44 protein-coding genes are annotated in these 57,671 nt (G+C 68.9%); 30 read left to right on the top strand and 14 right to left on the bottom strand.

Translation table 11 applies throughout. From position 1 onward, the window contains the following. Window positions 1-10: 10 nt before the first annotated feature. The 10 genes from phnG (at window position 11) to phnE (ending at window position 8,601) form a co-directional block, all read left to right on the top strand. Window positions 11-514, top strand: a complete 504-nt coding sequence (phnG, locus tag QMO14_RS00220) for a phosphonate C-P lyase system protein PhnG (RefSeq protein ID WP_301503595.1) — start codon at window positions 11-13, stop codon at window positions 512-514. Beyond that, window positions 511-1,137 (top strand): phosphonate C-P lyase system protein PhnH, encoded by a 627-nt coding sequence (gene phnH, locus QMO14_RS00215; protein WP_301503594.1) that lies wholly within the window; start codon window positions 511-513, stop codon window positions 1,135-1,137. Before phnG ends, phnH begins: the two co-directional genes overlap by 4 nt. Before the next feature lies 1 nt (window position 1,138). Beyond that, window positions 1,139-2,233 (top strand): carbon-phosphorus lyase complex subunit PhnI, encoded by a 1,095-nt coding sequence (locus QMO14_RS00210; RefSeq protein WP_301503593.1) that lies wholly within the window; start codon window positions 1,139-1,141, stop codon window positions 2,231-2,233. Further along, window positions 2,230-3,138 (top strand): alpha-D-ribose 1-methylphosphonate 5-phosphate C-P-lyase PhnJ, encoded by a 909-nt coding sequence (locus QMO14_RS00205; RefSeq protein ID WP_301503592.1) that lies wholly within the window; start codon window positions 2,230-2,232, stop codon window positions 3,136-3,138. Before QMO14_RS00210 ends, QMO14_RS00205 begins: the two co-directional genes overlap by 4 nt. Beyond that, window positions 3,135-3,923, top strand: coding sequence for a phosphonate C-P lyase system protein PhnK (gene phnK / locus QMO14_RS00200; RefSeq protein ID WP_301503591.1), 789 nt, complete (start codon window positions 3,135-3,137; stop codon window positions 3,921-3,923). The genes QMO14_RS00205 and phnK overlap by 4 nt, the downstream gene beginning before the upstream one ends. Continuing rightward, entirely contained in the window at window positions 3,923-4,636 is a 714-nt protein-coding gene (gene phnL / locus QMO14_RS00195) for a phosphonate C-P lyase system protein PhnL (protein ID WP_301503894.1), read from the top strand. The genes phnK and phnL overlap by 1 nt, the downstream gene beginning before the upstream one ends. Then, window positions 4,633-5,787, top strand: a complete 1,155-nt coding sequence (locus QMO14_RS00190) for an alpha-D-ribose 1-methylphosphonate 5-triphosphate diphosphatase (protein ID WP_301503590.1) — start codon at window positions 4,633-4,635, stop codon at window positions 5,785-5,787. Before phnL ends, QMO14_RS00190 begins: the two co-directional genes overlap by 4 nt. Window positions 5,788-5,879: 92 nt before the next feature. Next, a complete protein-coding gene (gene phnC, locus QMO14_RS00185; protein ID WP_301503589.1) occupies window positions 5,880-6,725 on the top strand; it encodes a phosphonate ABC transporter ATP-binding protein in 846 nt (281 codons plus the stop codon). 81 nt (window positions 6,726-6,806) lie between these two features. After that, a complete protein-coding gene (gene phnD / locus QMO14_RS00180; protein WP_301503588.1) occupies window positions 6,807-7,754 on the top strand; it encodes a phosphonate ABC transporter substrate-binding protein in 948 nt (315 codons plus the stop codon). A gap of 43 nt (window positions 7,755-7,797) precedes the next feature. Then, window positions 7,798-8,601 (top strand): phosphonate ABC transporter, permease protein PhnE, encoded by an 804-nt coding sequence (gene phnE, locus QMO14_RS00175; RefSeq protein ID WP_301503587.1) that lies wholly within the window; start codon window positions 7,798-7,800, stop codon window positions 8,599-8,601. Window positions 8,602-8,632: 31 nt separating this feature from the next. On the opposite strand, the gene QMO14_RS00170 is transcribed toward phnE, so the two are convergent. From QMO14_RS00170 to apaG, 6 genes are all read right to left on the bottom strand, one after another. Next, window positions 8,633-9,130 (bottom strand): DUF4411 family protein, encoded by a 498-nt coding sequence (locus tag QMO14_RS00170; RefSeq protein WP_301503586.1) that lies wholly within the window; start codon window positions 9,128-9,130, stop codon window positions 8,633-8,635. Then, window positions 9,127-10,266 carry an XRE family transcriptional regulator gene (locus tag QMO14_RS00165; RefSeq protein WP_301503585.1) on the bottom strand — a complete coding sequence of 380 codons (1,140 nt, stop codon included), beginning with the start codon at window positions 10,264-10,266 and terminating at the stop codon, window positions 9,127-9,129. Before QMO14_RS00165 ends, QMO14_RS00170 begins: the two co-directional genes overlap by 4 nt. Window positions 10,267-10,374: 108 nt before the next feature. Then, window positions 10,375-11,583 carry a YbdK family carboxylate-amine ligase gene (locus QMO14_RS00160; protein WP_301503584.1) on the bottom strand — a complete coding sequence of 403 codons (1,209 nt, stop codon included), beginning with the start codon at window positions 11,581-11,583 and terminating at the stop codon, window positions 10,375-10,377. Further along, window positions 11,580-12,851: a cation:proton antiporter gene (locus QMO14_RS00155; protein ID WP_301503583.1), complete on the bottom strand. Its 1,272-nt coding sequence runs from the start codon at window positions 12,849-12,851 to the stop codon at window positions 11,580-11,582. The genes QMO14_RS00160 and QMO14_RS00155 overlap by 4 nt, the downstream gene beginning before the upstream one ends. Further along, window positions 12,848-14,833 (bottom strand): site-specific recombinase, encoded by a 1,986-nt coding sequence (locus QMO14_RS00150; protein ID WP_301503582.1) that lies wholly within the window; start codon window positions 14,831-14,833, stop codon window positions 12,848-12,850. The genes QMO14_RS00155 and QMO14_RS00150 overlap by 4 nt, the downstream gene beginning before the upstream one ends. 66 nt (window positions 14,834-14,899) lie before the next feature. Next, complete coding sequence (gene apaG, locus QMO14_RS00145; protein WP_301503581.1) at window positions 14,900-15,295, bottom strand: Co2+/Mg2+ efflux protein ApaG; 396 nt, start codon at window positions 15,293-15,295, stop codon at window positions 14,900-14,902. A 70-nt stretch (window positions 15,296-15,365) separates the two neighbouring features. Between apaG and rpe the strand changes: the two genes are divergently transcribed. Next, complete coding sequence (gene rpe / locus QMO14_RS00140; RefSeq protein ID WP_301503580.1) at window positions 15,366-16,061, top strand: ribulose-phosphate 3-epimerase; 696 nt, start codon at window positions 15,366-15,368, stop codon at window positions 16,059-16,061. Here rpe and QMO14_RS00135 read toward each other — a convergent pair. Continuing rightward, window positions 16,051-16,287 carry a hypothetical protein gene (locus QMO14_RS00135; RefSeq protein ID WP_301503579.1) on the bottom strand — a complete coding sequence of 79 codons (237 nt, stop codon included), beginning with the start codon at window positions 16,285-16,287 and terminating at the stop codon, window positions 16,051-16,053. The two genes, rpe and QMO14_RS00135, sit on opposite strands and share 11 nt — an antisense overlap. A 171-nt stretch (window positions 16,288-16,458) precedes the next feature. Between QMO14_RS00135 and QMO14_RS00130 the strand changes: the two genes are divergently transcribed. The 3 genes from QMO14_RS00130 to ligD all read left to right on the top strand — a co-directional run bounded on the left by QMO14_RS00130 (window position 16,459) and on the right by ligD (window position 21,096). Further along, on the top strand, window positions 16,459-17,460 hold the full coding sequence (locus QMO14_RS00130) for a succinylglutamate desuccinylase/aspartoacylase family protein (RefSeq protein ID WP_301503578.1): 1,002 nt from the start codon (window positions 16,459-16,461) through the stop codon (window positions 17,458-17,460). Window positions 17,461-17,535: 75 nt separating this feature from the next. Further along, window positions 17,536-18,501 (top strand): Ku protein, encoded by a 966-nt coding sequence (locus QMO14_RS00125; RefSeq protein ID WP_301503577.1) that lies wholly within the window; start codon window positions 17,536-17,538, stop codon window positions 18,499-18,501. A 24-nt stretch (window positions 18,502-18,525) separates the two neighbouring features. Next, the gene (gene ligD / locus QMO14_RS00120) at window positions 18,526-21,096 is read left to right on the top strand and encodes a DNA ligase D (protein ID WP_301503576.1); all 2,571 of its coding nucleotides are present in this window, start codon (window positions 18,526-18,528) and stop codon (window positions 21,094-21,096) included. A 131-nt stretch (window positions 21,097-21,227) separates the two neighbouring features. Here the strand turns inward: ligD and QMO14_RS00115 are convergent, their stop codons facing one another. Next, window positions 21,228-22,046 (bottom strand): transglutaminase family protein, encoded by an 819-nt coding sequence (locus tag QMO14_RS00115; RefSeq protein WP_301503575.1) that lies wholly within the window; start codon window positions 22,044-22,046, stop codon window positions 21,228-21,230. Window positions 22,047-22,270: 224 nt separating this feature from the next. Here QMO14_RS00115 and QMO14_RS00110 point away from each other — a divergent pair, with 224 nt between their 5' ends. Together QMO14_RS00110 and QMO14_RS00105 are read left to right on the top strand one after the other, a co-directional pair. Next, entirely contained in the window at window positions 22,271-22,420 is a 150-nt protein-coding gene (locus tag QMO14_RS00110) for a hypothetical protein (RefSeq protein ID WP_019655668.1), read from the top strand. 59 nt (window positions 22,421-22,479) lie between these two features. Next, window positions 22,480-24,681: a catalase gene (locus QMO14_RS00105; protein WP_301503574.1), complete on the top strand. Its 2,202-nt coding sequence runs from the start codon at window positions 22,480-22,482 to the stop codon at window positions 24,679-24,681. 225 nt (window positions 24,682-24,906) lie between these two features. On the opposite strand, the gene QMO14_RS00100 is transcribed toward QMO14_RS00105, so the two are convergent. Continuing rightward, window positions 24,907-25,248 (bottom strand): hypothetical protein, encoded by a 342-nt coding sequence (locus QMO14_RS00100; RefSeq protein WP_301503573.1) that lies wholly within the window; start codon window positions 25,246-25,248, stop codon window positions 24,907-24,909. Window positions 25,249-25,668: 420 nt separating this feature from the next. Between QMO14_RS00100 and QMO14_RS00095 the strand changes: the two genes are divergently transcribed. From QMO14_RS00095 to QMO14_RS00065, 7 genes are all read left to right on the top strand, one after another. After that, on the top strand, window positions 25,669-27,723 hold the full coding sequence (locus tag QMO14_RS00095) for a CHAT domain-containing protein (protein WP_301503572.1): 2,055 nt from the start codon (window positions 25,669-25,671) through the stop codon (window positions 27,721-27,723). A gap of 1 nt (window position 27,724) precedes the next feature. Beyond that, window positions 27,725-29,455 (top strand): ShlB/FhaC/HecB family hemolysin secretion/activation protein, encoded by a 1,731-nt coding sequence (locus tag QMO14_RS00090; protein WP_301503571.1) that lies wholly within the window; start codon window positions 27,725-27,727, stop codon window positions 29,453-29,455. Between the two features lie 258 nt (window positions 29,456-29,713). After that, entirely contained in the window at window positions 29,714-35,086 is a 5,373-nt protein-coding gene (locus QMO14_RS00085) for a filamentous hemagglutinin N-terminal domain-containing protein (RefSeq protein ID WP_301503570.1), read from the top strand. Window positions 35,087-35,336: 250 nt separating this feature from the next. Next, window positions 35,337-37,931: a type VI secretion system Vgr family protein gene (locus QMO14_RS00080; RefSeq protein ID WP_301503569.1), complete on the top strand. Its 2,595-nt coding sequence runs from the start codon at window positions 35,337-35,339 to the stop codon at window positions 37,929-37,931. Further along, a complete protein-coding gene (locus QMO14_RS00075) occupies window positions 37,931-39,757 on the top strand; it encodes a triacylglycerol lipase (RefSeq protein WP_301503568.1) in 1,827 nt (608 codons plus the stop codon). The genes QMO14_RS00080 and QMO14_RS00075 overlap by 1 nt, the downstream gene beginning before the upstream one ends. A gap of 36 nt (window positions 39,758-39,793) precedes the next feature. Continuing rightward, the gene (locus QMO14_RS00070; protein ID WP_301503567.1) at window positions 39,794-40,756 is read left to right on the top strand and encodes a T6SS immunity protein Tli4 family protein; all 963 of its coding nucleotides are present in this window, start codon (window positions 39,794-39,796) and stop codon (window positions 40,754-40,756) included. 32 nt (window positions 40,757-40,788) lie between these two features. Further along, complete coding sequence (locus QMO14_RS00065) at window positions 40,789-40,983, top strand: hypothetical protein (RefSeq protein WP_301503566.1); 195 nt, start codon at window positions 40,789-40,791, stop codon at window positions 40,981-40,983. A gap of 43 nt (window positions 40,984-41,026) precedes the next feature. On the opposite strand, the gene QMO14_RS00060 is transcribed toward QMO14_RS00065, so the two are convergent. After that, a complete protein-coding gene (locus QMO14_RS00060) occupies window positions 41,027-41,665 on the bottom strand; it encodes a cysteine hydrolase family protein (RefSeq protein ID WP_301503565.1) in 639 nt (212 codons plus the stop codon). 100 nt (window positions 41,666-41,765) lie between these two features. On the opposite strand from QMO14_RS00060, the gene QMO14_RS00055 reads away from it, so the two are divergent. Beyond that, window positions 41,766-42,740 (top strand): GlxA family transcriptional regulator, encoded by a 975-nt coding sequence (locus tag QMO14_RS00055; protein ID WP_301503564.1) that lies wholly within the window; start codon window positions 41,766-41,768, stop codon window positions 42,738-42,740. A 72-nt stretch (window positions 42,741-42,812) separates the two neighbouring features. On the opposite strand, the gene QMO14_RS00050 is transcribed toward QMO14_RS00055, so the two are convergent. The 4 genes from QMO14_RS00050 to QMO14_RS00035 all read right to left on the bottom strand — a co-directional run bounded on the left by QMO14_RS00050 (window position 42,813) and on the right by QMO14_RS00035 (window position 48,123). Continuing rightward, complete coding sequence (locus tag QMO14_RS00050) at window positions 42,813-44,813, bottom strand: ATP-binding protein (RefSeq protein WP_301503563.1); 2,001 nt, start codon at window positions 44,811-44,813, stop codon at window positions 42,813-42,815. After that, window positions 44,810-45,871, bottom strand: coding sequence for an ABC transporter substrate binding protein (locus tag QMO14_RS00045; RefSeq protein WP_301503562.1), 1,062 nt, complete (start codon window positions 45,869-45,871; stop codon window positions 44,810-44,812). The genes QMO14_RS00050 and QMO14_RS00045 overlap by 4 nt, the downstream gene beginning before the upstream one ends. A gap of 186 nt (window positions 45,872-46,057) precedes the next feature. Then, window positions 46,058-47,947, bottom strand: coding sequence for a hybrid sensor histidine kinase/response regulator (locus tag QMO14_RS00040; protein WP_301503561.1), 1,890 nt, complete (start codon window positions 47,945-47,947; stop codon window positions 46,058-46,060). After that, window positions 47,944-48,123 carry a hypothetical protein gene (locus QMO14_RS00035; RefSeq protein WP_301503901.1) on the bottom strand — a complete coding sequence of 60 codons (180 nt, stop codon included), beginning with the start codon at window positions 48,121-48,123 and terminating at the stop codon, window positions 47,944-47,946. The genes QMO14_RS00040 and QMO14_RS00035 overlap by 4 nt, the downstream gene beginning before the upstream one ends. Here QMO14_RS00035 and phnD (QMO14_RS00030) point away from each other — a divergent pair. From phnD (QMO14_RS00030) to tagF, 6 genes are all read left to right on the top strand, one after another. After that, window positions 48,110-49,150, top strand: coding sequence for a phosphate/phosphite/phosphonate ABC transporter substrate-binding protein (gene phnD / locus QMO14_RS00030; RefSeq protein ID WP_301503893.1), 1,041 nt, complete (start codon window positions 48,110-48,112; stop codon window positions 49,148-49,150). The genes QMO14_RS00035 and phnD (QMO14_RS00030) overlap by 14 nt on opposite strands. Before the next feature lie 2 nt (window positions 49,151-49,152). Further along, window positions 49,153-50,193: a phosphate/phosphite/phosphonate ABC transporter substrate-binding protein gene (locus tag QMO14_RS00025; protein ID WP_301503892.1), complete on the top strand. Its 1,041-nt coding sequence runs from the start codon at window positions 49,153-49,155 to the stop codon at window positions 50,191-50,193. A 161-nt stretch (window positions 50,194-50,354) separates the two neighbouring features. Next, window positions 50,355-51,686 (top strand): type VI secretion system baseplate subunit TssK, encoded by a 1,332-nt coding sequence (gene tssK / locus QMO14_RS00020; protein WP_301503560.1) that lies wholly within the window; start codon window positions 50,355-50,357, stop codon window positions 51,684-51,686. 121 nt (window positions 51,687-51,807) lie between these two features. Beyond that, a complete protein-coding gene (locus QMO14_RS00015; protein WP_301503559.1) occupies window positions 51,808-53,169 on the top strand; it encodes a DotU family type VI secretion system protein in 1,362 nt (453 codons plus the stop codon). Further along, on the top strand, window positions 53,166-56,768 hold the full coding sequence (gene tssM, locus QMO14_RS00010; protein WP_301503558.1) for a type VI secretion system membrane subunit TssM: 3,603 nt from the start codon (window positions 53,166-53,168) through the stop codon (window positions 56,766-56,768). Before QMO14_RS00015 ends, tssM begins: the two co-directional genes overlap by 4 nt. Beyond that, window positions 56,765-57,415 carry a type VI secretion system-associated protein TagF gene (gene tagF, locus QMO14_RS00005; RefSeq protein ID WP_301503557.1) on the top strand — a complete coding sequence of 217 codons (651 nt, stop codon included), beginning with the start codon at window positions 56,765-56,767 and terminating at the stop codon, window positions 57,413-57,415. Before tssM ends, tagF begins: the two co-directional genes overlap by 4 nt. Window positions 57,416-57,671: the final 256 nt, after the last annotated feature.

The following is a 57,671-nucleotide window of genomic DNA, read 5'->3' as shown; positions in this document are numbered from 1 at the left end:
TATCACTTACATGTTTCATGCTTTTGACACGGAACCGCCCGGGCGCCCGCTGGATCGTGCCCAGTGGATGGCCATGCTGGCGCGGGCTCCGCTGGAGCTGCTGGAGCCTGCGCTCGGTGTACACGCGCAGGGTACGCCACACTGGCTGCGCGCGCCGGAGACCGGCCTCGTGATGGTGCAGGGCCGCGCGGGCGGCTCGGGCGAGCGCTTCAACCTCGGCGAAGTCACGGTCACGCGCTGCGCACTGCGCCTCGGCGAGGCTGGCTCCCCGGTCGGCGTCGCCTACGTCATGGGCCGCTCGCATCGCCATGCGCAACTGGCTGCCGTGGCCGACGCACTGCTGCAGGACCCGGCACAACAGCCGGCACTGGACGCGCAATTGCTCGCACCCGTGCGCAGCCATCTCGAACTGCGGCGTGCGAAGCGCCAGGCCAGTGCGCAGAGCAGCAAGGTCGAATTCTTCACCGTCGCGCGCGAATCCGGCGACACCGAAGGCGAGGACGACGCCGAATGACCACACTCGATCTCTCCACGCTCGGCGCCGGCTTCTCCGACGCGGCTATCGGCAGCCAATCGGCTTTTCGCGCCGCGCTGCATGCGCTCTCGCATCCCGGCCGCGTGGTCACCCTGGCGCACGACGCGCAGACACCGTCGCGCGGCCATCCCGCTTCCGCCGCGCTGCTGCTCGCATTGCTCGACCCCGATTGCACGCTGTGGCTCTCTCCCTCCCTCGCAGGCAGCGATGCCGCCGCCTGGCTGCGCTTCCACACCGGCTGCGTGCTGGTCGACAAGCCCGAGGCCGCGCAGTTCGCATGGGTGGCGCAGGGCGACGAATGCCCGGAGCTCGACCGCTTCGCGCAGGGCAGCGATGCCTATCCCGACCAATCGACGACCTGCGTGGTCGACGTGACGGCTCTCGATGAAGGTGGCTCCGGCGCATGGACGCTGCGCGGCCCCGGCATCCGCGAAAGCGCGTCGATCGCCGTCGACGGCCTGCCGCGCACCGGCGCGACGACCTTCGCCGCGCAGTGGGCCGCCAACCACGCGGCCTTTCCGCGCGGCGTCGACATCTTCCTGGCCGCGCCGGGGCAGATCGTCGGCCTGCCGCGCACCACGCGCATCGAACAGGAGGCTTGAGATGTACGTTGCAGTCAAGGGCGGCGAGACCGCCATCCTCAACAGCTACAGGCTGCTCGCCGAGCAGCGCCGCGGCGACGCAGGCACGCCCGAACTCTCGGTTCAGCAGATTCGCGAGCAGCTCAGGCTCGCCGTCGACCGCGTGATGACCGAGGGCTCGGTGTACGACCCCGAACTCGCCGCGCTCGCCATCAAGCAGGCGGCCGGCGACGTGGTCGAAGCCATCTTCCTGCTGCGCGCCTACCGCGCGACGCTGCCGCGCCTGGGCTCCAGCGTGGCGCTCGATACCGCGCGCATGCAGCTGGACCGCCGTATCTCGGCCACCTTCAAGGATCTGCCCGGCGGCCAGGTGCTGGGCCCGACCTACGACTACACGCAGCGTCTGCTCGACTTCACGCTGCTGGCCAATGGCCAGCAGATCGGCGATGCGCCCGCCGCGACATCCACCGCCGAAGCACCGGCCTTCACGCCGCGCGTGGTCGATCTGCTGAATCACGAAGGCCTCATCGAGACGCACGAAGTGCCGCCCGGCGATCCGGCTCCCGTGGACCTTACGCGCACGCCGCTGCGCTTCCCGGCCGACCGCGCGACGCGCCTGCAGAACCTGGCGCGTGGCGACGAGGGCTTCCTGCTGGCCATGGCGTACTCGACGCAGCGCGGCTATTCGCACAGCCAYCCCTTCGTCGGCGAGATCCGCGTGGGCACCGCCGAGCTGGAGATCGTGCCGGAAGAACTGGGCTTCGCCATCTCCATCGGCGACATGGCGCTCACCGAATGCGAGATGGTCAACCAGTTCGCGGGCAGCAAGACCGAGCCGCCGCAGTTCACGCGCGGCTACGGCCTGACCTTCGGCCACTGCGAGCGCAAGGCCATGGCCATGAGCCTGGTCGACCGCGCGCTGCGTGCCGAAGAGCTGGGCGAGCCCGTGGAGGCGCCGGCGCAGATGCAGGAGTTCGTGCTCTCGCACAGCGACAGCCTGGAGGCCTCGGGCTTCGTGCAGCACCTGAAGCTGCCGCACTACGTCGACTTCCAGTCCGAACTCGAGCTCGTGCGAAAGATGCGCGCCAACGGCGCAGGAAAAGAGGATCCGCAATGACCGCCGACACCACCGACACCAGCTACAACTTCGCCTACCTCGACGAGCGCACCAAGCGCATGATCCGCCGCGCCATCCTCAAGGCCGTGGCCATCCCCGGCTACCAGGTGCCCTTCGGCTCGCGCGAGATGCCGCTGCCCTACGGCTGGGGCACGGGCGGCATCCAGGTCACGGCGGCGGTCATCGGGCCGCGGGACGTGCTCAAGGTCATCGACCAGGGCTCGGACGACACCGTCAACGCGGTCAACATCCGCCGCTTCTTCCAGCGGACCACGGGCGTGGAGACCACCACGCGCACCGTCGAGGCCACGCTGATCCAGACCCGCCACCGCATTCCCGAGGCGCCGCTGGCCGAGGGCCAGGTGCTGGTCTACCAGGTGCCCGTGCCCGAGCCCATGCAGCGCCTGGAGCCGCGCGAGGCCGCCACCCGCACGCTGCATGCGCTCGCCGAGTACGGCCTGATGCACGTCAAGCTCTACGAGGACATCGCGCGCTACGGCCATATCGCCACCACCTACGACTACCCGGTGCTGGTCAACGGCCGCTATGTCATGTCGCCTTCGCCGATCCCGAAGTTCGACAACCCCAAGATGCACATGAACCCCGCGCTGCAGCTCTTCGGCGCGGGCCGCGAGAAGCGCATCTACGCGGTGCCACCCTATACGCCGGTGGAAAGCCTGTGCTTCGACGACCACCCCTTCGAGGTGCAGCGCTGGGACGTGCCTTGCGCGCTGTGCGGCGCGACCGACAGCTTCCTCGACGAAATCATCACGGACGACCGCGGCACCCGCATGCACGTGTGCTCCGACTCCGACCACTGCCATTCGCGCCAGCAGGAGCAGCAGCCGCAACAGCAGCCGGTCCCCGCGCCCCGGAGCGAACCCGAACAGGCTCTTCCTGCATGAACACGCCCAATACAAATTCCCCCTTGCTGCGCGTGCGCGGCATCGCCAAGCGCTATGGCGAGCGCGTGGCGCTGCACGACGCTTCCTTCGATCTCTGGCCCGGCGAGGTGCTGGCCGTGGTCGGCGAATCAGGCTCCGGCAAGTCGACGCTGCTCAACGCCATCGCCGCGCGCGACAAGCCCGATGCCGGCAGCGTCGAGTTCCAGGTGCGCGGCGGCGGCCTGCAGGAAGTCTTCGGCATGACCGAGGCCCAGCAGCGCATGCTGGCGCGCACCGACTGGGGCTTCGTGCACCAGAACCCGGCCGACGGCCTGCGCATGGAGGTGTCGGCCGGCGCGAATGTCGGTGAGCGGCTCATGGGCCTGGGCGAGCGCCACTACGGGCGCCTGCGCGCCACCGCCGCCGAATGGCTGGGCCGCGTCGAGATCGACCCGGCGCGCATCGACGACGCACCGCGCACCTTCTCCGGCGGCATGCGGCAGCGCCTGCAGATCGCGCGCAACCTCGTGACCCAGCCGCGCCTGGTGTTCATGGACGAGCCGACCTCCGGGCTCGACGTGTCGGTGCAGGCGCGCCTGCTCGACCTGCTGCGCCAGCTCACGCGGCAGATGCAGCTCGCGGCCATCGTCGTCACGCACGACCTCGCGGTGGCGCGGCTGCTCGCCCACCGCATGCTGGTGATGCAGCAGGGCCGCGTGGTCGAGGCCGGCCTCACCGACCAGGTGCTGGACGACCCGCAGCACGCCTATACCCAATTGCTCGTTTCCTCGGTACTGCAACCATGATGGCTACTCCGATGCTTCAACTCCATGGCGTGGCCAAGCGCTTCACGCTGCACCGCCAGAACAGCCTCGAGCTGCCCGTGTTCGACGACGTGGACCTGAGCGTGTCCGCCGGCGAATGCGTGGTGCTCGACGGTGCCTCCGGGCTTGGCAAGAGCACGCTGCTCAAGCTGGTCTACGCCAACTACCGCGCCAGCGCGGGCAGCATCACCGTGCAGTCGCCCACGGGCCCCGTGGACGTGACGCAGGCCACGCCGCGCGAGATGGTGAGCCTGCGCCGCGACACCATCGGCTACGTGAGCCAGTTCCTGCGCGTGATCCCGCGCGTGCCGGCGCTCGACGTGGTGGCCGAGCCGCTGGCCGAGGACGCGGGCGACGACCCCGCCGCCATCGAGGCCGCGCGCGAGGAGGCCCGCCGCTGGCTCGAACGCCTGCGCATTCCCGAGCGCCTGTGGCACCTGCCGCCCGCCACCTTCTCGGGCGGCGAGCAGCAGCGCATCAACATCGCGCGCAACATGATCAAGCCCAAGCCGCTGCTGCTGCTGGACGAGCCGACCGCCTCGCTCGACGCGGCCAACACCGGCACCGTGATCTCGCTGATCCGCGAGGCCACCGCGCGCGGCGCGGCCACGGTGGGGATCTTTCACGACGCCGAAGTCGGAGCGGCCGTCGCAACGCGTCGCGTTGACGTCGGCGCCTTCAGGAGCAGGCGATGAGCACGACGGCGGTATTCGCCAACGCACGCATGGTGCTGCCGGACGAGGTCGTTTCGGGCGCGCTCACCGTGCACGGCGGGCGCATCGCCAGCATCGACGCGGGCCCCACCGCCGAAGGCAGTGTCGACCTCGACGGAGACTTCCTGCTGCCTGGCCTCGTGGAGGTGCACACCGACAACTTCGAGCGCCACCTGATGCCGCGGCCGAAGGTGCACTGGGGCCCGCTGCCCGCGCTGCTGGCGCACGACGCCGAGATGGCGGCCGCCGGCATCACGACGGTGTTCGACGCGCTGGGCGTGGGCGAGGCCGATCCCGACAGCGTGCGCGGCAGCACCTGGGAAGCGACGCTGACCACGCTGGACGCCTGCGCCGCGCAGGACCTGCTGCGCGCGGACCATCACCTGCACGTGCGCTGCGAGCTGCCGGCGCCCAACACCATCGAGCTGTTCGAGCCTTTCCACGGCCACCCGCGGCTGTCGCTGATCTCGCTGATGGACCACACGCCGGGCCAGCGCCAGTGGGAGAACATCGAGATCGCCCGCGTCTACTACACCGGCAAGAAGGGCTGGAGCGACAGCAAGTTCGACGAGCGCGTGGCACAGGCCGGCGCGCTGCAGGCCGAGTACGCGCTGCCGCACCGGCGCTTCTTCGTCGACTACTGCCGCACGCACGGCATCGCGCTCGCGAGCCACGACGACACCACGGTGGCGCACGTGGAGCAGGCGCATGCCGAGGGCGCGAGCATGTCGGAGTTTCCGACCACGCTGGCGGCCGCGCGCGCGGCGCACGGGCTGGGCCTCTCGAGCGTGATGGGCGGGCCGAACGTGATGCGCGGCGGGTCGCACTCCGGCAACGTCGCGGCGGCCGATCTGGCGCGCCACGGGCTGCTCGACATCCTCTCGTCCGACTACGTGCCCAGCAGTCTGCTGGGCGCCGCGATGCGGCTGGTGCACGACGGGATCGTCACGCTGCCGCAGGCCATTGCGATGGTGACGCGCACGCCGGCGCGGGCGGCGCGGCTGAATGATCGTGGCGCGCTCGAAGTCGGCCTGCGCGCCGATCTGGTGCAGATGCGCATGTGCACGCTGCATGACGGCGTGCGGTACCCGGTGGTGCGCGCTGTCTGGCGCGAAGGCCGAAAAGTGCTCTGAACGGTTCTGACATTTGGTCGTCGCCGAAGTGTCGCCAGCCCGTCACACGGGCTGGTGAAACTTTACTTGTCTAGACGACTTTGAGGCAAGCAATGAACCCCTTCCTGCGCATCCGGCATCTCGACAAGCACTTCGCCAACGGCAGGCACGCGCTGCGCGACATCAACATCGACGTGGCGCGCGGCGACATGGTCGCGCTCATCGGTGCGTCGGGCTCGGGCAAGTCGACCCTGCTGCGCCACATCGCCGGGCTGGTGACGGCCGACGGCGGCTCGGAATCCCTGATCGAAATCGACGGCTGCTGCGTGCAGAAGGGCGGCCGCATCGACCGCGACATCCGCAAGGTGCGCTCGCAGGTGGGCTTCGTGTTCCAGCAGTTCAACCTCGTCGCGCGGCTGCCGGTGCTGGTCAACGTGCTCGTGGGTTCGCTGCACCGCATGCCGTGGTGGCGCAGCCTGGCGCGCGTGTTCACCGCACACGAGCGTGCGCAGGCACTCGATGCATTGGCGCGCGTGGGCATCGCCGACTGCCATGCGCAGCGCGCATCCACGCTTTCGGGCGGCCAGCAGCAGCGCGCCGCCATCGCACGCACGCTGGTTCAGGGTGCCAAGGTGGTGCTGGCCGACGAGCCCATCGCCTCGCTCGATCCGGAGTCGTCGCGCAAGGTCATGGAGATCCTCGCGCGCATCAACCGCGAGGACGGCTGTACCGTCATCGTCTCGCTGCACCAGGTCGATGTCGCGATGAAGTATTGCCCGCGCGTCGTTGCGCTCAACCAGGGCCGCGTGGTGTTCGACGGGCCGTCCTCCGCGCTCACGCCGGCGCTGCTGCACGAGCTGTATGGCGTGCAGGCCGAAGAACTGCTGCGGCCCGTCGTGCCCGAGCCCGCGCCGACCATCGCCGTGCCGTGGACGGCTCAGCCGGCAGGCGCAGCCTGATCTTTCCGGGCGTTTGCGGACGCCCCCCGTGTCTCTCTCCCTTCCTACCTCCTTCTCCTCTTTCATTTCCTGGAGCCATCCATGATCAAGAAAATCATCGCCGCCGCGGCGTTCGGCCTCGGCATGGCCGGCGCGTTCGCGCAGGACACCCTCAACATGGGCCTCATCTCGACCGAGTCGTCGCAGAACCTCAAAGCCGACTGGCAGCCGCTGATCGACGACCTCAGCAAGCAGACCGGCCTGAAGGTCAACGCTTTCTTCGCACCCGACTACGCCGGCATCATCGAAGGCATGCGCTTCAACAAGGTGCAGCTCGGCTGGTTCGGCAACAAGTCGGCCATGGAAGCAGTTGACCGCGCCAACGGCGAAGTGTTCGCGCAGAAGGTCAACGCCGACGGCACGCTGGGCTACTACTCGTACCTCATCGTCAACCGCGAGAGCCCGCTGCAGACGCTGGACGACGTGCTCAAGAACGCCAAGAGCCTGAGCTTCGGCAACGGCGAGCCGAACTCCACCTCGGGCTACCTGGTGCCGGGCTTCTACGTCTTCGCACAGAACAAGATCGACGCCAAGACCGCGTTCCGCATCACCCGCAGCGCCAACCACGAGACCAACGCGCTGGCCGTGGCCAACAAGCAGGTGGACGTGGCGACCAACAACAGCGAGAACATGGAGAGGATCAAGGAGCGCTTCCCCGAGAAATACAAGGACATTCGCGTCGTCTGGACCTCGCCGCTGATCCCGCTCGACCCGCTGGTCATGCGCAAGGACCTGCCCGAGGCCACGAAGACGAAGATCCGCAACTTCTTCTACAACTACGCCAAGACCGATCCGCGCGAGAAGGCGATCGTCATGAAGATCTCGCAGCTCGCGGGCTTCAAGGAATCGAGCGACAGGCAGCTGCAGCCGATCCGCCAGATCGAGCTCTTCAGCCAGCGCACCAAGGTCGAGGCCGATGCCGCACTGGGCGATGCCGACAAGAAGGCGAAGCTGGCCGACATCGACAAGAAGCTGGCCGCGCTGAACTGAGCAGCGCTGCGCTTTCTTTCCGACGACCGTTCGTTTGCCACCCATGTCCTCCTCGATCCCGATGAACCGCCCGCTGCTTGCCACGACGGCCCCCAAGCGCAACCTGGCGTGGCAGCTCTCCTGGGCCGCGCTGCTCCTGTTGCTGCTGACCTCCTGGAAGGGCGCCGACATGCGCCCGCTCGACCTCATCCGGGACAGCGGCAACATGGCGACCTACGCCGCCGAGTTCTTCCCGCCCGACTTCACGCAATGGCGCACGTACCTGCAGGAGATGGTCGTCACGCTGCAGATCGCGCTGTGGGGCACCGCGCTGGCGGTGGCCACGGCCGTGCCGCTGGCGCTGCTGGCTTCGGCCAACATCGTGCCGTGGTGGATCTACCAGCCGACGCGCCGCCTGATGGACAGCTGCCGCGCCATCAACGAGATGGTGTTCGCGATGCTGTTCGTGGTGGCCGTGGGCCTCGGCCCTTTCGCCGGTGTGCTGGCGCTGTGGGTGCACACCACCGGCGTGCTGGCCAAGCTCTTCTCGGAGGCGGTGGAGGCCATCGATCCGCAGCCGGTGGAGGGCATCCGCTCGACCGGCGCCAGCGCGCTGCACGAGATCGTGTACGGCGTGCTGCCGCAGGTGATGCCGCTGTGGATTTCGTTCGCGCTCTACCGCTTCGAGTCGAACGTGCGCTCGGCCTCGGTGGTGGGCATGGTGGGGGCGGGCGGCATCGGCGTGGTGCTGTGGGAAATCATCCGCGGCTTCCAGTACGCCGAGACCTGCGCCGTGATGCTCATCATCGTGGTGACGGTCAGCCTCATCGACCTGGTGTCGGCGCGCATCCGCAAGGTGCTGATCTGATGAATGGATGCTCTTGTGACCGATTGGAAAGTCAGTCCGCCAGCACGAAGCGAGCTTCCAGTCGATTCAACATATCGAACGTATTGATGCACTCGACGCCATAGTGCGAACACACGTTGGGGATTAAGAATTTGCGGCGGTTCTCCATGTTCAACCGCTCATGGGTTACCACGATGTGTCCAGTGACACGCGCCTTGGCAATCAACCACGGATCGGCTCCACTGAGAAATTCTTCGAGTGCCCCAGCTTTCATCGTTGCAGCTTGATCCGCGATATGCGCCGCAATCTCGGCGAAAGCCTGCTGCGTTGTTTCATCCGACTCCGGCAAGAATAGATCTGCTTGCGTCGCTACCCATTGCGCAAGCGCATCATTGCCACGGCGAAGTTCAGTGCCAACACTCTCGACACTCGCCAACCTGCCCGCCTCCTTGGTCCGAGTGAGCCAAGCCCAATACCCCGGACAGAAACGCATCTGGTAGTAACGATTCTTCGCTTCAATGAGAGTGTTCGCATCGAGGAGATAATTCATACACCAATCTGCTCTGCGAATTCTCGAATCTTGTTCGGTTGTACTCCCAGTAGACGTCCTGCTTCTCGGAGCAGTAATCGGCCGCTGAGCGCTTCTGTTACTACAGCCTGTGCGAAGCGTCGGCTATTTTTTGCGCCAGCGGTGCGATAGAAGTTCCCACCGTTGTTTTCTTGATTTCTGAACTCTGCAAGAGTCGCCAGGTAGTGATCCGTATACGTTGCCTGGTCTATCAGTCCTAGATCGAGAGCGCGGCGCATGATGACAAGGCGACTGACGTGAAAGCGCCGAGCTAACTCCGCCACTCGAAGATTTATCTCCGCAGGTCCTGTGTGCCAGCGTTGTTCAAACAGTTCTCGAGGGACTAGGAACTCTCCGGCAACTGCATTGCAGAAGATCTCCTCTCGACGGCTATTGCCCGGGACGACGCTGGAAATGCCACTGGTGCCGATCCAGATGTGCGCCAATTCGTGCATCAGGGTGAAAAGTCTGGCGGCGGGCGCATCTGCAGAATTGATGAACACCACGGGAGTCAGCGGGTCGCTGATGGCAAATCCACGGAACTCGCTAACGTCGAGCTTTCGATGGGTGTTGTTGCCCACAATGCCGCTTCGCATGATGAGGATGCCCACACGCTCGGCTGCTTCAATGAGATCTCGAAAGTAAGCCTCCCAAGTACGTTGCCCTTGTTCGACAGTCACATCCAAGACGTTCCTGATATCTGCAGCTACTTCCGCCACAGGCGAAGTCACGTTAAATCGACCAACAAAAGGTAGTGGGTCGGGGTGGTGATCTTGCTGGTACTCCAAGTACCACTCCTGCCGTTGCAGTGCGATACGCACCGTATCGAGCAGGTCTATGCTCGGTCGCGGTACAGGTACGCCACCAACAGTTCTTAGATCGGGTAGTGGGAGGAGTTCCGCTGGAGGTTGCTGGAGGAACAGGTATCCAAAGGGAGCGTGAAAAGCGTTTGCCAGATGCTGGGCTTGACGGAAAGTGGGACGACTTTCTCCATTTTCCCAGGCTGCGAGCCGTTCCGGCTTGACGTTGGCACTCTGCGCGGCGTCATCGAGACTGAGGCCCAAGCGCTCGCGCGTCCACCGCAGCAGCGTTGGGTTGATGAGTGCTTGCGTTGCCATGGGGCGAGGATAAGGGATACCGAATGCAGAATGATCGTGCTCGGCGAGTTAAATCCGCACGTAATGCCTGAGTTTTCTCGAAACAGCGAGCTAGCAACTTCCTGCTCTTTACGTTGCGTCCCTGAACCTCAACGCCGCCTGCCGCACCACCTCCGCCAGCAGCCGTTCCTTGCCCTGCTTCTCGCGCAGCCAGCGCGCATCGTTGCGGTTCGATTCCACGCTGGTGCGCAGCTCGCCCAGCGCCTTCGTGGCGTTGAGCGCCTCGCTGTGCCATTCGAGCTGGGTCATCGTCATCAGGATGTGGTCGCGCAGCGGCATGTGCTGGCCGGTGGCCGGGTCGACGTACACGGCGTCGAGGCCGAAGCGGCAGGCCTGGAAGCGGTTGTAGGTGTAGACGAGGTAGTCGTCCTCGGTCGGCTCGAAGGGTTGCTCCTGCAGGAACCATGCGGCGAGCGACTGCACGTAGCCGGCGAGCGCGGCGGCGCGCTCCACCGTCAGCGGCGTGTCGAACACGCGGATCTCGATGGTGCCGAACTCGGGCTTGGGGCGGATGTCCCAGTAGAAGTCCTTCATGCTGCGCACGACGCCGGTGCGGGTCATGCGCTCGAAGTAGGCCTCGAACTCCTTCCAGCTCAGCGTGAAGGGTGCGCGGCCCGACAGCGGGAACGCGAACACCGAGTTCAGCCGCGCCGAGTCGAACTGCGTGTCCTGCCCCTGCACGAAGGGCGACGACGCCGACAGCGCGATGAAGTGCGGGATGTAGCGCGACATGCGGTGCAGCATCAGCAGGGCCGCGTCGGCGTCGGGACAGCCGATGTGCACGTGCTGGCCGAAGATGGTGAACTGCTTGCTCAGGTAGCCGTACAGCTCCGACAGCTCGCGAAAGCGCGGCTTGTCGTAGATGCGGCGCTCGTGCCACTGCTGGAAGGCATGCGTGCCGCCGCCCACCACCGCGATGTTGAGCTTGTCGGCATTGCGGATCAGCGCCTCGCGGATCGGCGATAGCTGCGTGATCACGTCCTGCGCCGAGTGGCAGATGTCGGTCGAGATCTCGATCATGCTCGACGTCATCTCGGGCACCACGCTGCCGGGAAGCGGGGTCTGGGCCATCAGGCGCAGCATGTCCTCGGCGTAGGGCGCGAGGTCGTAGTCGTGCGTGTTCACGAGCTGCAGTTCGAGCTCCACGCCGAGCGAGAGCGCCTCCGACTTGTTGAAGGGCTCCAGCTTGACCGCGCGGCTGGCCGGGTCGGCGGGCAGGGGTGCCGAGCGGACGTCGTCGCTGTCCGGATCGATGGGGGTGGCTGCGGTGGTGCTCATCGCTGCGTGTCTTCCGTGATGCTGAAGGCCCGTGGCGCCCACGGTACCGAACTCTCTCCCACCGCGTGGATGGCCAGCGTGGCGAGCACCGCGCCCACCACTTCCATCAGCAGGATCGACGGCAGGGCCACCTGCGTGATCATCGTGCCCAGCAGCGGCGAGGCGCTGGCGAAGTTGGAGGCGATGAGCAGCGCGATCGACGACAGCGGCGACATCGCGCAGCCGACCCAGAAGGCCTGCTTCCAGCTCGCGCCGCTGCCGGGGTTGGCGACGGCCACGCCGGCGATCTTGGTCAGCAGGCGGATGCCGATGACGGCCAGCACCACGCTGGCCACCGGCAAGGTCCAGTCGGCCTGCGCCGCCACGATGGACACCAGCACGAACATCAGCATGGTGAGCAGCGAGGAGGCTGTGCCGAGCTGCCGTTGCCAGGCCCAGGGCTTGGGGTTCAGCGTCTTGAGCAGCACGCCGCCGATCAGCGCCGCCAAAGGCGCCGAGCCGCCGATGTGGGCGGTGAGCGCGGCGCCCGCCGCGATGATCGCCAGCAGCAGGATCGAGGTGTTCTCGCTCGACGGGCTCATCACCCGCAGGGCAGAGCGCAGCGCCAGCGCCATGATCGCGCCCACCACGAAGGACAGGCCCAGCACCACCGCGATCGGATAGAGCTTCTGCAGCATGGTCTGCGGCGCGCGCTCGATCAGCCCGGCCTGCGCATAGCCCAGCGCCAGCGCATAGAAGGTGTTGAGCGTGGCCAGCGTCATGGCGCGCTCGGTCACGGGGCCGGCGGCGCGGGTGTCGATGATCACGCGGCTGAGCACCGCCGGCGAGGCGACGATGGCCATCAGCGCGATCGGGTTGGCCACCGGCTCGGGCAGGCCCAGCAGCGTGAGCACCCAATACACGCCGAAGTAGGTCAGCGTGGCTTCGAGCAGGCTCTGCACCAGCACCATCGGGTTGTGGCGGAACCAGCGCAGCGGCAGCCGCCCGCCCGCCTCGAACAGCACCACGGCCGCGCCGAGCTCGAGCAGGAAGAGGCTGATGCCGCGCAGCGGCCAGATCGCGCCCTCGAAGCCGGCGAAGCCGACCACCGCGCCTACCAGCGAGTAGCCGATGACCTTGGGCAGCCCCAGGTAGCGTTGCACCAGGTGGCCGGAGGCGGCTGCCGCTGCCAGCAGCAGCGACCACAGTACGGTGGGCAGGCCGGCCGAGGGGCGCACCCACTCGGACCAGAAACCCAGCAGATCGTTGAGGAAGCTCGTCAAATTCATCCAGGCAGGAAAAAGCTCACCGGCCGGCTGCGCCAGCGGGCCCAGATCGCGCTGCGGATGCGCGCGCGGTCACCGAGGCTCACGCTGTGCGCGCGCAGCGCCAGGCGGAAAGCGAAGTAGAAACTCACGCTCACATTGAGCGCGCCAATGATCGGGATCGCCGCCACCGCCCACCACAGCGCAGGCTGCTGCAACACCGCCAGGCCGGTGGACGCCGCCGCGGCGGCGATCTGTCCGGCCGACAGTGTCACGTGCCGCACGTCCAGCCCGAGCCCGAAGAAACCCGCGAACGCGGGCAGCAGCCCGAGCATGAGTCCCAGCGAGATGTTGGAGGCGAAGCCTGAAATGTTCGTGCGCATGAAATCGGCCCAGCGGCGAGCCCGTGCGGCGCCGAGAAAAGCGCCGATGCGGGGGTTGTAACGCATTGCAGAGTCCATTCGATGCAGGACAAAGGCGTTTTCTGTCCATCCGGCGATGATGCTGGCCGAAAACAGCAGGATGCCGGTGATTGCCGCGTAAAGCGCGGTCGGACCGGCCAGTGAAAGCGATTTCAGCGTGCCCGCCGCATGGGCGGCGTCCAGCAGCGGCCGCCCCAGCGCGAACTGGATCAGCAGGGCCACCGCCGCCATCGCCGGCACCACCACCAGCACGTTGCCCAGCACCGCCGCCACCTGCGAGCGCACCAGGTTGGCGACCTCGTCGACGAAGTCGTCCACGCCCGCGTCCGACTTGATGTCGCGCAGCCGCGCCGCCATGGCCGGCGCGGTCATCGCGGGCTGCTTGGTGGCCAGCGTCAGGTGCAGCAGCTGGATCGCGACGAAGCTGGCCGCGTACATCAGCCCCGCGCTCAGCCCGCTCCAGAAAGCCGACAGGCCCAGCGCGTAGATGCCGAACTTCAGCAGCACCGTGATGGAAGTGAGCGCGCCGCCGCCGGCTGCCTTCTTCACCATCCGCACATAGCTGGCGCGGTCGCGGGTGATGTAGTGCTCGCCGGTCTCGGCGCTGCGCTCGGTCACCTTGGCGGCCAGCATCGACGAGTTGGAGGCGATCAGCGCCCGGATGCTGTTGCGCTCGCCGCCGGCCAGCACCAGCCGGCCGACCAGCCGCGCCACGCTGGGCCCGGGGTTGGGCGCCATCAGGCAGTCGAGCAGCTCGCGGATGCGCAGCACCCGCTCGCGCAGCTGCCGCAGCCGGAACACCAGGCCGACCGAGATGCCGTTGTCTTCCAGGTGGGTGTAGACCGAGGCCGCGCCGGCGCGGCAGGCGTCGAGCCGGTCGCGGAAGGCCACGAAGGCGGCCTGCAGCGCGTCTTCGTCGCGCGGCTCGCCGGGGCGGTCGAACATCTGCTCGCGCAGCTCGTCGAGGTCGGCCATCAGCGCATGGAAGGGGCGCGTTTCGCCCACCGCGTCGGCGCTCATGCGCAGGCGCAGCTCGGGCGAGAAACCGGCGGCCACCACCTGGCTGCTGCAGTAGGTGACGGCGTCCATCACGGTGTGGCGCCAGCGCGGCGCACCGTCGGTGTCGAGCGCGGCGTCGGCCAGCAGGGCGCCGATGCGGCCCAACTGCGTCTCGTCGAGCAGGGCGATCCAGCCCGCGTCGAACACGCCGGGAAGCACCATGCGGAACAGGTCCGAAGCGTCGGTGGTCTCGGGCGTGCCGGGCAGGATCTTGCGGCGCAGCCGTTCGCTCAGCTCGCTCGCGAAGGCGGTGCGCGGGGCGAAGCCGTAGTCGGCCAGCAGCGTCGTCAGGTCGACCGTCTGCGTGAAGACGCGCCACCAGTCGCGCAGCCGCTCGCGCAGCTCGGGCCGCGCCTCGATGGCGTCCAGCAGCAGCTGCACGCGGCCGATGGCCGCCTGCGGGGAGGCGCGGTCGCCGCGCACCCAGTCGAAGATGTTGATGAGCCAGATGTGGCGCTGCGCCACATCGGCCGTGGGATCGAGGCCGGCAAGCAGCCCCTGCAAGTCGCGCGATGCGGCAGCCATGTCGGGGGGGCGGGGGAGAAAGGGAGAGCGGGCGCGCTGTGCTCGAGGCCTCAGCGCATGGGGAAATCAGTGCAGGACACGGGAGACGGGGGCTCCGCCGATGTCTGCCTCCAGCACGAACATCGGAATGGGCACGTCGAAGCGGTCGCCTTCCTCCGTCACCACGAAGTAGCTGCCGTGCATCGTGCCGCTGGCCGCCTGCAGGCGGCAGCCGCTGGTGTAGCGGAAGGATTCTCCGGGCGCCAGCAGCGGCTGCTGGCCGATCACGCCCAGTCCCTTGACCTCTTGCGAGTGCCCCGAGGCGTCGTTGATGAGCCAGTGGCGCGCGATCAGCTGGGCGGACACCGAACCCGTGTTCGTGATGGTGACCGTGTATGAGAAGGTGTAGATGTTGTCCTTGGCCGAGGACTGGTCGGCCAGGTAGCGCGGTTCGACTTGTACGCTGAAGGGGCTGTGTGACATGGGGCGCATGGTAACGGAGGCTAACGGAGGCCTTTTGTCGGGCTTGCGCCGGCTGCGAGAATCAGGGGTCATGAGCACCCCATTCCGCATCGCGCCATCCATCCTGTCCGCCGACTTCGCGCACCTCGGCAAAGAACTGACCGACGTGATCGCGGCCGGCGCCGACTGGATCCATTTCGACGTGATGGACAACCACTACGTGCCGAACCTGACCTTCGGCCCGATGATCTGCCAGGCGCTCAAGCCCTACGCCAGGACCGCCGACGGCACCCCGGTGCCCATCGACGTGCACCTCATGATCCAGCCGGTCGACGCGCTGGCGGCCTCTTTCGCGCAAGCGGGCGCCGACTACATCAGCTTCCACCCCGACGCCTCGCCCCACACGCACCGCAGCATCCAGGCCATCAAGGCGGCCGGCTGCAAGGCCGGGCTGGTGTTCAACCCCGGGCTGGGCCTGGAGGCGCTGGACTGGGCCATCGACGACATCGACCTCATCCTGATCATGAGCGTCAACCCCGGCTTCGGCGGCCAGAGCTTCATCGACTCGGCCCTGCGCAAGATCGAACAGGCCCGCAAGCGCATCGAGCAGAGCGGGCGCGACATCCGCCTGGAAGTGGACGGCGGCATCAAGGCCGACAACATCGCGCGCGTGGCCTCCGCCGGCGCCGACACCTTCGTGGCCGGCAGCGCGATCTTCAACGCCAAGGACTATGGGGCCGTCATCTCCGAGATGCGCAAGCAGCTCGCGGGCGTCGTCAGCGCCTGATCTTTCCCTTTCCCGCGCGCTCGACGCTGTCGGCTTCGAGCGCCCGGTCGGTATCCACCAGGCCGCGCTCCACGTCTTCATGAGCCTGGCGGCCCACCTCGGGCGGATGGCCGTCCCGGGTCTGCTGGCTGTCGGACGACTGGTCGTGCTCGTGCGGCAGGCGCGGTTTCGGTTCCCCGTCCTGCGCAACCTTGGTCTTGCCGGGGCTTTTCTTGCTGCTGTTCATGCGTGGACTCCTTTGACGGGAACCCAGCCTGCGCCGCGTCTGCAGCGGGCCCGGTAGGACAGGCAATGCAGCCCCTGTAGGCGGCTCCTCGGCAGATCGAAGCCGCCCGGCGATGCTATCGAACGAATAGCGCTTTTGCCTGCCGGCAAGGGGCTCCGCAATAATCCCCGGATGTCTTCCGATCCTTTCGCCGGCGTGGCCACCGACAGCCTGCGCATCCACGCCTTCGCCTCGCTGAACCCCGGTCCCCGGTTGCTCGTGATGGGCGGCGTTCACGGCGACGAAATCTCCGGCACCCTGGGCATCGAGCGCGTGCTTGCCGAATTCGAGGCCGGCTCGCTGCGGCTGCTGCGCGGCGAGCTGACCATGGTGCCGGTGGCCAATCCGCTCGCGCGCAGGCGCCTGCAGCGCGAGGGCGAGCGCAACCTCAACCGCCTCTTTCGCCCCACCGAGCCCCCCGCCGACTACGAAGCCCGCGTGACCAACGTGCTGGCCCCGCTCATCGCGCGCCACGAGGTGCTGCTGGACCTGCATTCCTTCCAGAGCGAGGGTGAGGCCTTCGCCATGATCGGCCCGCGCGACAACACCGGCACGCTGGAGCCCTTCGCCCGTTCGTTCGAGGAAGGCCAGCTCGCGCTGCACATCGGCACGCCCATCGTGGTGGAAGGCTGGCTCGACATCTACGCGGCCGGCCTCGCGCAGCGCGTGGGCGGCGCACCGGCCAGCGAGGCCGAACTCGACTTCGGCCGGGGCACCAACGAATACATCCGCAGCCGCGGCGGCTACGGCGTGACGCTCGAATGCGGCCAGCATCTCGATCCGCAGGCGCCCGAGGTGGCGTGGCGCGCCATCCGCCGCACCCTGGCGCTGCTGGGCATGGCCGCGCTGCCGCAGGGGCTGTCGGCAGGCCCGGCGCAGCCGCCCAGGCTGCTGCGGCTGGCCAGCGTCACCGATCGCCTGCACGAGGACGACAGCTTCGTGCGCGACTGGGCCACCTTCGACGAAGTGGCGCGCGGCGAACCCATCGGCATGCGCCACGACGGCACGCTGGTCAGCGCGCCGGAAGACGGCTTCATCGTGTTCCCCAACGCACTCGCGCTGCCCGGCGCCGAGTGGTTCTACTTCGCGCGCCCCAGCGAGCGCCGGCTGGGGCCGGTGGCCGGCGCGGCCTGACGGCGGCTGGGGCCGCGCTCCTACACCGCCCGCGCACGCGGGCGGCGCACATTCCGAGCCTGAAGGAGTGTGTCCATGCCTGTCTCGAAAAAAGCCCCTGCGCCGCGCGTCCTGTGGAAGGGCGCCATCAGTTTCGGCCTCGTCCACATTCCGGTTGCGCTGTATTCGGCCACCACCGACCACGGCATCGACTTCGACTGGCTCGACAAGCGCACCATGGACCCCGTCGGCTACAAGCGCATCAACAAGAAGACCGGCAAGGAGATCGCGCGCGAGCAGATCGTGAAGGGCGTCGAGTACGAGAGCGGCGAGTACGTGGTGCTCAGCGACAAGGAGATCGCCGCCGCCTACCCGAAGACCACGCAGACCATCGAGATCGAGAGCTTCGTGCCGGCCAACGGCATTCCCTTCGTGTACCTGGAGCGGCCCTACTACGTGGCGCCCATCAACCGGGGCGCCAAGGTGTATGCGCTGTTGCGCGAGACCCTGCAGCGCAGCGCACGCGTGGGCGTGGCCCGCGTCGTGATCCAGACCAGGCAGCATCTGGCCGCACTGGTGCCCGTGGGCCCCGGTCTCGTGCTGAACCTGCTGCGCTGGGGCGCCGACATCCGTCCCTGGACCGACCTGCCGCTGCCCTCCGAGGATGCGAAGAAGGCCGGCCTGCGCCCGCGCGAACTCGAGATGGCGAAGGAACTGGTCGAGGACATGAGCGCCGACTGGGACCCCGACGAATACAGGGACGAGTTCAAGGACGAGATCCTGCGGCTGGTCGACAGGAAGGTGAAGGCCGGCCAGACCGAGACCGTGACGCAGCCTGAGCCGGAGGAAGGCGAACAGGCCACCGAAGGCCGCGGCGCCAAGGTCATCGACCTGACCGAACTGCTCAAGCGCAGCCTGCGCAAGGGCGGTGGCGGAGCCAAGGCCAGGGACGAGGATGCCGAAGAGGAGGAAGAGCCCCCACCCAGGCGACCCAGGCGCCCCGCGGCGAAGAAGCGCAGCGCCGCGCGCAAGGCGCCGGCCCGCCAGCGGCGCGCCGCCTGAGCCCTTGGAGTGCCGCACGCCATCATGGGAAGCACCGCATCCACCTCACGCAAGGCACTCGCGCGCTACCACGGCAAGCGCGATTTCTCCCGCACGCCGGAGCCGAAGTCCGGCGGCCGGCGCGGCAGGGGCACGTTGGGCTTCGTCATCCAGAAGCACCACGCGAGCCATCTGCACTACGACTTCAGGCTGGAGCTCGACGGCACGCTCAAGAGCTGGGCCGTGCCCAAGGGGCCGTGCCTGGACCCCGGCGTGAAGCGCATGGCGGTGCACGTCGAGGACCACCCGATCTCGTATGCCGACTTCGAGGGCACCATTCCGCCCAAGCAGTACGGCGCGGGCACCGTCATCGTCTGGGACCGCGGCGACTGGCTGCCAGACGGCGACGCGCGCAAGGCGCTGGCGGCCGGCAAGCTCAAGTTCGAGCTGCGCGGCGAGAAGCTGCACGGTCACTGGACGCTGGTGCGCATGCACGGCAAGGGCGACGAATCGCACGAGCCCTGGCTGCTCATCAAGGAGCGCGATGGCGAGGCACGCGCGCTCGATGACTATGACGTGGTGGTGGAGGAGCCCGCGAGCGTGATCACCGGCCTGGGCGTGGACGAGGTGGGGCAGGCGCCGAGGAAGAAGAAAGCCAAGGCGAAGACAGGAGGCAGCGCGGCGGCGAAGCAGGCGGAACCCAAGAAGAAGAAAGCCGCGCTGCCCACCACCCTGGAACCCCAGCTCGCCACCCTCGCGTCCTCCCCGCCTTCATCGCCCGGCGAATGGCTCTACGAACTCAAGTTCGACGGCTACCGCCTGCTCGCGCGCATCGACGGCAAGGGCAAGGTCCGCTGCTTCACCCGCAACGGCCACGACTGGAGCGCGAAGCTGCCCAAGCTCGTCGAGACGCTTTCCAGGCTGCCCACCCACTCGGCCTGGCTCGATGGCGAGATCACCGTCGACGGCCCCGATGGCGCACCCGACTTTCAGGCGCTGCAGAACGCCTTCGACCGCGGCGCCACTTCGTCCATCGTCTACTGGCTCTTCGACGCGCCCTTCATCGATGGCGAAGACCTGCGCGATCTTCCTGTCGAGGAGCGCCGCGCAAGGCTGGCCGCGCTGCTCGGCCGCAAGCCGCCCGCGCCGCTGCGCCTGAGCGATGCCTTCGACGCCTCGCCGCGTGACCTGCTCGCGTCTTCCGCGCGCATCGGCTTCGAGGGCATCGTCGCCAAGCGCAAGGGCTCGCCCTACGTGTCGCGCCGCTCGCCCGACTGGATCAAGCTCAAGAACCAGCAGCGGCAGGAGTTCGTGATCGGCGGCTACACCGCGCCCAAGGGCACGCGCGCCGGATTCGGCTCGCTGCTGCTGGGCGTGCATGACGAGGCGAGCGGGGGGCTGCGCTACTGCGGCAACGTGGGCACCGGCTTCGATGCCAACCGCCTGGCCGACATCAAGGCGAAGCTCGACAGGCTGGCCGTCGACGGCTGCCCCTTCGAACCCGCGCCGCGCGGCGTGAAGGCACAGTGGGTCGAGCCGTCGCTGGTGGCCGAGATCGCCTTCGGCGAATGGACGCGCGAGCACCGCGTGCGCCAGGCCGTCTTCCAGGGCCTGCGCAGCGACAAGCCGGCGCGCGAGATACGGCGCGAGCGGCCGCAACGGGTGCGCGGGATCGAGGCCGAGGCGACCAGGTCATCGCCCGCGAAAAGCCGCAGCGAAGGAAAGAGCAAGCCCATGTCCCGGAAAATCACCCACGCCGAGCGCGTGATCGACAAGCACAGCGGCATCACCAAGGGCGAGCTCGCCGCCTACTACGACAGCGTGGCGAAGCTCATGCTGCCGCACCTGCGCGGCCGGCCGGTGTCGCTGGTGCGCGCGCCAGAGGGCGTGGGCGGAGAGCTGTTCTTCCAGAAGCATCTGCAGGCCCGCGAGATTCCCGGCGTGAACCAGCTCGACCCCGCGCTCGATCCTGGCCACGAGCCGCTGCTGCAGATCGACACCAAGGAGGGGCTGCTCGGCGCCGCGCAGATGAACGTCATCGAGCTGCACACCTGGAACGCGACCTCCGACGACATCGGCAGGCCCGACCGCATGACCTTCGACCTCGACCCCGGCGAAGGCGTCGGATGGCCGCAGGTGCAGGAGGCCGCGATGCTGGTGCGCACGCTGCTCGACGAGCTGGGCCTGCCGTCCTTCCTGAAGACCAGCGGCGGCAAGGGCCTGCACGTGCTGGTGCCGGTGCGCCGGCAGTACGACTGGGACACCGTCAAGGGCTTCTCGCAGGCCGTGGTGGCGCACCTCGCGCAGACCATTCCGGCGCGCTTCGTCGCCAAGAGCGGGCCGCGCAACCGCGTGGGCAAGATCTTCGTCGACTACCTGCGCAACGGCTTCGGCGCGACCACGGTGAGCGCGTGGTCGGCGCGCTCCCGGCCCGGGCTCGGCGTGTCGGTGCCGCTCGCATGGGAAGAGCTGCCCATGCTGACGGCCGCGGACCAATGGAACGTCGGCAACGTGGCCGGACGCTTCGCGACGGGCAACAAGCCGTGGGCCGCAATGGAGCGCAGCCGCAAGGGGCTCACCGCCGCGATGAAGCTGCTCGGCTACGGCAGCAAGTGAGGTATTTCTCCCTCCCCTTGCGAGGGAGGGCAAGGGTTGGGGGCACGATGGCGTTCGAAACACCGTGGCGCCCAATCGAAGGCCTGCCCCATCCCAACCTTCCCCCGGAAGGGGAGGGCGCAAGGCAACGCCTACTGCAGCACTTCTTCCGTGGTCACCTCGAAGCGCTTCAGCGTGTTCGCGCCGAACACCATCGTGATCGGCACGTCCGCCGCGTCGCGTCCGCGCGCGATCACCACGCGGCCGATGCGCGGCGTGTTGTGCCGTGCGTCGAAGGTGTGCCAGCGGTCGCCCAGGTACACCTCGAACCACGCGCTGAAATCCATCGGATAGGGAACGGGCGGCACGCCGATGTCCCCCAGATAGCCCGTCACGTAGCGCGCCGGAATGTTCATGGCGCGGCACAGCGTGATTGCCAGGTGCGCGAAGTCGCGACAAACGCCCGTGCCTTCGCGAAAGCCCTCGAGCGCGGTACGGGTGGGTCGCGCGCTTGCGTAGTCGAAGCGCAGGTGCCGGTGCACGAAATCGCAGATCGCCTGCGCGCGCGGCCAGCCCGGTGCCGCGTGCGCGAAGCTGTCCCAGGCAAAGGCCAGCAGTTCGCTGTCGACCTCGCAGTAGCGGCTGGGAAGCACGAAGGGCAGCGTCGCCACCGGCAGGTCGGCGGCCGTGTGCTCGCGGGCGCCGAAGTCAGCCGGGTCGGGCTGGCCGGTGTCGTAGATCAGTGCATGGTTGCGCAGGCGGGCGCTGCCCACGCCAGCCGGGATGCGCACGCGGGCGCACCGATTGCCGAAGCCGTCGAGATAGTGGTCGGTGGGCAGTGCGGGGCTGAGAAAGAGGTTCTCGCCGCCTTGCAGATCGCTGGCGCGCGCGGGGTGCACCTGCAGCATGTGGATCAGCGCCGTGGGGGCCGCTACCTCCAGTTCGATGTCAAAGCCGATTCTGATCAACATGGTCGCTCCATGCTACGTTGTCGCGCGCCTGGTTCGCACGGGCAGGACTCGCGAAGCTTCGTAGGCGCGCGCCAGGCGCTGTCGGCGCACTCCTACCGAGCCCCCACGTTTTCTCCCACAGCGGTGGAAGTGGCGCCACTACGGGACGCGCACCGCCCGAACCATAACCTTTGGTCTCTTGCAAGTGCGTTAGCCGCCAGAGGGGCGAAATCCGGAGGGAAATCATGGAGTTTTCGACACTTTTCGATTCGTTCACCAGCACTTGGGGCGACGAGATTCTCGTGTGGGGCGTGGCCGCGGTCGCAGGCTGCATCTGCCTGATCGCATTGGTCAACGTGCTCGACATGTTCCTTGACAACGGCGAGGCGGGCTGAAAAGCGGGCCGTCTTGCTTCCACGAACCATCAGCGATGAAAGAACCGGGCAAGTCCACGATGTCACCCCAGAACAAGGCCGCCGCGGGCCGCCGCGCCAGCTCCGCGAAGGCCGGCGCCAGCGATGCCGCGAACCCCAAGCAGCAGCAGCTCGAAGGCTTCACCGTCGAGCACCCCACGACCCTCACCACCAACCAGGGCCTGCAGCTGCCGGACAACCACAACTCGCTGAAGGCGGGCGTGCGCGGGCCCACGCTGCTCGAAGACTTCATCCTGCGCGAGAAGATCACGCACTTCGACCACGAGCGCATTCCCGAGCGCGCCGTGCATGCGCGCGGTTCGGCCGCGCACGGCTTCTTCCAGGTCTACAAGTCGATGTCGCAGTTCACCTGCGCCGACTTCCTGCAGGACCCGGACGCGAAGACGCCGGTGTTCGTGCGCTTCTCCACCGTGGCCGGCTCGCGCGGCTCGGCCGACACCGTGCGCGACGTGCGCGGCTTCGCCGTCAAGTTCTATACCCGCGAGGGCAACTACGACCTGGTGGGCAACAACATCCCGGTGTTCTTCATCCAGGACGCGATCAAGTTCCCCGACCTCATCCACGCCGTCAAGCCCGAGCCGCACCACGAGATGCCGCAGGCCGCCAGCGCGCACGACACCTTCTGGGACTTCGCCTCGCTGATGCCCGAGACCACCCACATGCTGATGTGGGCCATGAGCGACCGCGCCATTCCGCGCAGCCTGCGCATGATGGAAGGCTTCGGCGTCCACACCTTCCGCTTCGTCAACAGCCGCGGCGAGAGCCACTTCGTGAAGTTCCACTGGAAGCCCAAGCTCGGCATCCACGGCCTCGCTTGGGACGAGGCGCAGAAGATCGCCGGCAAGGACCCCGACTTCCACCGCCGCGACCTGTGGGAAGCCATCGACAACGGCGACTTCCCCGAATGGGAACTCGGCGTGCAGATGATTCCGCAGGACAAGGAACACTCGCTGGGCTTCGACCTGCTCGACCCCACCAAGCTCATTCCCGAAGAGATGGTGCCCGTGCAGAAGATCGGCCGGCTGGTGCTCAACCGCAACCCCGACAACTTCTTCGCCGAGACCGAGCAGGTGGCCTTCCACCCGGGCCACGTGGTGCCCGGCATCGACTTCACCAACGACCCGCTGCTGCAGGGGCGCCTGTTCTCGTACACCGACACGCAGATATCCCGCCTGGGCGGCGCCAACTTCCACGAGCTGCCGATCAACAAGGCCGTGTGCCCCTTCCACAACTTCCAGCGCGACGGCATGCACCGCCAGACCATCGCGCGCGGCCAGGTCGCCTATGAACCCAACACGCTGGGCAGCGGCACCGAGTTCCGCGTGGACGGCGGCAGCCACGGCTTCCAGTCCTTCCCCGAGGAGATCGACCCGCCCAAGGTGCGGCGGCGCAGCGCCTCCTTCGACGACCACTTCACGCAGGCGCGCCTGTTCTTCGAGAGTCAGAGCGCGGCCGAGAAGGAGCACATCGTCGCGGCCTTCCGCTTCGAGCTCTCCAAGCTCGAGGTGCCGGCCATCCGCCAGCGCATGGTCGACAACCTCGCGCACGTGGACGAGAAGCTCGCGCGCCGCGTGGCCGAGCCGCTGGGCATCGGCGAGCCCGATGCCAAGGCGGCGGCGGGGCGGGCGGGCTTCCGCGACCACCGCATGTCGCTGCCCATCGACGAGTCGCCCGCGCTGAGCATGGCCGACACCGGGGACGGCTCCATCCGCACGCGAAAGATCGCGATCCTTGTGGCCGACGGCGTCGACTCGGCTTCGCTCAAGCCGATCCGCGACGCGCTCGAGCATGCGGGCGCGCAATGCAAGGTGGTGGGCCCGCGCCTGGGTACCGTCGCCAGCGCGTCCAGGCGCCAGATCGAGGTGGATGCGACCTTCGCCAACATGCCCTCGGTGATGTTCGACGCGGTGCTGGTGCCCGCCGGTGCGGACGGCGCAGCGGCGCTCGCGGGCATGGGCGACGCGGTGCACTTCGTGCTGGAGGCCTTCAAGCACTGCAAGGCGATCTGCACGGTGGGCGAGGGGGTGCTGCTGCTCTCCACGCTTGGCATCGACGAGCACACTGCGCCCCAGGACGCGCCTGCCGGCGTGGTGGTGGCAGAAACCCCGGTCACCAACCTGGGCGACAGCACGGCCGCCTCCGGGATCGCACAGCGCTTCGCCGCCGCCATCGCGAAGCACCGGCACTGGGACCGTCCGAACGTCGACGCCGTGCCGGCCTGAGCGGCGATCGGCCTCGTCGTCGCCGGCTAGCCGCTGCCTGCGGCCTGTTGCCGCGGCGGCCATTCGATCCGCTCGGAAGGCATCGCCGGCGGCCGGCTCCTCCATTCCTTCAGGCACGACTTCGAGCAGCACGGCCACCAGCCGAGCGGCCCGCATTCCGCGGCCTGGCCGCATCCCGCCAGGCACAGGCTCGATCTGCGGCGCGGAGTGTTGGCGCTTGTGGGGCTATCGGTTGGAGGCATCCGGACCTTGAGCGCGCTGCCAATAGGTATCTGCGAACGTGCTGCCTTCGATGACCGGCATGAGTTCGCCCTTCTCGAAGTAGCGCCGGCTGCCGGGCGCCAGCGCCAGGGCGATGCCGCCGAGGTATCGCCGCCCCGTCTGCGTCCGCATCGAGGCAGCGGCGCTCTTTCCGGGCAGTGCGCGGGCGTCGATGGGGTTGCTCGCGTCCAGCAGCTCAAGCTCGAAAGCATGGACCTGGCCGAGCGCTTCGCGTCCGGACTGGCGGTGGAACTTCAGCGCATCGCCCAGCGGGGTCGAGATTTCGACGCGCCGCTTCATGCGCATGCGCGGGCGCGTTCGTTCAAGCGCCCGACGATGGTTTGACATGGAACTCCCTGATGCGGCCCGCTGTTCACGCGCGGGCTCTGTGGCGTGCATTATGTAAGTCGATGTGTCCGCGCCGAGGCGGCCCCCGCAGGCTTTGCGGGCTGCCGTGACCGAATGCGCACGGCTGGTCCTTCGACCGCCTGTTAGTTCTTTAGCCCTAGACCGTATTGCGAATAGGCGCGCTGGGAGGCCGCTCCTAGACTTTCTCTCCGAGGCCTGAACGGCGCGCACTCCCGCGACGTCGATGGTCCGCCACGGCGGACCCCAAGGGCCAGACGCGGGGGTCCAATGGCGTGGTTTTCGAGATGGGGAAGGGGGCGCCCTGCACGTCGTCGTGCTGGCATCGCAGGTGCGCTCGGTCTGGCCGGCATTCTTCTGATGGGCCATGGCCTCATGGCCTCGGCGCAGCCGGCGACGAGCGCCGAGGCCGCCGCCAGCAGGATGGAGCAGGCCCGCCTGGACGACACCGACACCCTGCTGGCGCTGACCAGCGAAGGCGCGGTGCTCTACGGGCAGGACTCGGTCAAGCTCTCCGGCTACCAATACTGCAGCCAGGCCGTGGCGCTGGCCGAAGCCGGCGAGTTCCGCCAGAGCGTGCGCGCCGCGAGCAAGGCGCTGCACCTGGCCAACGCCACCAACGATCCGAACCTGATGGCCATGGCCAACCGCGACCTGGCCATCGTCTACAGCTACTCGGGCCAGCTGGAGAAGGCCGAGGAGTTTGCCCGCGAGGCGCTCAGGCACCCGGCGCGCGATCCCAAGCTGGTGGTCGGCCCGGTGCAGAAGGTGATCGGCGACGTGCGATCGCGCCGCGGCGACTATGCCGGTGCGGTGCTCAGCTATGACGAGGCGCTGGCCAACAGCTCGCAGCGCTATGCGCCGCTGGTGCAGGCATCGCTGGTCAATGCGCTGATCGAATCTGGCGATCCGGCGCGGGCGCGCGAGGTGCTCGGAACCATGGGGCCACCGAAGGACGCACCGCTCACCGCGCAGCTCGACCGCACCCGCGCCCGGCTGCTGCTGGCCGAGAACAAGCCCGCCGAGGCGCGCGATGCGTATCGCGCGCTCACCGCGCGCCAGGTGGGCGCCGACACCGAGTACTACCGCCTCTGGGCCTGGGACGGCGTGGCGCGCAGCGAGCTCGCGCTGGGCCAGAAGCAGGCGGCGGCCGAGGCCGTGGGCCGCGCGCTGGGCGACGTGGACAAGGTGCGCGCCCGGTTCCGCAGCGAGGAATTCAAGATGGGCCTGTTCTCGGACCTGCAGACGGTGTTCGAGCGCGGCGTGTCCATCTACAGCGACGCGGGCGACGCGCGCCAGGCCTTCGAGGTGAGCGAGCACAGCCGCGCGCGCGCACTGCTCGACGCGGTGCGCGGCCGCGCGAAGGTCAACGAGCAGGCCACCAGCACGGTCGATCTCGCCACGCTGCAGCGCATGCTGGCAGCGGACGAGCGCGTGGTGCAGTTCCATTCGCTGCCCGACCGCCTCGTGGTGTGGGTGGTGAGCCCCGACAGCATCGTGGAGAAGACGGTGGCGGTGAAGCGCGACGACCTCAACGAGCTGGTCGAAACTTTCCGCAATTCCATCGTGCGCGGCCGGCGCGCCGCCATCACCAACGCCGACAAGCTGGGCGCCGCGCTGCTCGGGCCGCTGGGGCTCGCGCCGGGTCAGCGGCTCATCGTGGTGCCGCACGGGCCGCTGCACTACCTGCCGTTCCAGGCGCTGCGGCTGGACGGGCGCTACATCATCGAGACGCATCCGGTCGCCGTGGCGCCCTCGATGAGCATCGCGGTGCAGCTCGCGCAGCGCACGCCGCGCGTGAACGCATCGCTCACCGCCTTCGGCAATCCGCGCATCGAGGACAAGTACGACCTGCCCGGCGCCGAGACCGAGGTGAAGCAGCTCGCGCGGCTCTTCCCGCGCAACGCGGTCTACATGGGCGCGGCCGCCACCAAGACCCAGTTCCGCGAGGTGGCCGCGAGATCGCCGCTGATGCACGTGGCGGCGCACGCCGAGGCCGATGCGGTCGATCCGCTGTACTCGCGCATCCTGCTGGCCAACGAGGGCGGCAAGCAGAACTTCCTGGAGGCGCACGAGATCCTCGGGCTGCCGATGGACGGCACCGCGCTGGTCACGCTCTCGGCCTGCGAGTCGGGCCTCGGGCGCATCGCGCAGGGCGACGAGGTGCTGGGCTTCACGCGCTCGTTCCTGTCGGCCGGCAGCTCCAGCCTGATCGCATCGCTGTGGCCGGTGTCGGACGATGCCACCGCCGTGCTCATGAGCACGCTCTACGGCGAGCTGTCGAAGGGCCGCGACATCCAGAAGGCCATGCAGGCCGGGCAGCTCGCGGTGCTGAAGGATCCAAAGATGTCCCATCCCTTCTTCTGGGCGCCGTTCAACCTGATCGGCAACTGGCGTCTCACGGTGGGCAACTGACATGAAAACCTGCCAACGCCCCACGCCGATCGCCTTCGCGGTCACGGCCCTGGTCAGCGCGACCTTGCTCGTTGCGGCCCAGCGCACGCATGCCGCCGAAGCGGACGGCTACGCCACCCAGCTGCTGCCGACCAAGGACCCCTGCGGCAGCTGCGACCGCCCCATCGCGCAGGCACCCACGGGTGCCGTCGCCCCGCAGAGCCTGCCCGCGCCGCCGCGCAACACGGGCGGCGCCACCGGCGCGAGCTTCAGGCTCAACGACCTGCGCCTGAATGGCGTGAAGGCGCTGAGCAACGAGGAGCTGCAGGCCATCACCAGCCCCTACATCGGCCGCGAGGTCACGCTCGGCGATCTGGAAGAACTCGCCAAGGCCATCACCGCGCGCTACAAGGAGCGCGGCTACTTTCTCGCGCAGGCTGTGGTGCCGGTGCAGACGGTGCGCGACGGCATCGTCGAGATCAGCGTGATCGAAGGGCGCCTGGGCAAGGTCGACGTGACGGTCGCGCCCGATGCGCCGATCGCCGAATCGCGCGTGCGCGGCTTCCTCGCGCCGCTGCAGCCCGGCGCGGCGGTGAGCGCGCCGGACTACGAGCGCGCGATGCTGCTGCTTTCGGACCAGCCGGGCATCAAGGTGTCTTCGGGCCTGCAGGAAGGCATGCAGCCAGGCACCACCGATCTCTCGGTCGAAGTGACCGCCGCGCCGCGCTGGGCATTCACGGCCGAGGGCGACAACCATGGCACGAAGGAATCGGGCCGCTACCGCGTGGGCGGCACCGCGCGCTGGCTCAGCCCCTTCGGCATCGGCGACAACCTCGACATGCGGCTGATGGTGTCCAACAGCAACGCGCTGCAGTTCGGCCGCATCGCCTACGAGGCGCCCATCGGCACCAGCGGGCTGCGCGCGGGCGTGGGCCTCTCGCGCGTGAGCTACGAGCTGGGTGGCCAGTTCGCCGACCTCGACGCGCGCGGCCGGGCCAACGTGCTCGACTTCTCGCTGAGCTACCCGGTGATCCGCCAGCGCCAGCAGAACCTGTTCCTGCGCCTGGGCGTGGACGTGAAGGACCTCACCGACGAGCTGCGCGCGGCCGACTTCAGTTCGAAGAAACGCGTCAACGGCCTGAGCCTGGGCTGGACCTGGGAGCGCCGCGACGAGCTGCTCGGCGGCGGCTACTGGGCCAGCTCCGGCACGCTGTACCACGGCAACCTGTCGATCCGCGACCCCGAGAGCCGCGACTTCGACCGCGGCGTCACCGGCCACAACACCGAGGGCGGCTTCACCAAGCTGAGCTTCCAGTTCTCGCGCCTGCAGGCCATCGTGCCGCGCCATTCGCTGTACCTGTCGATCGGCGGGCAGTGGGCCAGCAAGAACCTCGACGCGTCGGAGAAGCTCTCGCTCGGCGGCGCGCGCGCGGTGCGCGCCTACCCCTCGGGCGAACTGCTGGTGGACCAGGGCGTGATCGGCACCGTCGAATGGCGCTGGTCGCTCAACGAGGAGCTCACGCCCTTCCTGTTCTACGACGCCGCGCACGGAAAGATCGTGCGCAACCCGACGCCGTACGACGGCGTCAACAGCCACAGCCTGCGCGGCTACGGCGTGGGCCTGAGCTGGTCGCGCCCGGGAAATTTCTCGATCAATGCCACGCTGGCCTGGCGCGCCGGCACGCCGCCGGCGCAGACGGACGGCGGCGGGCGCAATCCGCGCCTCTTCGTGCAGCTCATCAAGGCGTTCTGAAATGGCACTCCCCAGGCTTCGCGCACTTCGTGTCGCTTCGCCAACCCCCTCTCCGGGGGCGACCCCTGCGGCCCGGCAGAGCCGGTTCCGCGGAGACCAGGTTCTCCCCCAGGCTGCGCGCACTTCGTGTCGCTTCGCCAACCCCCTCTCCGGGGGCGACCCCTGCGGCCCGGCAGAGCCGGTTCCGCGGTGTCCCGCGAATCGACTTTGCCGGTTTCAAGCATCGCGGGTCACGCGACAGCGTGATGGGACACTGAAATGAAGCAACGCAATCCATCTTCGCGCGCGCATTTGCGGAGCCCGCAACTGCGGCCCCTCGCGCTTTCGCTGATCTGCGCGGGCGCGGCGCCCGCCATGGCGCAGGTGCTGCCCACGGGCTTCACGCCGCTGGCCGGCAACGTCACGATGTCGCAGGCCGCGAACGTGATGACCATCAACCAGGGCTTGGCGCGGGGCATCGTCAATTGGACGAGCTTCTCCATCGGCCCGGGGGGCGTCGTGAACGTCGTGCAGCCGGGCGCCTCCAGCGTGCTGCTCAACCGCGTGACGGGCAACGAGCTCTCCACCATCGCGGGACAGCTCAACGCCAATGGGCGCATCGTGCTGGTCAATCCCAGCGGCGTGCTGTTCAGCCAGGGCTCCACGGTGAACGTGGGTGGGCTCATCGCGTCCACGCTGGCCATGACGACCAGCGACGCCGATTTTCTCAATCCGTCCACCACGCACTTCAGCTTCGAGCGCGCGGATGCCAGTACCGCCTCGGTGATCAACAACGGGCGCATCACCGCGACGGGGGGCGGTCCGGTGGTGCTGATGGGCGCCACTGTGGCCAATGCCCGCATCGGCAGCGACGACCCCGACAGCGGCCGCATCACGGCCAACGGCGGCACCGTCGCGCTGGCTTCGGGCCGCAAGATCACGCTCGACCTCGCGGGCGACGGCCTGACCAACATCGTGATCGCGACCGATGCCATGGCCACCCATGCCAACGTCAGCAACAGCGGAACGCTGCAGGCCGACGGTGGGCGCGTGGCGCTCATGGGCCGCTCGGCCACGGTCGGCGAGCTCGTGGTGAACCAGCGCGGCACGGTGCGCGCGCGCAGCGTGGGCACGCGCAACGGCGAGATATTCCTCGGCGGCGGCGAGGACAACGAGGTGCAGCTCACCGGCGGCACGCTCGACGCCACCGGTGCGGCCACGGGCGAACGCGGTGGCGACATCCGCGTGCTGGGCGGCAAGGTGACGGTGCAGGGGCTGGCCGATGGCACCCAGGGCGTGGCCGACGCCAGCGGTCAGGCCGGCGGCGGCTCGGTCACGGTGCAGGGCTACGACGTCGCGCTGTCGCCCAACGCGGTGCTGCGCGCCGACGGCACCGGCTCCGGTGCGGGCGGCACGATCAGCGTGGGCACGGCCACCGGCGCGGCCTTCGCGGGAGACGCCGCCAACCCGCTGCCCGAGCGCGAATCGCACGTGCAGGTCTTCGGCGAACTCGCCGCCCGGGGCGCCGGCAGCGCGGCAGGGGGCAGCATCAGCACGAGCGGCGACTTCGTGCGCATCAACCCGGCGCGCGTGGACGCGGGCGGCGGTGCGCAGGGCGGGGCCAACGGGAAATGGACGGTATCGACCGGCAACAACCTCACCGTGGACGCGGATGCCGACATGCCGGCCTACGACGGCGCCTATCCCTCACTGTCCTTCAGCGACGTGAGCGCGAGCGCCGTGGGCGCCACGCTCGGCCGGGGCACCGACGTCACGCTGTCGAGCAGCCGCACCGGCGACAGTGCCGGCGTCACCTTCGGCAATGGCGCGCAGGTGGTGAAGAACGAGGGCGGCGGCGCCACGCTGCGCGTCGACTCGGCCGGCGGCATTGCGATGAACAGCGACTCGGCCATCGATGCGCGCGTGGGTGCGCTCAACGTCGACTTCAACGCCGACGCGACCGGACTGGTGGCCAAGAACGCCGCGCAGGTCAACGTCGGCGGCGGCAACCCGAGCTTCGAGCTCGACTACGGCGCGTCGATCAACCTGAGCGGCGCGACCATCAACGCCAACGGCGGCAACATCCGTTTCTTCGGCCAGGGCGATGCCGCCAGCGGGCGTGCCATCGGCGGCTCCGTGTCGCACAGTGACGATTCGTGGCAGGACGGCATTTCGCTGAACAACAGCACGCTCACCACCACCGGAGGTGGACAGGTCTCGCTGCGCGGGCAGGGACGCACGCGGGTCGACTCGCAGGACAGCGACACCAACTTCGTCTACGTGGGCACCGGCGGCGTGTCGCTGCAGGACAGTGCCGTGCAGGGCGGCAGCGGTGGCGTCAGCATCGACGGACTGGCCTCGCTCGGCGGCGACGGTGTGCGCCTGGGCAACGGCACCAAGGTCTCGACACCGGGCAACGTCACGGTCACCGGACGAGGCGTGGACTGGACCGACAACACGCTGCCGGCCGGCTCCATCGACACCACCACGGCAGTGAACATCGACAGTTCGTCGATCGACGCCGGCGGCGACGTGCGCATCGAGGGCACGGGCGCGGACCTGCAGGCCCTGACCAAATACCTGGCTTTCGCCGCCAATGGCCGCACGGCCGGCGGCGGCAACGGCGTGGCGTTGTCGGGCAGCGTGAGCGCGGGCGATGGACGGCGCATCGACATCGTCGGCAAGGCCGGCAGCGCGGGCTTCACCGCCGCGCTGGACGGCGGCGGCGCGGTCGTCACCACGCCGACCGGCATCCCGGTCTACGGCGTAGCGGTGAGCGCCGATACCTCGCAGCCGAATCCGCTGCGCACCGCGGGCGGCACCATCGCGCTCGACGCCCAGGGCACCGACATCTCGCTGCGCATGAACACCTTCGGCTCCGGCCTCGGCGCCGCGCCCGACGGCGCGATGCTGTCGGTGGCCAGCGCCACCGGCCAGGGAGGGCACATCTCGCTGACCGGACGCAACGTGCTGGTGGAGGGCGCGCAGAACTTCGACGGCACGCTACTGCCCGCCAGTCTCGATGCCAGCGGTGCCACCGGAGGCGGCAGCATCGACATCGCTGCCTCCAACGTCATCGCGCTGGGCAGCAACAGCAGCCTCGACGCCAGCGCCGGCCCGGCGGGTGGCAGCGGCGGCACCATCAACGTGATCTCGGGCGACACGCTGCGCGCCTACGGCAGCATCTCGGCGCACGGCGCGAACGGAGGCAACGGCGGCATCGTCGAGACGTCGGCGCCGCACTTCGCCCTGGCGGGGCTGCGCGTGGACGCATCGGCGCAGGCAGGCACGGCGGGCCAGGCCGGCACCTGGACCATCGACCCCTACAACGTCACCATCGCCCACGGAACCGCCAGCGGCAGCCTGACCGGCGACCCCTTCGTGCCGCTCGCGAACTCCACGGTGCAGGACGGCGACATCAACGCGGCCCTCGACAAGGGAACCAGCGTGACGATCACCACCGGCACGGGTGGACTGGCGACGGACGGCAACATCGGCTTCGACACGCTCGCGGCCATCCAGCGCACGACCGGCGGAGCGCCGGTGACCTTCCAGCTCGATGCGGCGCACAACATCAACGGCTCCGGCAACAGCAATTCCATCCAGTCGACCGGCGGTGCGCTCGACGTCGTCTTCAACGCCGACGTGGGCGGGCAGGGCGGGGCGATCAGCTTCAACGGCGGCATCGCCACCAACGGCGGCAACGTCACCATGAACGCCGATGCCGGCGCGAGTTCCGGATCGGCGATTTCGCTCAACGGCACCAGCATCGACACGCGCACCGCGGCAGGCGATGGCGGACCTGGTGGCTTCGTGCAACTCAGCGGCACGCGAAGCCTGCCGCCCACGATCTTCAACACGGTGCCCACGGTCGACCTCACGGGCGTCACCATTCAGAGCAGCACCGGTGACGTGTCGATCTCGGGCATCGGCCAGCACGGCGACGGCGTGCGCATACAGAACGGCACGGCACCGAGCCAGATACTCACCACCAGCGGTGACATCTCCATCACCGGCATCGGTGCCAGCTACAACTACAGCCTGTCGCCGCTTTCGGTGCAAAGCGTGGACATCACCGGCGCGACGGTGATTCGCAGCGTCGACGGCAACATCGGCATCCGGGGGCTGGTGACGCCGGGACCACTGGATGCCCCCTCGGGCGGCGTGCTGGTGGGGGGCACGACGCTCGTTACCACCCTGGGGGCGGGCAGCATCGACATCGCGGGCGAATCCCAGGCCAACGGCACCGGCCTGACGGTCGCTGCCGGCGCGCGCGTGAGCGGAAACAACAACGTGGTGCTGCGCGCCAGCAACAACGGCGCCTCCGACGCGGTGGTGCTGACCGGCACCGTGCGCGCCGGCAATGTGCTCAACCTGCGCCCCGGCGGCGTCGACACCGCCGGCAACGCGGTCGACCGCACCGCCAATCCCATCACGCTGGGCGGCACCGCGGCCAACGGCTTTGCCGTATCGGCCGACGAGTTCTCGCGCTTCGACGCGCCCACCATCGTGGCCGGCAGCAACGCGCACGCCGGCAACATCGCCGTGGTGGGCCCGCTCACCGTGCCCGGCGCGCTGGCGCTGCAGAACACCGGCGGTGGCGGCGGCATCCAGCTCGGCGGCGCGCTCACGGCATCGACGCTGGGGCTGGTCTCGGCCGGCGACATCACGCAGACCGCGGCCGCGCCGATCACCGCGGGCACGCTGCTGGCGCGCTCCACCGGCGGCAGCGTGCTGCTCGACCAGGCGGCGAACAACGTCAGCGCCGACACCCTGGGCGGCGGCGCGGCCGGTGCCTTCCGCTATGTGGACGTCGACACCGTCAAGCTCGGCTCGGTCAGCGTCACCGGCTACGACGCGGCGGGCAATGCGCCGCAGATCGTGTCGGCCAGCTCGATGGCGGCCGACACCGTGTTCGTGCGCACGCTCAGCGGCGACCTGCTGCTGGGCACCAACGTGAGCAGCACCAACGGCACAGACCTCGTGGCGGCTTCGCGCTTCCAGAACACCGGCGGCTACACCATCGCCGGCGCGCCCTGGCGCGTGTGGGCAGACACCTGGGTGGGCGAGACGCGCGGCGGGCTCGCGGGATCGGGGCTGTATCCCAACCTGTACCACTGCGCGTACTCGGGTCTGTGCGCGGTGAGCATCCCGGCGGGCGCCAACCACTTCATCTATGCGCAGCAGCCGGTGGCCACGGTGCTTATCGGCAACGCGACCCGGCCTTTCGGTTTTCCGAACCCGCTGTTCAGCTACCTCGTCACGGGGCTGATCCTCGGCGACACGGGCGCGGGCTTCTCCGGCGCCTTGTTCTCGCCCGCACTGCTGGGGAGCCTGCCGGGCCTCTACCCGATCAACGGCACCTTCACTTCGGCCGAGGGCTACAGGGTCAACGTGGTGCCGGGCAACCTCCTCGTCGCCGGCGTGCCCGACCTGCCGCGCCCCGACGCGCTGCGCGACCTGCCCGCGACCTGGGTGTACGACCGCAACATCGGCCCGCCGCCGATCTGCTTCGCCACCGGCCCGCTCGACGGCGACCGCGCGTCGCAGGGCGGCGACGTGCTGGCGCGCGAATGGTCGCGCGTGCGCTCGCGGCCCAACCTCTCGAGCTGCGTCGACACCGAGAAGCGCAACGGCTGCGCCGATTTCTGAGGCGTGTAAACGCTCTTTCGAAGCGGCGTTAACGAACCGTTGCGCGACGAGCAAGGCCTCGTCATGCACGCAAGAATGATCGCGCAGTAGTTCACGCAAGGCGCGGCCAGCTCGCGCGACGTCATCGGCGTGGGTGCCTGGACACACAGAATCCCGACCCAACAAAGTCTTCGTCCTCGGCACGAGAGACTGTCTGTCCAGGGAGTTCCATGTCCAACGTCAACGGCGCGCCCGCACGCGCCTTTCCGCCATGAGGCGGCGCGTCAGCGTCCGCACGCCCGCGGGCGATGCCCTTCGATTCCACCGGCTGGCCGGCCGCGAGGAGCTGAGCCGGCTCTACAGCTTCGATCTCGACCTGCTTGGCGGCCACGACGCGATTGACCCGAACGCGATGCTGGGAAAGTCCGCCACCGTCGTCATCCAGACCGAAAGCGGCGAAGCGAGGCACATCGACGGCATCGCCACGCGGTTCGGTCTTTCGGGCGAGGACGACCGCCATTGCTTCTACCGGATGCAGCTGCGCCCATGGCTGTGGCTGGCGACGCTGCGCTCCGATTTCAGGATATTCCAGGACCAGAGCGTTCCCGAGATCGTCGCGGCCGTGCTCGATCGCTACGGCCATCCGCTCGAACGCAGGCTGGGCCGAAGCTACTGCCGCTGGAACTACTGCGTGCAGTACGGCGAGAGCGACTTCGACTTCATCTCCCGCCTCTGCGAACACGAAGGGATGTATTACTTCTTCCGCCATGAAGACGCTCGGCACGTGCTGGTCTTCGGCGACGACATCGCCGGCTCGCACGGGCCGCTGCCTGGTGGCGAAGAGCTGCGTTTCCATGTCGACGAGCAGGCCGGCATGACCGGCGGCCCGGATGCCGGCGAGCGCGTCTACGAATGGACCGCTCGCGAAGAGGTTCGGCCAGGCCGCTTCCTGCATGACGACTACGACGACCTGCACCCCAGGGCAGACCTGAGCCAGTCGCGGCAGAAGGCCATCGGCCACGAACACGACCGCTACGAACAGTACGAGTGGCCCGGCGGCTACACCCGGCTGGAGGATGGCGATGCCTATGCGGTCATCCGCAACGAGGAACAGCTCAGCGAGCGCAGCCGCGCCAGCGGCCGCTCCAACAGGCGAGACCTCGCGCCGGGTTTCACCATGCGCCTGGCGCAACACCCCCGCGCCGACCAGAACCGGCAATACCTGCTGCTCGGCGTGAGCTACGACCTGCGAGAGAACCTTCAGGCCACCGAAGGAAGTCAATCCTCCGAAGGCTCGGTGCAACGCTTCGCGTTCGAAGCCCAGCCCACGAGCCTTCCCTGGCGGCCCCGGCGCACGACACCCAAGCCGCGCACGCATGGACCTCAGACTGCCGTCGTGGTCGGCCCTGCCGTGGAGGAGATCTGGACCGACCAGCACGGACGCATCAAGGTGCAGTTCCACTGGGACCGGCTTGGCCGCCACGACGAGAACACCAGCTGCTGGATGCGCGTGTCCTCGAACTGGGCAGGCGCGAACTTCGGCGAGGTGGCGCTGCCCCGCATCGGGCAGGAGGTCATCGTCGACTTCCTCAACGGCGATCCGGACTGCCCCATCGTCATCGGCCGCGTGCACAACGCCGACCTCATGCCGGCCTGGGCGCTGCCCGCGCAGAAGCACCTTGCCGGCTATCGCAGCCGCGAACTCGGCGGCGGCGAACGCGGCAACCATCTCGCGCTGGACGACACGAGCGGCAAGCCGCAGGCCCAGCTCAAGAGCGACCACCTGAGCAGCAGCATCAGCCTGGGGCATATCGGCCGCATCGAGAGCACGGCCGGGCGCGAGGACGACCGGGGCCAGGGCTTCGAACTGCGCACCGATGGGCACGGGGCCATTCGAGCCATGGCCGGCCTGCTCGTCACCACCGAGGCGCGCCCGAATGCACAGGCCCACATCACGGACGTGCGCGAGACCGTCGCACGGCTGACGCAAGGACGCGATCTGCATGAAGGATTGAGCCAACTGGCTACGGAAGCCAAGGCGCATGAGGCAGGCGACCAGGACGAGGTGGCCCGGGAACTGAAGGAACAGAACGACGCCATCAGGGGAGGCAGCGCCGCCGCGCGGCAAGGCGAGTTCCCCGAATTCAGGCAGCCGCACCTGACGCTGGCCAGCCCGGCAGGCATACAGACCACGGCACAGGGCTCGACGCACGTTGCCAGCGCCGGCCACAACGCGCTCACCAGCGGCGCGCATACCAGCGTGAGCGCGGGCAAGAGTTTCCTTGCAAGCGCGAGGGACGCGGTGCGCCTGTTCGCCTGCAAGGCCGGAATGCGGCTGATCGCGGGCAACGCGGACATCGACATCCAGGCCCTGCGCAACAGCATCAACCTGCTGGGCAGGCTCAACATCAAGCTCGAGGCGGAGCGCATCACCATCACCGCCAGGGAGGAAGTGCTGATCAACGGCGGCTCCAGCTTCAGCCGCTGGAACGCGCAGGGCATCGTGCACGGCACCAACGGCCTGTGGCGCGAACACGCCGCGACCCACAGCTTCGTGGGGCCCGCGAGCCGCGCGCCCCAGTTGGTGAACCAGGACCCGAACGCCGCCTTCGATCAGGAACTGATCTTCCATAACCTCGACGAGAACAACTCGACCGCAGCCCGGCAGGTGTTCAGGCTTGTGCGCGAGGGAGAACCGCCGCCGCGCGAGCCGGCGCCTGTCGGCGCACAGGCGCCGGCTCGCGGCGGAGCCATCACCGGCAGCGACGGCTCCACGCAGGTGCAGCGTGCCGACGCGCCGGAGTTCTACAAGGTGCGCTGGCTCGGACGGGCCAAGGAAAGCTCGAACGCCGGAGGGAGCGCGTGATGGCGGTACAGGGAGAAGACGAAGACCGCTGGATGGATTTCTCGCTGGGCATCGGCGGCTTCGCCGAGGCGGGCGTGGTCACCACGCCCGTCGCCGACAAGCGCAGGGTGCGGGTGCGCGTGCCACCCGGAAAGCTCATCCCCGTTGTTTTCCTGCCGGGCATCATGGGCAGCAACCTGCGGTTGTCCAGGGCGCGGCAGGCGCTGCTCAAGCGCCAGGACAACATCGCCTGGCGACCCGACGACACCGGCGACGTCCTGGGCCGGCGCAACGACAACCCCGCGCAGCGCCAGATGCGCCTGGACCCCGACGAGGTGGAGGTGGACCGCTACGAGGTCACCGACAACGGCCCCGCCGGGTACGACGCGACAGGGGACGCGACGCTCGGCTCCGACAAGCGCCACGCCAACGTGCCCGACAAGCTGGGCTACATCAGCAAGCTGCTGATCGACGACCCCAAGGCCGACCCGAGCCACCCGCTGGCTGCCAACAGGCAGAGCTTCTCGGCCGCGCAGAAGGCCCGCGCGCGCGGCTGGAGCGAGGTGATGTTCAGTGCCTACGGCGACATCCTCAAGCACATGGAAGGCCGCCTCAACGACATGCTGCAAGGCCAGGGCGAGCAGGTGAAGGTGTCCTTGTCGTGGGCGAACAGCGAAGACCCGCAGGCGATGGTGGGGCGCGCGCCCTCGGGCTTCGGCGCGCAGGAAGGCGCCGCGCTCAGCGAAGCCGACCTCATGAAGATCGGAAACTGCTGGTATCCCGTGCACGCCTTCGGCTACAACTGGCTCAGGAGCAACGGCGAGGAAGCCCGGTCGCTCGCGCCGAAGATCGACAAGCTCGTTCGGACATACAACGACAACGGCTTCGACTGCCCCGGCGTCATCCTGGTCACGCACAGCATGGGCGGCATCCTGGCCCGCGCGCTGATCCATCCGGACTACGGAAATATCAAGGACAAGGTGCTGGGCATCGTGCACGGGGTGATGCCCACCACCGGCGCCGCGGCAGCCTACAAGCGCATGCGCGCGGGCTTCGAGGGCGGAGGTTTCCTGGACATCGTCGCGAACATCATCCAGGGCCTGCTGGGTGACGACGGAGAGAAAGTCACGGCAGTGCTGGCCAATGCGCAAGGTGGCCTCGAACTGCTGCCCGCGGCTGCATACGGCACGCAGTGGCTGCATGTGCAGGACCAGGAGGGCAACTTCCTCGCTCGCCTTCCGCAAGGCGATGCCGTGGAGGAGATCTACACGCAGGGGCCGGAGAAGTGGTGGCGGTTGATCAATCCGGAGTGGATTGATCCGGCTGGGCAGTTGGGGAAGCCCAAAGATGAAGGTGGGAAGACCGAAAGCCAGATAGGTTCGGAAGCAACGAGAAATCGAGTTGGAAGAGCGATGGAATTTGCCAATGCCATCGAAAACACCTTTCATGAGCGCACCTATGCCCACTACGGCAACGATCCCAAGCAGCTGGCCTGGAACGAGGTGTCGTGGCGCGTGGTTGATGGAGATGCCGCGAAGGCGGGGGACCCGGCCAACTGGACGCTGCTGCCTGGCGCGAAAGGTGACAGCAAGAAGGGCCTGTTGAAGGTGCGCGGAGACCACGGCACGGAACTCATCCTGAAGCTGCAGCCAGCCGGTGCCGCTGCGGACGGCACAGTCCCTGTGGAGCGTAGTGCCAGCAAGGTCAAGGCCAAGCTCAAGTTTGTCCAGCGCGGCTATGACCACCAGAACAGCTACAGGAACCAGGACGCCAACGCCTCGACGCTGTACGGCGTCGTGCGCATTGCCAACGAATTCGATCCGGCTTGGTGGGACAAGAAGGATTGAGACCTTTGCTCAAATCGTGAAAAGGAAATCGACTAGATGAAGAACACTCGCATTGAACGGTTGTTCGAACACACCAAGCTGCTGTGTTTCGGACGCTATGTACTCACAGTTCCCGTGGATTCGCGCTTGGCTTTTGGGCGCGACTTCCCGACCCTGCCCAACCAAGCTATTCACATCCAGAAGGTGATGAATGCCGAACGGGCAAAGATTCTGGCGGCATACAAGACGGCCGAAATTACATACTTCGGCGAGGGGCCGGCGCCTAACACATGGCTGATTCGGTCTTACGAAGACAAGTTTGCGAAGAAGCTTGAACTGGAGGGCTTCGATGTGTATTACATCGTAGGACCGCATATCTTCATCGGAGGAGGCGCGACGGCAAAGAGCACGAACAGCACGGCCGATTCGATCCTTCAACGAGCCATCGATGTTGCTGCGAATCTGCGAGTCCGCACCCCCGACGAAGTCCCCACCGAACAAGGCCTGTGCCACGAGTTCGGCTTCCGCCGCCTCGACGGCACCAGGGGCAATGTGCTCACGCAAGTCGGCCTCCACATGGCCGCACTGCCCGACGTGGTCTTCAGCGTCGAGAGCAACCAGACCGTCAACACCAGGTTCGCCGGCAACAGCGACGGCCTGCTCAAATTGATCGCCGACCGCAAGCGCGAGGCCGGCAGCAGGTACCCCAAGCTCACGACCTTGCGCGAGGGCAGGAAGAATGTCCATGGCTGGAACGGCGAAGAATCCCTGGTGCGCCGCGCCGACGGCACGCACGACTTCGAATGGATGTTCATCGGCGAGAACGGCGGCAGCGTCGCGAGACCGGGCAACCTCGACGTGACGATGCACACCAAGGTCATGGCCGACCGCATCGGCGCGGCGCCGGCTTCCTCGCTCGATGACGAAGAGGCCATCGCGCTGTGGGACAGGCTGCTCGACGGCCTGAAGTTCCGCGTCGCGGTGCCGGGGGCGCCGGCCGAAGCCGTGGCGATCCAATGAGGGAGTCCGTGATGACATCGAAACACAACCCGGTGCGCCGCAAGGCAATGCGGATGGTCGCCGGTGCCGTCGCGATGGCGGCTTCGCCGGTGCCTGTGCTTGCGCGGCTTCAGGTCGAAGGCGATTTCGCCGGGCCGTCGAGCAATGTGCTGTGGAAGCCCGTCGACGATGCCCGGCGTTTCGGGAAGCCATCCGGCGATCTTTTCGAGGTCGGGCTCTCACGGTGAGCGCCTCGCGCGGGGCGCGTCGACCCCGCGAGGCTCGAGTCAGCTACGCGATGCCTCGCGCGCGCCGGTTGGACATCACCACGTTGTCCTTCGGAATGGCCTGGCCCTCGCGCATCGCCGAGATCCACGCATCCGTCGTGGTCACGGCCGCGAAGTTGCTGTGGAACACCACGCTGAAGACGCGGTGGATCTCTTCCGCCGTCACCTTGCCCGCCGCGTTCTCGTAGGGCAGCGCGCCGCTGGCGTCCGCGAGGAACTCCACGCTCAGGCCCCGGTGCATGGCCTCGTACACGGTGGAGGCGTCGCAGTTCTGCGTCATGTAGCCGGCCACGCTCAGCGTGTCGATCTCGTGGCGCGCGAGCCATTCGGCGAAGTCGGTGCCGGTGAACACGCTCGGAAAGCTCTTGGTGATGAGGTGGTCGCGCGGCCGCTTTGCGATCTCGGGATGCAGCTGGCCGTTGTGCGTGTCGGCCTGGAACACTGGCGCGCCCTTGGGCGCATGGTGGCGCACCACCACCACCGGCGTGCCGGCGGCGCGGGCGGCGTCCATGGCCTTCGTTACGTTGGGCAGCGTGTCCTCGATGGGCGGGTACTCGATCGGCAGGCCGCCGCCTTCGAAGTATTCGTTCTGCACGTCGATCACGACGAGGGCGCGGCGCGGAGTGGCGGTGTTGTTGCTCATGAGTGGCTCCTTCTCTTGTGTGGTTCGGATGGCCTGATTCTTCCCGCCGGCATCGTTCCGTGAAAGTGGCCCGAAAGCCATTCGTCGATAAGATCGGGCCATGACCGCACCAGCCGCATCCGCAGCAGAAACCGTCGCAGTCGTCGCCTTCGACGGCATCAGTCCCTTCCACCTGTCCGTGCCCTGCATGGTCTTCGGCGAAGACCGCACCGAGGCCGGCGCGCCGCGCTTCCGCGTGCAGGTGTGCGCGCCCGCGCCCGGCGAGCTGCGCACCAACGCGGGCTTCTCGCTCGTGGTGCCGCACGGGCTGGAGGCGATACGCCGCGCGCGCATCGTGGTGGTGCCTTCATGGCGCGACGACTGCAGCGCGGCGCCGCCCGAGCTCATCCGCGCGCTGCAGGCCGCGCATCGGCGCGGCGCCATCGTGGTGGGGCTGTGCCTGGGCGCCTTCGTGCTGGCCGAGGCGGGTTTGCTCGACGGCCGCCCGGCCACCACGCACTGGAAGCTGGCGCCTGCCTTCGCGAAGCAGTATCCGAAGGTGAAGCTGCAGCCCGAGGTGCTCTACGTGGACGACGGCAATGTGCTCACCTCGGCCGGTACGGCAGCCGGCATCGATTGCTGCCTGCACCTGCTGCGCGTGCGCCATGGCGCCGAGACCGCCAATCGCGCCGCGCGGCGCATGGTGGTGGCGCCGCACCGCCAGGGCGGGCAGGCGCAGTACATCGAGCAGCCCGTGCCCGCCACCGCCGAGCGCGACCGCCTCGCGCCGCTGCTCGAATGGCTGGGCCGGCACCTCGACAAGCCGCACGAGCTCGACGACCTCGCGCGGCGCGCGCTCATGAGCCGGCGCAACTTCACGCGGCGTTTTCGCGAGTCCACCGGCACCACGGTCGGCCAGTGGGTGCAGAACCAGCGCCTCGCGCTCGCGCAGCGGCTGCTCGAGACCACCGACCATCCGGTCGAACGCATCGCAACCGGCGCCGGCTTCGGCTCGGCGGTGTCGCTGCGCAAGCATTTCGTCTCGGCCTTCAAGGTATCGCCCACGGCATACCGCCAGCAGTTCTCGCGTGCGTGAATGAGAAAGAGGGGTGTGCTTCGCGCCAAGGGAACCGTGGCGCAGCGACACGCAGTGCGCGAAGCCTGGGGGTCAGACCGTGACTTGCCGCCGTGTGGTGAGCAGTGCCCGCAGCTTGGCCGGCGCGACCGGCTTGGTCAGCAGCATCACGCCGCCGTGGCGCAGCCGCTGCAGCACCTCGGGGCCGGTGGCGCCCGACACCAGCACCGCCAGCGCGTCGGGCTGCAGGCGCTTGGCGGCGTCGATCACGTCCACGCCGTCGCCTTCGCCCGCGAGCTGCAAATCGCACAGCACCGCGTCGTAGTGGATGTCGCCGGTGCCCAGCCGTGCGATGGCCTCGGCGCCGGTGCCCACGCACTCCACCTGGCAACCCCACTGCTCCAGCAGCGCGCGGCTGCCGTCGAGGATGGCGGGGTCGTCGTCCACCACCAGGCAACGCAGGCCCACCAGCGGCGCGGGCGCCATCTGCGGCGGCTCGGGCGGCGTCACGTCGGCCAGCCGCGCGGCGGGCAGCGTGAAGGCGAAGGTGCTGCCGGCCTGCAACGCCGAGCGCACGGTGATGCGCGTGCCCAGCAGCGCGGCGATGCGCGCGCAGATCGCCAGCCCCAGCCCGAAGCCGCGGCGCCGGTCGCGCTCGGTGTTGGCTACCTGGTAGAACTCTTCGAAGATGCGGCCCTGGTGGATGGGTGCGATGCCCACGCCGTTGTCGCGCACCTCGATGCGCACGCCCTGCGCGCTGCGCCGCGCCGCCACCAGCACCGTGCCGCCCTCGGGCGCGTGGCGCAGCGCATTGGTGACGAGGTTGCCGACGATGCGCCGCAGCATCGCCGCGTCGGAGCGCACGGCCAGGCCGCGGTCGCTCCAGCGCAGCCGAACGCGGGCCTCGACGGCGGCCGCGGCGTGCTGCGCGTCGAGCTGGTCGAACAGCTCCACGAGCGGCACCTTGACGATGGCCGGCGTGAGCACCTGCGCGTCGAGCCGGGAGATTTCGAGCAGGTCGTCCAGCAGCACGCCCATGAACTCCGTGCTCTCCTGCAGCCGAAGCACGGCCGGACGCTGCGCGGGCGTGGCGCCAGGGAGCAGGCCGTCGATGAAGAGACCCATGGCATGCAGCGGCTGGCGCAGGTCATGGCTCGCGGCTGCCAGAAAGCGCGCGCGCGACAGGGCCGCCTGCTCGGCCTCGGCCATGCGCTGCAGCGCGACGGCGGTGGCCTCGCGCACGCGCTCCTCGCTGATCTGGCGGTTGCGCTGCAGGCGCTCGGCGAGGCGGTCGATGTCGTGCGCGAGCACCGCGAGTTCGTGCGTTCCGCGCGTGCCGCCTTCCACCACGTCGCAGCGCACCTCGAAATGCCCGGCTTCCAGCGCCGCGACGGTGCGCGACACGCGCCGCAGCGGCCGCGCCACCGTGCGCGCCATGTGGCGCACCGAGGCCCACGCCGCGATCAGCGCGACCAGCGCGATGCCGATGCCTGCGATGAGCGAGCGGCTGCGTTCGCGCGTGTAGGCGGTGGTGTCGCGGAAGGTCTGCACCAGGCCGATGGGCGTGTCGCCCGCCGCGGTGGAGCCGGCCGGCGCGAAGGCGCTGGCGCGCGAGGCTTCGCGCAGCGTGACCGGCGAGGTGAACATGCGCAGCTGTGCGAGCGACGGCGTCTTGGGCCCGGCCGTCACGTAGATGCCCGCGCTGTTGCTGATCTCCACCCGCGTCACCTGTCCTCCGCGCAGCGCGGCGTTGGCCACGTTCTGCAAGGCCGGCAGGTCGCCCGCGTAGAGGCTCAGGTCGGACATGGCCGCCACCTGCCGCGCCACGGCCTGGCCCTCGGCGTCGAAGGCGGCTTCGAGGGTCTGCAGCCGGCTGTGGGTGAACCAGCCGGTGAGCGCCAGCGCCACCGCCGCGCACGGCACCACACCGAGGCGGAACAGGTCGCGCTGCAGGTTGCCGCGCACGACCAGCGTGTGGGGCGACTGGAAGGAGGCGGGCGGCGGAGATGGTGACGGCGGCGACCGCGATGGCGAGCCCGCGCCCTCCGTCTCCGGGGGCTCGACCGGGCCGTGGGAAGGCGGGACGCTGCTCATCGCGGGGCCGCGAGCCGGTCGGTCAGTTCCCGTTCCTCCGGCAGGCGCAGGCCGAGTCCGCGTGCCACGGTCGCGTTGACGCGCACGGTGGCGGGCGTCGCAGCTTCCACCAGCGGTGCGTTGTTGTTGCCATTGCCGCTGGCCGTGCCGGCGCTCGCGACCTTCTGGCCGAGCAGCCGCGCCTGCTGGGCGAGCTGCGAGGGCGTGGAGACCGCCGCCGCCAGGCCGCCCGAGCGCACCAGCCCCTCGCTGGCGCCGAACACCGGCAGGCCGGCGGTCGCGGCGGCGCGCAGCACCGAGAGCGTGGCCGCCTGGTTGTCGCCGATCAGGTCGGGCAGCACCATCAGCGCGTCGCTCTGCGGCACCACCAGGCGCAGGGCGGAGGCGATCGATCGCGCGTCGGGCGCGTATTCCACGCGCAGGTCCCAGGCCGGGTTCGTGCCCTGCGCGGCGCGCTGCAGCTCGCGCACCAGCGGCTCCGATTCGGGCGTGGCCACCACGCCCACGCGGTGCTTCTGCGGCAGCACCGCGTTGACCAGCGCGAGCTGGTCGGCCATGGCCGGGTCGCGCAGCAGCACGCCCACGCGGCGGTCGCCGCGCCGCAGCGCCGGGCTTGAGGCCTTCAGGGTTTCGTATTCGAGGCGGCTCAACATCGCCAGCACCAGCGGCTCCTGGCCCGGGCGCTCGATGGCCGCGCGCGCGGCGGCGGGGCCCACGGCCATGGTGAGCGGCGTGTCGGCGGCGCTGGGGCGCAGGCTGCGCGTGCGCACGCCCGCGTTGGCCGCACGCTCGGTGTCGGGGGGCGCGGCCGCCTCGGGCTGTGCCGTGAGGGCTGCGCCCGGCGCAACGCGCACCAGCTCGAACTTGCCGCCGGGTTCCTGGTCGGCGCGCAACTGCTGCACGAACTCGGAAGACGCCGCCATGTCGTCGCCCATCAGCACCGTGAGGCTGGCCGCCGCGAAGCCGCTGCCCGCCGCGGCCCACGCGAGCGCCGCCGCCAGCGCGCCGCGGGCGGCGCGCCACAGCCTTCTCGAAGAGGGCGGGAGGACGGGATTCACGGCAACAAACATGGACTGCTTCCGCAGCGAGGGGCGATCCAATGTAAGGATGACCCCTTCTCAGCGCGATAAGGCGGAGGGCTTATGTCAGCGTGTGCGGTGGCCTGCACGCGTGATGAATTCCACGCCGCTGTGGCCGCACGGCCTATGCCCGATGGCGTACCCAGGCACTTACCGCTGGCGCGCCTATGCGCCCACCGCCTGCGCGGCCGCCGCGCGCTGCGCCTGTATCGCCTGGCGCAGCACGCGCGGCGACACCGGCTTGTAGAGCACCGTGATGCCCGCGCTCGCCACCTCGCGCAGGCGGTCGGGCTTGGTCTCGCCGGTCACCAGCAGGCGGGCGGTGGCGGCGCCGATGCCGCGCGGATGGCGCTCCAGCGCGGCAATCACGTCCAGGCCGTTGTCGCCGCCTTGCAGCAGCAGGTCGCTGATGACCACATCGGGCGGCCGCTCCCAGTCGTCGGCCATGGCCAGCGCCTCGGCGCGGGTCTGCGCGGGCAGCACCTCGGCACCCCAGTTGGAGAGCACCACGGTCAGGCCCTCGAGGATGGTGCGCTCGTCGTCGATCACCAGGATGCGCACGCCGGCCAGGCTTTCTTCCTCCTCGATGGCGGCGAGGGCGGGCACCGCCGCGGGCATGGGCAGCGCGGCCGCGGCCGCGCGCACCAGCACCCGCACGCAGGTGCCCTTGTGCAGCTTCGAGCTCAGCTCCACGCGCGTGTTGAGCAGCTCGGCCAGCCGCTGCACCGTGGCCAGGCCCAGCCCCATGCCGCGCGCCCCGCGCGATGCCTGCCGTCCGGCGGGCTCCACCTGGTAGAACTCCTCGAACACCCGCGCCTGATGGTGCGCGGCGATGCCCACGCCTGTGTCGACCACGTCGATGCGCACGCCCCGGCCGCGCCGCCGGGCGCCGATGAGCACGCCGCCCTCGATGGTGTGGCGCAGCGAGTTCGACACCAGATTGTTCAGGATGCGCGAGAGCATCACGTAGTCGCAGCGCACCCATACGTCGGTCTTGCGCACCACCAGCCGCAGGCCCTGCTGCTCGGCCACCGGTCGGAAGTTGCGGCTGATCTCCTCGAAGAGCCGGTCGAGCGGAAAGTCGATCCACTGCGGCTGCAGCACGCCCGCGTCGAGCTGCGAGAGATTCAGCAGCTCGGAGAAGAGGCGGTCCAGCGAGTCCACGCACTCGCGGATGTGGCCKATGCGCTGCAGCTTCACCGGGTCGCTCTCGCCGTTGGCCAGCCCGTCGGAGAACAGCGTGAGCGCGTGCAGCGGCTGGCGCAGGTCGTGGCTGGCGGCGGCCAGCAGCCGGGTCTTGGCCTGGCTGGCCACCTCGAGCAGCTGGTTCTTGCGCGCAAGCTCGGCGGTCGCCTCGTTGATGCGGCTCTGCAGCAGCCGGCGGCTCTCGGCGAGCGCGCGCGCCGCCTCGTTGAAGCCCCGCTGCAGATGCCGCACCTCGGCCGTGCCCTCGATGGCCACGCTCGCGTCCTCGCCCGCGCCCAGGCGGTCGACCGCCTTGCCCAGCGCGCGGATCGGCTCGCTGATGCGCCGCGCCGCCCACCAGCCGGCCAGGCCCACGCCCACCAGGCTGATCGCCAGCACCAGCCCCACGTTGAGCCACACCGAGCGTCGCGCGCTCTGCACGGCCTCCAGGCTCATCTCGACCATCACCTTGCCGTTGTGGCGGCCGTCGTCGCTCACGATGGGCACCACCACCTGCAGGCCCTCGGTGCGGGCACGGTCCGTGGTCTCGGAGTTGGCGACGATCTCGCCGTCCTCCGTCCAGATCTGCACCTGCTGCACGTTGGGCTGGTAGGTGCCCGACTGGGCGGTGCGCGCCAGCGCGCGGCGGTCCATGCGCGCCAGCGGCGCCTGCGCCACCGTGGCCACCTGCAGCGCCACCGTCTGTGCGTTGGCGCGCATCAGCTCGGTGAGGTTGCCCAGGTGCTGGCGCGTCAGCACGGCGATGGCCGCCAGCGTGGCCAGCGCCGCCGGCACCATTGCCAGCAGGATCAGCTGCTGGGCGAAGGTCAGGCGCCCCAGGCCCCGGAGGACGCGGAAATTCCAGTTCATGGAGGCATCGGACGCATGGGCGCCGAGCTTATGGCGGCGATCCGGAACGGGAAAGCTGGGAAAAACATCACAACAAATGTTTGCAATTGATATTTAATGGCGTCCGTGCCGCCCATGTTAGACCCGCCGATGCGCGCCGGCCCTATGTCTTTCGCCCCAGAAATGCAGGCTTCCATGCGCCGATTCGCCCCGTTCTCAGCCGCCTGGTTCCGCGCGGCGGCCCTGGCGCTGCTGGCGGCACTGCCTCTTGCGGCGAGCGCCCAGGCCAATGCGCCGGACGGCCCGCCGGTACGCTTCGGCATCCTGCCGCTGGGTGGCGCCTTCGAGTCGCGCAGTGACTGGGACCCGCTGCTGGCAGAGCTCAGCCGCGCCATCAACCGGCCGGTGAGCGTGCTGTCGGTCAACTCGTACGAGGCGCTGGCGCAGGCGATCCAGCGCGACGAGGTCGACATGGCCTTCCTTTCCGGAAAGATGGCGCTCGACGCCGTCACCCAGCGCCGCATGAAGGTGGTGGCGCAGGTGGTGCGCCACGACGGCCTGCCCGGCTATCGCGCGCTGCTGCTGTCGCGCAAGGCACCGCCCTTCAATTCGCTGAAGAACCTGCTGGAGCAGCCCGATCGCTGGCGGCTGGCGCGCGGCGAAAAACTGTCGGTGTCGGGCTTCATCGTGCCGCAGCTGCAGCTCTTCCTGCCGAACCACATCGCGATGGAGACGCGCTTTCGCAGCGAGATCGTGGGCACCCACCAGGCCACCGCGCTGGCCGTGGCCAACAACGAAGCCGACGTGGCCACCAACAACACGGCCGACTTCGAGCGCTTCAAGACGCGCTTTCCGGCCGAGACCGAGCGGCTGCAGGTGATCTGGGAGTCCGACCTGATCCCGCACGCGCAGATCGTGGTGCGGCGCGAATACACGCCTGAGCTGCGCAAGCGCGTGCAGGCCTTCCTGACCGGCTACGGCCGCGCCAAGGGGCCGCGCGGCGACGCCGAGCGCGTGGTGCTGAAGTCGCTGCACGACCTGGCCGGCTTCGTGGCCGCCGACAACAGTTCGCTGCAGCCGGCCGCCAGGCTGGCCTACCAGCTGGCGAAGCAGAACGCCATGACCGCGCAGTGGGTGAACGACGCCGCGCGCGAAGCCCGGCTGCAGCGCATCGAGAGCAGCTACGCCGAGCAGGTCAGCGTGCTGAAGGACGTGTCGCCGTGAGCATGCGGGCCAGGCTCTGGCGCGCGGCCGCCGCACTGCTGGCCTTCATCGCCTTGCCAGTGATGGCGCAGCAGGCGGCGGTGGTCTCGCCCGCCGGGAAGGGCGCGCCGCCGGCGGCCATCCGCATGATCCGCTTCGGCGTGCTGCCGCTGGGCGGTACCGTCGAGTCGCGCGCGCTGTGGACGCCGCTCATGAACGACCTGGGCCGCGCGCTCGGCATGCCGGTCAGCATGTATTCGGTGCCGACCTATGAAGAGCTCGACCGCGCCATCGGCCGCGACGAGATCGACATGGCCTTTCTCTCGGGAAAGATGGCGCTCGATGCCGTGATGCAGCGGCGCATGAAGGTGGTGGCGCAGATCGCGCGGCATTCCGGGCTGCCCGAGCACCGGGCCGTGCTGCTGGTGCGCAAGGCCGGTCCGCTCAACACGCTCGAAGGCCTGCTCGCGCAGCCCGAGAAGTGGCGGCTCGCGCGCGGCGACAGCCGCTCGGTCACCGGCTTCATCGTGCCGCAGAGCCAGCTCTTCCTGCCGCACAACATCGAGATGGAGACGCGCTTTCTCAGCGAGTTCGTCGGCACCCACCAGGCCACGGCGCTGGCCGTGGCCAATGGCGATGCCGACGTGGCCACCAACAACACCACCGACTTCGAGCGCTTCCGCCAGCAGTTCCCCGTCGAGGCCGGGCGGCTGCAGGTGGTGTGGGAATCGCAGCCGCCGCCCGGCGCGCAGATGGTGGTGCGGCGCGACTTCCCGCCCGAGTTCCAGGCGCGGCTGCAGAACTTCCTGACCGGCTATGGCAAGGCCAAGGGTGCGCGTGGCGACGCCGAGCGCGAAGTGCTCAAGAGCCTGCGCGCCGCCTACGGCTACGTCGCCGCCGACGACAGCGCCCTGCTGCCGCAGGCGCAGCTGGAGCGCCAGCTCGGCAGGCAGCACGCCATGGCCGCCGCGTGGGTCAACGAGGCCGCGCGCGAGCAGCGGCTGCAGCGCATCGACAAGACCTACGCCGAGCAGGTCGAAACGCTGCGCGGCGCCGCGCGCTGAACAGACAAGCCCGCGCGCCGGGCAAATCTCTACTCCCTTCGCCGTAGCTCCAGGTCCTCGCCTAGGCCATTGGCTAGGCCTTAAGGCGGATTTGCCACCAGCCCCCCGAGCCGGAAACTTCGTGTTTCTTTCAGGCAACCCTTGCCGTTGACGGAGTGCGGATGAGTTGGCGAACAAAAGTGGTCTGGAGCGAGGGGATGCTGTTGCAGCCTCAGCACCTGCAGCAGAGCGAGCGTCATGCCGATCACGCGCGGCACGTGCTGCTGCGCTCCACCACCCCCTACGCATGGGGCTTCGCCGAGCTGGAGATCGACTCCGCCGCGCTCACGCTGGGCAAGCTGGCGCTGGTGCGCGCGGTGGGCGTGTTCGGCGACGGGACCGTCTTCGACATGCCGGCGGTCGATCCGCTGCCCGAGCCCATCGACATTCCCGTCGCCATGCGCGACGAGGCCGTGGTGCTCGCGCTGCCGCTGCGCCGCGCCGGCGCGCGCGAAGCCGATGCCGAAGAATATGAAGAGCTGGTGCGCCACCGCGTGCTCGAGTCGGAAGTGCCCGACTCCAATACCGCCGGCGAGCGCACCGCGATGCTGCAGCTGGGCCAGCTCCACACGCGCCTGATGCGCGCCAGCGAAGCCACCGACGCCTGGACCACCATCGGCGTGGCCCGCGTGGTGGAGCGCCGCGTCGACAACCAGGTGCAGCTCGACCGCGCCATGCTGCCGCCGCTGCTCGACGTGGCCGGCCATGCCGTCATCCGCGCCTGGCTCGACGAACTGCTCGGACTGCTGCGCCAGCGCGGCGAGGCGCTGGCCGGCCGGCTCACGCAGGGCGGCACCGGCGGCGTGGCCGAGATCGCCGACTTCATGCTGCTGCAGGCCGTCAACCGCAACGAGGCCGTCTTCGCGCACCTCGCGAAGAGCGCGATGCTGCATCCGCAGCACTTCTTCGAGCATGCGCTGGGGCTGGCCGGCGACCTCGCGAGCTTTCGCGACTCGCGCCGCGTGTCGCGCTTCGGCCCCTACGTCCACGACGACCTTGCCATGAGCTTCCGCCCGCTCATGGACGACCTGCGGCGCAGCCTGTCGATGGTGTTCGAGCAGTCGGCGATCCGCATCGACCTGCACGACCGCAAGCACGGCGTGCGCGTGGCGGTGGTCACCGACGTGGAACTGCAGCGCAAGGCCACCTTCGTGCTCGCGGTGAGCGCGAGCATGCCCAGCGAGGCGCTGCGCGCGCGCTTTCCCACGCAGGTCAAGATCGGGCCGGTCGAGCGCATCCGCGATCTCGTCAACCTCGCGCTGCCGGGCGTCACGCTCACGCCGATGCCGGTGGCGCCGAGGCAGATTCCCTTCCACACCGGCGCCAGCTACTTCGAGCTGGAGACGCGCAACAGCGACCTGTGGCGGCAGCTCGAGCAGTCGGGCGGCATCGCGATGCACATCGCGGGCGACTTCCCCGGCTTGGACCTCCAGTTCTGGGCAATACGAGCATGACCCCCAGTCTTCGCGCACTTCGTGTCGCTGCGCCCACCCCCTTCCGGGGGGCAACGCCTGCGGTCCGGCAAAGCCGGTTCGCCGGCATGCCACGAATTGGCACCGTCAGCGTGGAGCCATCATGAGCACACCTCCCGATCCCTTTGCCGCATTCGAGTCGGAACGCACGGTCATCAAGCCCAAGCCGCGCACGCCGTCGGGCACGCCGAGTGCGCCTGCGCCCGCGCCATTCTTCGGCGGCGCCGATCCGACGCCGGCCGCCGACGTGGGCGAACTGGGGCTGCTCAATCCGCTGGTGTCGGCCGCCGGCAAGCTGCTGGTGCTGATCGGAAAGCTGCGCAACCTCGCTCAGCCGCCCAACGTGCCGGCGCTGCGCGCATCGACCGCCGACGCGGTGAACCAGTTCGATGCCAGCGCGAGGCGCGCGGGCGTCGGCAATGAGTCGGTGCTGGCCGCGCGCTACGTGCTGTGCACCGCGCTCGACGAGGCTGTCGCCAACACGCCCTGGGGCGTGCAGGCCGGCTGGAACAAGCAGAGCCTGCTGGTGCAGTTCCACAACGAGACATGGGGTGGCGAGAAGGTCTTCCAGCTGCTGGCCAAGCTCGCGCAGGACGTGCCCACGCACCGCCAGCTGCTGGAGCTGATCTACAGCGTGCTCGCGCTCGGCTTCGAGGGCCGCTACCGCGTGATCGACAACGGCCGCGCGCAGCTCGACTCGGTGCGCCAGCGCCTGGCCGACCTGATCGCGAAAGATCGCCCGCCGGTGGAAGCCGAGCTCTCGCCGCACTGGCGCGGGCAGGGCGCGGGCACGGTGCGTCTGCGCGAGTCGCTGCCGCTGTGGGTGTTCGCGGCCGGCTTTGCGCTGCTGCTGGCGCTCGCATGGTTCGGCCTGCGGCTCACGCTCAACCACCGCTCCGACACGACGTATGCGGCGGTGTCCAGCCTGCGCGCGCCCAACATCCAGATCGCGCCGCCCGCGCTGCCGGCGAAGACGCCGCGCCTCGCGCGCTTCCTGGAGCCCGAGGTGAAGCAGGGCCTGGTGACGGTGACCGATGAGGCCGACCGCAGCGTGGTGCGCCTGCGCGGCGACTCCTTCTTCGGCTCCGGCAGCGCCGAGCCGATGCCGCAGTCGCTGCCGGTGCTGCGCCGCATCGGCCAGGCGCTGGCCGAGGTGAAGGGCGAGGTGCTGATCACCGGCCACTCCGACAACCAGCCGATTCGCTCGCTGCGCTATCCGTCGAACTGGCACCTGTCGGCCGCGCGCGCCGACGCGGTGAAAGGCGCGCTCTCCACGCTGGTCGATCCGGCCCGCATGCGCTCCGACGGCAAGGCCGACGCCGAGCCGGTGGCGCCCAACGACACGCCCGCCAATCGCGCGCGCAACCGGCGCGTCGAGATCGTGCTGCTGACGGGGCCCGAGGGCGTCACCCCCGCTCCCGCCGCCGCGCCGGCCGCTGCTCCAGCCACGGGAGCGACGAAATGATCAAGAAAATCTTCGGCTTCCTCTTCAGCCCGCTGCTGCTCACGCTGCTGGCGCTGATCGTCGTCGCGCTGCTGATCTGGTGGATCGGCCCGCTGGTGAAGATCGGCTCGCTCGCCCCGCTGGAAAGCGAGACCACGCGCGCCATCGTCATCGGCGTGATCGTGCTCGTCGTGGTGCTGCGCGCGTTGTACCGCCGCTGGCGCGCCCGCCGCGCGAGCCAGCATCTGACCGACGGCCTCATGAAAGCGCCGGCCGCCAAGGCCGATGCGCCGGTCAACGGCGAGCAGAAGATCCTCGACACCCGCTTCAGCGAAGCCGTCGCCACCCTCAAGCAGATGCGCATGCACGCCGCCGGCAAGAAGCCGGGCTGGCGCGACTGGCTTTCCATCTCGGGCGGCAGCTATCTCTACGACCTGCCGTGGTACGTCTTCATCGGCGCACCGGGCGCGGGCAAGACCACCGCGCTGGTCAACTCGGGCCTGAGCTTCCCGCTGGCCGAGAAGTTCGGCCCCGGCGCGATTCGCGGCGTGGGCGGCACGCGCAACTGCGACTGGTGGTTCACCGACGAGGCCGTGCTCATCGACACCGCCGGGCGCTACACCACGCAGGACAGCCACCAGTCGGAAGACAAGAGCGCGTGGGAAGGCTTCCTGGGCCTGCTGAAGAAGGTGCGCCCGCGCCGTCCGCTGAACGGCGTGTTCCTCACCGTCAGCGTGGCCGACCTGCTGAGCCAGGGCCCCGAGGCGCGCACCCAGCTCGCGGCATCGATACGCGCGCGCCTGCTGGAGCTCGACGGCAAGCTCACCACGCGGCTGCCGGTGTATGTGCTCGTCACCAAGAGCGACCTGCTCTACGGCTTCACCGACTACTTCGACGACCTCGGCAAGGAGCAGCGCGCGCAGGTCTTCGGCTTCACGCTGCCGGCCGACGAGAACCTGCAGGTGGAAGAAAAGGGGCTTTCCGCCGCCTTCAACCGCGAGTTCGCGCTGCTGCACAACCGCGTGAACGATGGCCTCATCGCGCGCATGCAGCGCGAGACCGACGGCAACCGCCGCGCGGCGATCTTCGGCTTCCCGGCGCAGTTCGGCTCCATCGGCCCGCTGCTGTCGGACCTGCTGGAGCAGGTGTTCACCGGCTCGCGCTTCGCGCAGCCGCCGTGGGTGCGCGGCGTGTACTTCACCAGCGGCACGCAGGAAGGCAGCCCCATCGACCGCGTGATGGGCAGCCTGGCGCGCAGTTTCGGCATCGAGCGCGCGATGCTCGCGCCGCAGAAGTCCAGCGGGCGCAGCTACTTCCTCACTTCGCTGCTGCGCGAAGTGGTGTTCCCCGAGCAGCGCCTGGCCGGCGCCGACGTGAAGCTGGAGCGCCGCCGCCACACGCTGCGCGTGATCGGCGTGACGGCCATGACGCTCGTCACCGTCGGCCTGCTCGCGGCCTGGGGCTACAGCACGCTGCAGAACATGAACTACCTGAAGTCGGTCGAGGCCCGCGTGGAGCCCGCCCGGCAGAACCTCGCGGCGCTGCCCGCGCGCGTGCAGAACCTGGTCGAAGTGGCGCCCGTGCTGCAGAGCCTGCGCGACATCTGGAAGACGCCCGACAACCGCCAGGGCGACGAGCCGCTGTCGATGACGCTGGGCCTCTACCAGGGCGACAAGCTCGACGCGGCCGCCATGCTCACGCACCAGCGCGCGTTGAACGACGCCTTCCTGCCGCAGATCGCCAAGCGCATCGAGGACCAGCTGCGCACCGCGCAGAAGGACAACCTCGAATTCACGTACGAGGCGCTCAAGAGTTATCTGATGCTCTACCAGCCCGAGCACTTCGACGCCGAGGCGCTGAAGGCCTGGATCACGCTCGACTGGGCGCGCAACCTCGACCGCGGCATTCCGGAAGACCAGCGCAAGCAGCTCGAAGACCAGCTCGACGTGCTCATCGCCCAGGGCCCGCCGCGCTCGCCGCTGAAGATGGACGAGAACCTGGTGCGCAGCGTGCGCGCCGTGCTCGCGAGCTACCCGCTGGAGCAGCGCGTTTTCAGCCGCCTGAAGCGCCAGCGCGCCAGCAAGGACATTCCGGCCTTCAGCGTGGCGGCAGCCACCGGCCCCTCGGGCCCGCTGGTGTTCGAGCGCATCAGCGGCAAGCCGCTGTCCGACGGCGTGCCGGGCATGTTCACTTATGACGGCTATCACAAGCGTTTCCAGAACGAGGTGACGGTGCTCACCGGCCTGCTCGCCAACGAAGACCCGTGGGTGCTGGGCCAGGACCGCAACGCCGCCGACCGTTTGCGCGACGTGGCCGCCCTCGGCGCGCTGACCGACCGCGTGCGCCGCCTCTACCTGGAGGAATACGTCAAGCAGTGGGAAGCGCTGCTCGCCGACGTGCGCCTGATTCGCGTGAACGGGCTGGAGAAGAACATCGAGACCGCGCGCATCCTCTCGGGCGTCGATTCGCCGCTCGCCAACTTTTTGCGCGCCGTGGTCAAGCAGACCACGCTGATTCCGGCCGCCGACGCCAACAAGGACGTGGTCAGCAAGGCCACCGAGACCGTGCGCAACACCCGCAAGGGCCTGGAAGACCTGTTCGGCGCCGACCCCGGCAGGCAGGTGGCGCCGGGCAAGCGCATCGAGAGCATCGTGGACGACCGCTTCGAGTCGCTGCGCCGCCTGGTCACTGCCGGCGGCCCCAACCAGCCCGCGCCCATCGACGACGCGTTGAAACTTTTCAACGAGGTGTACGTGTACCTCAACGCCGTCGACACGGCCGTGAAGGGCCGCACCTCGCCGCCGCCCGGCGACGTGGCCGGCAAGCTCAAGTCCGACGCCGGCCGCCTGCCCGAGCCCGTGCGCTCCATGATCGAGAACCTGAGCCAGGCCGGCGCCGCGCAGGCCCAGGTGGCCGAGCGCGGCAACCTCAGCCAGGACCTGCGCCCCGTCACCGAGTTCTGTGCCCGCGCCATCGCCGGCCGCTACCCCTTCGTGCAGAGCAGCAAGCGCGACGTGCTGCCCGAGGACTTCGGCCAGATGTTCGGCCCCGGCGGCCTGATGGACGACTTCTTCCAGAAGCGCCTGGCCGCCATCGTCGACACCAGCACCCGCCCGTGGCGCTACAAGCCCGTGGCCGAGCGCGGCGCCATCACCACCCAGGCCCTCGCCCAGTTCGAGCGCGCCGCGCGCATCAAGGAAATCTTCTTCCGCGGCGGCGGCCGGGGCCCGTCGATGCGGCTGGACTTCAAGCCAGTGGAAATGGACGCGGGCATCACCCAGTTCATCCTCGACGTCGACGGCCAGCTCGTGAAATACGCACACGGCCCCGTCGTGCCCATGGCCGTGCAGTGGCCCGGCCCCAAGGGCAGCAACCAGGTGCGCATCCAGGTCAGCCCGCCCTCGACCACCGGCAGCTCCGGCTCGGCCGTGGACGGGCCGTGGGCGCTCTTCCGCACGCTCGACGACGGCCAGCTCGAAGCGGGCGACGCGCCCGAGAAGTTCTTCATCACCTTCCAGATCGGTGCGCGCAAGACGCGCTTCGAGGTGACGACCAACAGCGTGCAGCACCCGATCCGCTTGCGCGAGCTGCGTGAGTTCTCCTGTCCGGAGGGGTTGTGAGCGTCGAGTCCTCCTTTTCTTCTGCTCTTTTTGCATCGACAGCGCTGCCGGGGTGGTTCGGGAAGCTGCCGGGCATGGGCGACTTCGCGCATCGGCGGCTGCCGGAGGCGTTTCGGGCCGTGTGGGATCAGTGGCTGCAGCGGGGGATGTCGCGGCTGCGGGACCGGGCGGATTGGACCGAGCGGTATCTGGAGGCGCCTATCTGGTGCTTTGCGCTGGGACGGCAGGTGGCTGGCGACCGAGCCTGGATCGGGGTGCTGATGCCTTCCGTGGATGGGGTGGGGCGGTACTTTCCGTTTGCCATCGCGGTGGAGCTGGAGGCGGATTCGCCCGGGACCCTGCGAGGCGCGGCGCTGGCTGTTGCGTTGCGGTGGTGGGCTCATGCGACGCAGGCTGCGTTGGAGGGGTTGGATGGGGATCTGGATGCGGTGCGGTTCGATGCTGTGCTGCAGCGGTTGTTTGTCGGGGAGTCATCGTCGTCCGATGAGCGGGGGAGCGGTGTCGAATCGCTGGAGCTGCCGCTGGCGGGAGCTTCGTTGTGGCTGAGTGATCCGTCTGCAGAGACAGGGATTCGGATGTTGAGTACCGGGTTGCCTCGGGATGAGCAGTTTGATGCGCTGTTTCTTGGGTTTGCGGAGGAGGGGTGAGATGAATGCCTCTTGCCGTGTTGCTTCCCGAGGCCGGGTCTCGCCCCGGCGGGCGACCTACTTTTCTTTGCTTCGCCAAAGAAAAGTAGGGGCGGTTTCAATTCTGAAGTGCAACACACTCGATCCTGAAGGGAAGAGCTTGCATGACCAGGAGTTACGAACAGCTGAGTGCCGAAGAGCGAGGGATGATCATGGCGATGAAGCTGCAGGGCAGCAGCGCCAGATTGATCTCCCGGACCTTGCGGCGTGCTCCCAG

Source organism: Variovorax sp. CAN15, assembly GCF_030462475.1.
Lineage (GTDB): Bacteria > Pseudomonadota > Gammaproteobacteria > Burkholderiales > Burkholderiaceae_C > Variovorax.
The sequence above is the reverse complement of the archived record's forward strand: the minus strand, read 5'-3'. Positions and strand labels throughout refer to the sequence as shown.

What these genes read in the sequence shown, in the direction of transcription:
- phnG (WP_301503595.1), top strand. Translation starts at nt 11, where the DNA reads ATGTTTCATGCTTTTGACACGGAACCGCCCGGGCGCCCGCTGGATCGT.
- phnH (WP_301503594.1), top strand. Translation starts at nt 511, where the DNA reads ATGACCACACTCGATCTCTCCACGCTCGGCGCCGGCTTCTCCGACGCG.
- QMO14_RS00205 (WP_301503592.1), top strand. Translation starts at nt 2,230, where the DNA reads ATGACCGCCGACACCACCGACACCAGCTACAACTTCGCCTACCTCGAC.
- phnK (WP_301503591.1), top strand. Translation starts at nt 3,135, where the DNA reads ATGAACACGCCCAATACAAATTCCCCCTTGCTGCGCGTGCGCGGCATC.
- phnL (WP_301503894.1), top strand. Translation starts at nt 3,923, where the DNA reads ATGGCTACTCCGATGCTTCAACTCCATGGCGTGGCCAAGCGCTTCACG.
- QMO14_RS00190 (WP_301503590.1), top strand. Translation starts at nt 4,633, where the DNA reads ATGAGCACGACGGCGGTATTCGCCAACGCACGCATGGTGCTGCCGGAC.
- phnC (WP_301503589.1), top strand. Translation starts at nt 5,880, where the DNA reads ATGAACCCCTTCCTGCGCATCCGGCATCTCGACAAGCACTTCGCCAAC.
- phnD (WP_301503588.1), top strand. Translation starts at nt 6,807, where the DNA reads ATGATCAAGAAAATCATCGCCGCCGCGGCGTTCGGCCTCGGCATGGCC.
- phnE (WP_301503587.1), top strand. Translation starts at nt 7,798, where the DNA reads ATGTCCTCCTCGATCCCGATGAACCGCCCGCTGCTTGCCACGACGGCC.
- QMO14_RS00170 (WP_301503586.1), bottom strand. Translation starts at nt 9,130, where the DNA reads ATGAATTATCTCCTCGATGCGAACACTCTCATTGAAGCGAAGAATCGT.
- QMO14_RS00165 (WP_301503585.1), bottom strand. Translation starts at nt 10,266, where the DNA reads ATGGCAACGCAAGCACTCATCAACCCAACGCTGCTGCGGTGGACGCGC.
- QMO14_RS00160 (WP_301503584.1), bottom strand. Translation starts at nt 11,583, where the DNA reads ATGAGCACCACCGCAGCCACCCCCATCGATCCGGACAGCGACGACGTC.
- QMO14_RS00155 (WP_301503583.1), bottom strand. Translation starts at nt 12,851, where the DNA reads ATGAATTTGACGAGCTTCCTCAACGATCTGCTGGGTTTCTGGTCCGAG.
- QMO14_RS00150 (WP_301503582.1), bottom strand. Translation starts at nt 14,833, where the DNA reads ATGGCTGCCGCATCGCGCGACTTGCAGGGGCTGCTTGCCGGCCTCGAT.
- apaG (WP_301503581.1), bottom strand. Translation starts at nt 15,295, where the DNA reads ATGTCACACAGCCCCTTCAGCGTACAAGTCGAACCGCGCTACCTGGCC.
- rpe (WP_301503580.1), top strand. Translation starts at nt 15,366, where the DNA reads ATGAGCACCCCATTCCGCATCGCGCCATCCATCCTGTCCGCCGACTTC.
- QMO14_RS00135 (WP_301503579.1), bottom strand. Translation starts at nt 16,287, where the DNA reads ATGAACAGCAGCAAGAAAAGCCCCGGCAAGACCAAGGTTGCGCAGGAC.
- QMO14_RS00130 (WP_301503578.1), top strand. Translation starts at nt 16,459, where the DNA reads ATGTCTTCCGATCCTTTCGCCGGCGTGGCCACCGACAGCCTGCGCATC.
- QMO14_RS00125 (WP_301503577.1), top strand. Translation starts at nt 17,536, where the DNA reads ATGCCTGTCTCGAAAAAAGCCCCTGCGCCGCGCGTCCTGTGGAAGGGC.
- ligD (WP_301503576.1), top strand. Translation starts at nt 18,526, where the DNA reads ATGGGAAGCACCGCATCCACCTCACGCAAGGCACTCGCGCGCTACCAC.
- QMO14_RS00115 (WP_301503575.1), bottom strand. Translation starts at nt 22,046, where the DNA reads ATGTTGATCAGAATCGGCTTTGACATCGAACTGGAGGTAGCGGCCCCC.
- QMO14_RS00110 (WP_019655668.1), top strand. Translation starts at nt 22,271, where the DNA reads ATGGAGTTTTCGACACTTTTCGATTCGTTCACCAGCACTTGGGGCGAC.
- QMO14_RS00105 (WP_301503574.1), top strand. Translation starts at nt 22,480, where the DNA reads ATGTCACCCCAGAACAAGGCCGCCGCGGGCCGCCGCGCCAGCTCCGCG.
- QMO14_RS00100 (WP_301503573.1), bottom strand. Translation starts at nt 25,248, where the DNA reads ATGCGCATGAAGCGGCGCGTCGAAATCTCGACCCCGCTGGGCGATGCG.
- QMO14_RS00095 (WP_301503572.1), top strand. Translation starts at nt 25,669, where the DNA reads ATGGGCCATGGCCTCATGGCCTCGGCGCAGCCGGCGACGAGCGCCGAG.
- QMO14_RS00090 (WP_301503571.1), top strand. Translation starts at nt 27,725, where the DNA reads ATGAAAACCTGCCAACGCCCCACGCCGATCGCCTTCGCGGTCACGGCC.
- QMO14_RS00085 (WP_301503570.1), top strand. Translation starts at nt 29,714, where the DNA reads ATGAAGCAACGCAATCCATCTTCGCGCGCGCATTTGCGGAGCCCGCAA.
- QMO14_RS00080 (WP_301503569.1), top strand. Translation starts at nt 35,337, where the DNA reads ATGAGGCGGCGCGTCAGCGTCCGCACGCCCGCGGGCGATGCCCTTCGA.
- QMO14_RS00075 (WP_301503568.1), top strand. Translation starts at nt 37,931, where the DNA reads ATGGCGGTACAGGGAGAAGACGAAGACCGCTGGATGGATTTCTCGCTG.
- QMO14_RS00070 (WP_301503567.1), top strand. Translation starts at nt 39,794, where the DNA reads ATGAAGAACACTCGCATTGAACGGTTGTTCGAACACACCAAGCTGCTG.
- QMO14_RS00060 (WP_301503565.1), bottom strand. Translation starts at nt 41,665, where the DNA reads ATGAGCAACAACACCGCCACTCCGCGCCGCGCCCTCGTCGTGATCGAC.
- QMO14_RS00055 (WP_301503564.1), top strand. Translation starts at nt 41,766, where the DNA reads ATGACCGCACCAGCCGCATCCGCAGCAGAAACCGTCGCAGTCGTCGCC.
- QMO14_RS00050 (WP_301503563.1), bottom strand. Translation starts at nt 44,813, where the DNA reads ATGAGCAGCGTCCCGCCTTCCCACGGCCCGGTCGAGCCCCCGGAGACG.
- phnD (WP_301503893.1), top strand. Translation starts at nt 48,110, where the DNA reads ATGCAGGCTTCCATGCGCCGATTCGCCCCGTTCTCAGCCGCCTGGTTC.
- QMO14_RS00035 (WP_301503901.1), bottom strand. Translation starts at nt 48,123, where the DNA reads ATGGAAGCCTGCATTTCTGGGGCGAAAGACATAGGGCCGGCGCGCATC.
- QMO14_RS00025 (WP_301503892.1), top strand. Translation starts at nt 49,153, where the DNA reads ATGCGGGCCAGGCTCTGGCGCGCGGCCGCCGCACTGCTGGCCTTCATC.
- tssK (WP_301503560.1), top strand. Translation starts at nt 50,355, where the DNA reads ATGAGTTGGCGAACAAAAGTGGTCTGGAGCGAGGGGATGCTGTTGCAG.
- QMO14_RS00015 (WP_301503559.1), top strand. Translation starts at nt 51,808, where the DNA reads ATGAGCACACCTCCCGATCCCTTTGCCGCATTCGAGTCGGAACGCACG.
- tssM (WP_301503558.1), top strand. Translation starts at nt 53,166, where the DNA reads ATGATCAAGAAAATCTTCGGCTTCCTCTTCAGCCCGCTGCTGCTCACG.